This window comes from Flavobacterium sp., from assembly GCF_965277525.1.
In the GTDB taxonomy this organism is placed as follows: Bacteria; Bacteroidota; Bacteroidia; order Flavobacteriales; family Flavobacteriaceae; genus Flavobacterium.
Genome location: NZ_CBDIDC010000010.1, coordinates 1 through 57,671 on the forward strand (window position 1 = coordinate 1; position 57,671 = coordinate 57,671).

45 protein-coding genes (1 of these 45 running past the window's edge) are annotated in these 57,671 nt (G+C 35.1%); 29 read left to right on the plus strand and 16 right to left on the minus strand.

Annotation, left to right across the window (positions count from 1 at the left end):
• Positions 1-193: 193 nt before the first annotated feature.
• Both ACQY44_RS20595 and ACQY44_RS20600 read right to left on the minus strand, forming a co-directional pair.
• Entirely contained in the window at positions 194-427 is a 234-nt protein-coding gene (locus ACQY44_RS20595) for a hypothetical protein (protein WP_428232153.1), read from the minus strand.
• A gap of 389 nt (positions 428-816) precedes the next feature.
• Positions 817-1,365, minus strand: coding sequence for a type 1 glutamine amidotransferase domain-containing protein (locus ACQY44_RS20600; protein WP_428232154.1), 549 nt, complete (start codon positions 1,363-1,365; stop codon positions 817-819).
• Between the two features lie 810 nt (positions 1,366-2,175).
• Here ACQY44_RS20600 and ACQY44_RS20605 point away from each other — a divergent pair.
• The 6 genes from ACQY44_RS20605 to ACQY44_RS20630 all read left to right on the plus strand — a co-directional run bounded on the left by ACQY44_RS20605 (position 2,176) and on the right by ACQY44_RS20630 (position 10,746).
• Positions 2,176-2,853, plus strand: a complete 678-nt coding sequence (locus ACQY44_RS20605; RefSeq protein WP_428232155.1) for a response regulator transcription factor — start codon at positions 2,176-2,178, stop codon at positions 2,851-2,853.
• Positions 2,850-4,208, plus strand: a complete 1,359-nt coding sequence (locus ACQY44_RS20610; protein ID WP_428232156.1) for a sensor histidine kinase — start codon at positions 2,850-2,852, stop codon at positions 4,206-4,208. The genes ACQY44_RS20605 and ACQY44_RS20610 overlap by 4 nt, the downstream gene beginning before the upstream one ends.
• A gap of 96 nt (positions 4,209-4,304) precedes the next feature.
• Positions 4,305-5,588: a TolC family protein gene (locus ACQY44_RS20615; protein WP_428232157.1), complete on the plus strand. Its 1,284-nt coding sequence runs from the start codon at positions 4,305-4,307 to the stop codon at positions 5,586-5,588.
• A gap of 38 nt (positions 5,589-5,626) precedes the next feature.
• Positions 5,627-6,715 (plus strand): efflux RND transporter periplasmic adaptor subunit, encoded by a 1,089-nt coding sequence (locus tag ACQY44_RS20620; RefSeq protein ID WP_428232158.1) that lies wholly within the window; start codon positions 5,627-5,629, stop codon positions 6,713-6,715.
• A gap of 34 nt (positions 6,716-6,749) precedes the next feature.
• Entirely contained in the window at positions 6,750-9,854 is a 3,105-nt protein-coding gene (locus tag ACQY44_RS20625) for an efflux RND transporter permease subunit (protein ID WP_428232159.1), read from the plus strand.
• A gap of 439 nt (positions 9,855-10,293) precedes the next feature.
• A complete protein-coding gene (locus ACQY44_RS20630; RefSeq protein WP_428232160.1) occupies positions 10,294-10,746 on the plus strand; it encodes a GNAT family N-acetyltransferase in 453 nt (150 codons plus the stop codon).
• Positions 10,747-10,980: 234 nt separating this feature from the next.
• Here the strand turns inward: ACQY44_RS20630 and ACQY44_RS20635 are convergent, their stop codons facing one another.
• Entirely contained in the window at positions 10,981-11,823 is an 843-nt protein-coding gene (locus ACQY44_RS20635) for an AraC family transcriptional regulator (protein ID WP_428232161.1), read from the minus strand.
• A 103-nt stretch (positions 11,824-11,926) separates the two neighbouring features.
• On the opposite strand from ACQY44_RS20635, the gene ACQY44_RS20640 reads away from it, so the two are divergent.
• From ACQY44_RS20640 to ACQY44_RS20680, 9 genes are all read left to right on the plus strand, one after another.
• Complete coding sequence (locus ACQY44_RS20640) at positions 11,927-12,856, plus strand: ketopantoate reductase family protein (RefSeq protein ID WP_428232162.1); 930 nt, start codon at positions 11,927-11,929, stop codon at positions 12,854-12,856.
• A gap of 1,101 nt (positions 12,857-13,957) precedes the next feature.
• Positions 13,958-14,551, plus strand: a complete 594-nt coding sequence (locus tag ACQY44_RS20645) for a TetR/AcrR family transcriptional regulator (protein WP_428232163.1) — start codon at positions 13,958-13,960, stop codon at positions 14,549-14,551.
• 245 nt (positions 14,552-14,796) lie between these two features.
• Complete coding sequence (locus ACQY44_RS20650) at positions 14,797-16,020, plus strand: efflux RND transporter periplasmic adaptor subunit (RefSeq protein WP_428232164.1); 1,224 nt, start codon at positions 14,797-14,799, stop codon at positions 16,018-16,020.
• 11 nt (positions 16,021-16,031) lie between these two features.
• Positions 16,032-19,193 (plus strand): efflux RND transporter permease subunit, encoded by a 3,162-nt coding sequence (locus tag ACQY44_RS20655; RefSeq protein WP_428232165.1) that lies wholly within the window; start codon positions 16,032-16,034, stop codon positions 19,191-19,193.
• A gap of 130 nt (positions 19,194-19,323) precedes the next feature.
• The gene (locus tag ACQY44_RS20660) at positions 19,324-20,742 is read left to right on the plus strand and encodes a TolC family protein (RefSeq protein WP_428232166.1); all 1,419 of its coding nucleotides are present in this window, start codon (positions 19,324-19,326) and stop codon (positions 20,740-20,742) included.
• A 465-nt stretch (positions 20,743-21,207) separates the two neighbouring features.
• Complete coding sequence (locus tag ACQY44_RS20665; protein ID WP_428232167.1) at positions 21,208-21,813, plus strand: Crp/Fnr family transcriptional regulator; 606 nt, start codon at positions 21,208-21,210, stop codon at positions 21,811-21,813.
• 63 nt (positions 21,814-21,876) lie between these two features.
• Positions 21,877-22,614, plus strand: a complete 738-nt coding sequence (locus ACQY44_RS20670; protein ID WP_428232168.1) for a GNAT family N-acetyltransferase — start codon at positions 21,877-21,879, stop codon at positions 22,612-22,614.
• A gap of 583 nt (positions 22,615-23,197) precedes the next feature.
• Positions 23,198-23,578, plus strand: a complete 381-nt coding sequence (locus ACQY44_RS20675; RefSeq protein ID WP_428232169.1) for a DoxX family protein — start codon at positions 23,198-23,200, stop codon at positions 23,576-23,578.
• 269 nt (positions 23,579-23,847) lie between these two features.
• The gene (locus ACQY44_RS20680) at positions 23,848-24,354 is read left to right on the plus strand and encodes a DinB family protein (protein WP_428232170.1); all 507 of its coding nucleotides are present in this window, start codon (positions 23,848-23,850) and stop codon (positions 24,352-24,354) included.
• Positions 24,355-24,471: 117 nt separating this feature from the next.
• On the opposite strand, the gene ACQY44_RS20685 is transcribed toward ACQY44_RS20680, so the two are convergent.
• Positions 24,472-24,633 carry a DUF1328 domain-containing protein gene (locus ACQY44_RS20685; RefSeq protein ID WP_428232171.1) on the minus strand — a complete coding sequence of 54 codons (162 nt, stop codon included), beginning with the start codon at positions 24,631-24,633 and terminating at the stop codon, positions 24,472-24,474.
• Between the two features lie 264 nt (positions 24,634-24,897).
• Here ACQY44_RS20685 and ACQY44_RS20690 point away from each other — a divergent pair, with 264 nt between their 5' ends.
• From ACQY44_RS20690 to ACQY44_RS20735, 10 genes are all read left to right on the plus strand, one after another.
• On the plus strand, positions 24,898-25,956 hold the full coding sequence (locus tag ACQY44_RS20690; protein WP_428232244.1) for a pesticidal protein Cry7Aa: 1,059 nt from the start codon (positions 24,898-24,900) through the stop codon (positions 25,954-25,956).
• Positions 25,937-28,213, plus strand: a complete 2,277-nt coding sequence (locus tag ACQY44_RS20695) for a glycosyltransferase (RefSeq protein ID WP_428232172.1) — start codon at positions 25,937-25,939, stop codon at positions 28,211-28,213. The genes ACQY44_RS20690 and ACQY44_RS20695 overlap by 20 nt, the downstream gene beginning before the upstream one ends.
• Positions 28,214-28,419: 206 nt before the next feature.
• Complete coding sequence (locus tag ACQY44_RS20700; RefSeq protein ID WP_428232173.1) at positions 28,420-28,977, plus strand: TetR/AcrR family transcriptional regulator; 558 nt, start codon at positions 28,420-28,422, stop codon at positions 28,975-28,977.
• The gene (fabF, locus tag ACQY44_RS20705; protein WP_428232174.1) at positions 28,977-30,221 is read left to right on the plus strand and encodes a beta-ketoacyl-ACP synthase II; all 1,245 of its coding nucleotides are present in this window, start codon (positions 28,977-28,979) and stop codon (positions 30,219-30,221) included. Before ACQY44_RS20700 ends, fabF begins: the two co-directional genes overlap by 1 nt.
• Before the next feature lie 257 nt (positions 30,222-30,478).
• Positions 30,479-31,237, plus strand: coding sequence for an MlaE family ABC transporter permease (locus ACQY44_RS20710; protein WP_428232175.1), 759 nt, complete (start codon positions 30,479-30,481; stop codon positions 31,235-31,237).
• A gap of 1 nt (position 31,238) precedes the next feature.
• The gene (locus ACQY44_RS20715) at positions 31,239-32,021 is read left to right on the plus strand and encodes an ABC transporter ATP-binding protein (protein WP_428232176.1); all 783 of its coding nucleotides are present in this window, start codon (positions 31,239-31,241) and stop codon (positions 32,019-32,021) included.
• Between the two features lie 25 nt (positions 32,022-32,046).
• The gene (locus ACQY44_RS20720) at positions 32,047-32,898 is read left to right on the plus strand and encodes an MlaD family protein (RefSeq protein WP_428232177.1); all 852 of its coding nucleotides are present in this window, start codon (positions 32,047-32,049) and stop codon (positions 32,896-32,898) included.
• Between the two features lie 90 nt (positions 32,899-32,988).
• Positions 32,989-35,820 (plus strand): AsmA family protein, encoded by a 2,832-nt coding sequence (locus tag ACQY44_RS20725; RefSeq protein WP_428232178.1) that lies wholly within the window; start codon positions 32,989-32,991, stop codon positions 35,818-35,820.
• A gap of 6 nt (positions 35,821-35,826) precedes the next feature.
• The gene (locus ACQY44_RS20730; RefSeq protein ID WP_428232179.1) at positions 35,827-36,315 is read left to right on the plus strand and encodes a low affinity iron permease family protein; all 489 of its coding nucleotides are present in this window, start codon (positions 35,827-35,829) and stop codon (positions 36,313-36,315) included.
• On the plus strand, positions 36,312-37,511 hold the full coding sequence (locus tag ACQY44_RS20735; protein WP_428232180.1) for an NAD(P)/FAD-dependent oxidoreductase: 1,200 nt from the start codon (positions 36,312-36,314) through the stop codon (positions 37,509-37,511). The genes ACQY44_RS20730 and ACQY44_RS20735 overlap by 4 nt, the downstream gene beginning before the upstream one ends.
• A gap of 85 nt (positions 37,512-37,596) precedes the next feature.
• Here ACQY44_RS20735 and ACQY44_RS20740 read toward each other — a convergent pair whose 3' ends face one another.
• From ACQY44_RS20740 to ACQY44_RS20750, 3 genes are all read right to left on the minus strand, one after another.
• Positions 37,597-37,920 (minus strand): cupin domain-containing protein, encoded by a 324-nt coding sequence (locus ACQY44_RS20740; RefSeq protein WP_428232181.1) that lies wholly within the window; start codon positions 37,918-37,920, stop codon positions 37,597-37,599.
• A 17-nt stretch (positions 37,921-37,937) separates the two neighbouring features.
• On the minus strand, positions 37,938-38,888 hold the full coding sequence (locus ACQY44_RS20745) for a bifunctional helix-turn-helix transcriptional regulator/GNAT family N-acetyltransferase (RefSeq protein ID WP_428232182.1): 951 nt from the start codon (positions 38,886-38,888) through the stop codon (positions 37,938-37,940).
• A 344-nt stretch (positions 38,889-39,232) separates the two neighbouring features.
• A complete protein-coding gene (locus tag ACQY44_RS20750; RefSeq protein WP_428232183.1) occupies positions 39,233-40,258 on the minus strand; it encodes a helix-turn-helix domain-containing protein in 1,026 nt (341 codons plus the stop codon).
• A gap of 219 nt (positions 40,259-40,477) precedes the next feature.
• Between ACQY44_RS20750 and ACQY44_RS20755 the strand changes: the two genes are divergently transcribed.
• Both ACQY44_RS20755 and ACQY44_RS20760 read left to right on the plus strand, forming a co-directional pair.
• Positions 40,478-40,975 carry a DNA-deoxyinosine glycosylase gene (locus ACQY44_RS20755; RefSeq protein ID WP_428232184.1) on the plus strand — a complete coding sequence of 166 codons (498 nt, stop codon included), beginning with the start codon at positions 40,478-40,480 and terminating at the stop codon, positions 40,973-40,975.
• 278 nt (positions 40,976-41,253) lie between these two features.
• Positions 41,254-41,688 carry a DUF6526 family protein gene (locus tag ACQY44_RS20760; RefSeq protein WP_428232185.1) on the plus strand — a complete coding sequence of 145 codons (435 nt, stop codon included), beginning with the start codon at positions 41,254-41,256 and terminating at the stop codon, positions 41,686-41,688.
• Between the two features lie 104 nt (positions 41,689-41,792).
• Here ACQY44_RS20760 and ACQY44_RS20765 read toward each other — a convergent pair whose 3' ends face one another.
• The 3 genes from ACQY44_RS20765 to ACQY44_RS20775 all read right to left on the minus strand — a co-directional run bounded on the left by ACQY44_RS20765 (position 41,793) and on the right by ACQY44_RS20775 (position 45,430).
• Positions 41,793-42,965, minus strand: coding sequence for a hypothetical protein (locus ACQY44_RS20765; protein WP_428232186.1), 1,173 nt, complete (start codon positions 42,963-42,965; stop codon positions 41,793-41,795).
• Between the two features lie 423 nt (positions 42,966-43,388).
• Positions 43,389-44,810: an MATE family efflux transporter gene (locus tag ACQY44_RS20770; RefSeq protein WP_428232187.1), complete on the minus strand. Its 1,422-nt coding sequence runs from the start codon at positions 44,808-44,810 to the stop codon at positions 43,389-43,391.
• Positions 44,811-44,965: 155 nt separating this feature from the next.
• Positions 44,966-45,430 (minus strand): MarR family winged helix-turn-helix transcriptional regulator, encoded by a 465-nt coding sequence (locus ACQY44_RS20775; RefSeq protein WP_428232188.1) that lies wholly within the window; start codon positions 45,428-45,430, stop codon positions 44,966-44,968.
• Positions 45,431-45,600: 170 nt separating this feature from the next.
• Here ACQY44_RS20775 and ACQY44_RS20780 point away from each other — a divergent pair, with 170 nt between their 5' ends.
• On the plus strand, positions 45,601-46,518 hold the full coding sequence (locus ACQY44_RS20780; RefSeq protein WP_428232189.1) for a hypothetical protein: 918 nt from the start codon (positions 45,601-45,603) through the stop codon (positions 46,516-46,518).
• A 280-nt stretch (positions 46,519-46,798) separates the two neighbouring features.
• Here ACQY44_RS20780 and ACQY44_RS20785 read toward each other — a convergent pair whose 3' ends face one another.
• From ACQY44_RS20785 to ACQY44_RS20810, 6 genes are all read right to left on the minus strand, one after another.
• Positions 46,799-48,817 carry a glycoside hydrolase family 97 protein gene (locus tag ACQY44_RS20785; RefSeq protein ID WP_428232190.1) on the minus strand — a complete coding sequence of 673 codons (2,019 nt, stop codon included), beginning with the start codon at positions 48,815-48,817 and terminating at the stop codon, positions 46,799-46,801.
• A 25-nt stretch (positions 48,818-48,842) separates the two neighbouring features.
• Complete coding sequence (locus ACQY44_RS20790) at positions 48,843-50,087, minus strand: glycoside hydrolase family 71/99-like protein (RefSeq protein ID WP_428232191.1); 1,245 nt, start codon at positions 50,085-50,087, stop codon at positions 48,843-48,845.
• A gap of 245 nt (positions 50,088-50,332) precedes the next feature.
• Positions 50,333-51,838: a RagB/SusD family nutrient uptake outer membrane protein gene (locus ACQY44_RS20795; RefSeq protein ID WP_428232192.1), complete on the minus strand. Its 1,506-nt coding sequence runs from the start codon at positions 51,836-51,838 to the stop codon at positions 50,333-50,335.
• A 24-nt stretch (positions 51,839-51,862) separates the two neighbouring features.
• The gene (locus ACQY44_RS20800; RefSeq protein ID WP_428232193.1) at positions 51,863-54,883 is read right to left on the minus strand and encodes a SusC/RagA family TonB-linked outer membrane protein; all 3,021 of its coding nucleotides are present in this window, start codon (positions 54,881-54,883) and stop codon (positions 51,863-51,865) included.
• A gap of 121 nt (positions 54,884-55,004) precedes the next feature.
• Complete coding sequence (locus ACQY44_RS20805; protein ID WP_428232194.1) at positions 55,005-56,087, minus strand: hypothetical protein; 1,083 nt, start codon at positions 56,085-56,087, stop codon at positions 55,005-55,007.
• An 8-nt stretch (positions 56,088-56,095) separates the two neighbouring features.
• Positions 56,096-56,620 (minus strand): DUF5004 domain-containing protein, encoded by a 525-nt coding sequence (locus ACQY44_RS20810; RefSeq protein ID WP_428232195.1) that lies wholly within the window; start codon positions 56,618-56,620, stop codon positions 56,096-56,098.
• Between the two features lie 482 nt (positions 56,621-57,102).
• On the opposite strand from ACQY44_RS20810, the gene ACQY44_RS20815 reads away from it, so the two are divergent.
• Positions 57,103-57,671 carry the start of a DUF6377 domain-containing protein gene (locus tag ACQY44_RS20815; RefSeq protein WP_428232196.1) on the plus strand. Its footprint extends 1,030 nt past the window's final position, so only the first 569 of its 1,599 coding nucleotides appear in the window; the start codon lies at positions 57,103-57,105; its stop codon lies beyond the right edge, outside the window.

Genomic DNA, 57,671 nt, shown 5'->3' on the forward strand with positions numbered 1-57,671 from the left:
TCGGAGATGATTGGTTCGAGAAAAAAGAATTACCTAAAAATATTAAAAATATATTTGAACGAATTGTAAATAAATCAGTTGATAAAGGCGGTCAGAAATAAATAATACTTAGCAGAGACAGGATGTCGACTATCTAATGTAAAAAAACCTCGACTTTTTAAAATCGAGGTTTAAAAATATATTAAACAAAAACTTACTGCACATCCAAATAAGGATTTAAAACCTCAGCCAATTCATTCAGCCAATAAAAGCTGTTTTGCAAATTGTCTATTTCATTTTGAAGCGTTTCATGTTGCCTTAAAGCGCCTAAAGCAAGAACATAATTTACTTGCCTTATAGATTTGGCCATTTCTTGCGGATCGATTGTGTTGTTGAAAAAATTCATAAGCCTGATTTCGGCTTCTTTGGAAAGGGTGTTTGTGCTCATAATCTCTAAAATTAAGAATAAGTGACTTTGTATTTTAGTGATTTTAACGCCTATAAAGACATTTACGGTCGTTTCCGATACCGCACACCTAATGCAAAGTAAATTTTACAATAGTTATACTTTATGTCCGTAATTTTAGGAAGGGCAAATATAGTAAAAAAACAATGCAAAATATAATACTTTTCTTTCAATTAAATAAATTTCTTATAAACCCAACTCCCCTAGCCCTGATGGGAGGGAAAATACTTTTTCTTGCTGCTGCCAGCAAGGAAAAGATTTGGAAGGACAGCAGAATAGCTCCTAATTAAAAATCAAATTCAATTACAAAAAAAATGCAAGACCAAAATTGATCTTGCATTTTTTATAACCTGATAAATAAAAACATCTTTTTACACAGTCTGACGCTCGTGTTTTCCTTCTTTAATTTCTTCCACCATTTTTTTATTAAAAGCGGGTAAATCATTCGGGTTTCGGCTGGTCACCAATCCATTGTCTACGACTACTTCTGAGTCTTCCCATTGTGCTCCGGCATTTTTCAAATCGTTTTTAACAGAGAAGAACGAAGTTACTTTTCGACCTTTTAAAACATCAGCATCTACCAGAATTTGAGGACCATGACAAATAGCCGCTACTGGCTTTTTACTTTTAAAAAAGGAACGTACGAAATTTACTGCTGCCTCTTCTCTTCTCAATAAATCAGGGTTTATTACTCCTCCCGGAAGAACCAAAGCATCGTAATCTGCTTCATTTGCCTGATCTAATACTACATCAACATTATATTCCTTGCTCCAATTACCGTCTTTCCAGGATTTGATAGTTCCTGATTTCAGACTGATAATATCTGCATTCCAGCCTTGCTCTTCCAGATAGGCTTTAGGAGATGATAATTCTGATTCTTCGAAACCGTTTGTTGCTAATATGGCTATATTCTTTTTCATAATTTAAGTATTTAAAATGTTATTAATTTGATTTAGCTAAAATTAGTTATTTCAGACAGCCAGCGAAAATAGACCGTGTTAAACCTTTCTTTAATAAAAGTTAATTAATTGAATTTCAATTTTTTATAAAAAATTAAACTGAAATTATATAAGATTCATGTCAATCTGGTTTACTATTTTATAGGATGAAAACTCAAATTCCAATTTTTATAAATTTCAAATTTCAAAAGGATTGAGTTTTGTTTTCAAAAGCCTTTTCCCGAAGCCCAATGTCATTAAGTTAAGCTTTTAGAAAATAAAATCTGTTTTTATCTGCGTTTTTACGAAGTAAATCTGTTTAATCCGCGTTAAAATTAGACGCTGATTTTACTGATTCGCTAAAGCGAAAACGCTGATAAAAACGGATTTTTCTAATTACTTTCCTGATTAAACTGTTCAGTAATTTTGTAGATTTCCCCTTAACTTAATGACACTGCCCGAAGCCTCGGGACGCTCAGGGTGACAATTGGGGTATAAAAAACCAGATTATAGAAGGCTTACTCTTTTTGAGGTTTAGGACTATCAAGATTATTACGGGTGATAATTAAGTTGTTCTTTTCTTACAAGATTCAATTTTAACAGCGATTGCGATAAATAAATGTTATTTTTGATAATTCGTCGGTATTTATCTCATAGCACTATGCGATTTATTTGGAGTGAAACGACTTTTTTTACGCTATGCAAAACTATGTCTCTATGTGTTTATAATTTATACGTAGTTAAATTGCCTCCAAATTGCTGATAAAACAACTAATTATAGATTTTTAAAGTATGAATGTGCTGCTCATTGAGGATGATAAACGCATTAGCGAATTTATTATTAAAGGTTTAGAAGAAAACAATTTTACGGTACATCTGGCTGAAACGGGCGAGATTGCCCGCGACCTTCTTCAGCACGATACTTGGGACATTATCCTGATGGATATTATGCTTCCGGGAATTGATGGTATTCAGCTGACCAAAATGATGCGTTTCAAGAAAATTCATACTCCAATCTTAATGTTAAGCGCTCTTAGCGATACGGATGATAAGGTAAATGCGCTGGATTCCGGTGCCGACGATTATTTGGTTAAACCCTTCCATTTTAAAGAATTGATTTCGAGAGTAAATGCACTGACACGTAGAACCAAATTTAATTATGATAAAGTAGAAACCCTGTATAAATTAGGAAGTTTAGCCATAAACCCTGAAGAACATAAAGTTACCGAAAATGATGCCTTGATCGATTTGTCTCCAAGAGAATATAAATTGCTGCTGTTTTTATTAGAAAACAGAAATAAGGTCATGTCCAGAACGCAGATTTTAAACGCGGTTTGGGGCATTAATTATGACAATAATACCAATGTTGTCGATGTCTATATTTCGTATTTAAGAAATAAAATCGAGCAAAATCATAAATTTATCCATACTATAAAAGGTACGGGATATATGCTTAAAGAAGAGTCATGAAAATACGCAACAGGTTTACCTTAATATCGTCTTTTACTTTTAGCATTGTTTTTGTCATTACTTCGGTGATTACTTACTTTTCTTTTTACAGTTATTCGGAAAAAATCATTTATAACGAACTTCAAAAAACGTGTTTGCTAACGGGTATTTTCTATCTTGAAAAAGATGAATTACCACAGAATCAGCATTTGATCATTGGTCAGCAATTCAGGGAAAATTCGCTTGAAATCATTACTCGCGTTTACAACAACAAAAATCAGATTGTTTATGGCGACAAGACTATAGATGCCAATATCAATTCCGGCAGACTTGATTATATCAGAAAGAACCGAAAGCTGAGTTTTAAATCGAAACATCATTTTTATTTTGGAAGTTATTACCATGACAATCAGGGTGATTTTGTAGTTTTTGTCAAAAAGAATGATCAGGAATTCAAAACCATTACCAACAGATTAATGATCATTATGCTCCTGGTTTTAATTAGCGGATTAGTAATCATCTATATAGTAAGTCGTTTGCTTTCGAATCTGGCGTATAGTCCGATAAAAAATATTATCAATCAGGTTAATGAAATCGAAGCTTCGTCTCTCGATCGCCATATCACATCTCCTAATACCAAAGACGATATTCAGGAACTGATCGAAACCTATAATAATTTGTTTAAGCGGCTTTCGGATACTTTTATCATCCAGAAGAACTTCATCAATTATGTTTCGCACGAATTCAAAACACCTTTAACTGCCATTTCCGGAAACCTCGAAGTATTTGCGCAAAAAGACAGAACCAGTGCAGAGTATAAAGAAATGTCTGAAAAAGTACTGGAAAATGTCTATCAGATCGAAGATACGATGAATACGCTTATGATGCTTTCGGGATTAAGGGGCAACACAGAACTTAATGAAATTTTCAGGGTCGATGAAGTCGTTTGGGACATCAACGATCAATTGCCGGATGTGCATCAGTTAAAAAGTTCGCAGATACAAATTGCGATTGAAATTGTCAATGACAAACTGCTTTCGATAAAAGGAAACAGCAACGAAATTAAAATTGCCTTATACAATATTATCGAAAATGCCGTAAAATATTCGAACGGAAATCCGATTAAGATAAGTCTGCTGCAACAGGAAAATCAGCTTAAAATCGTAATCGAAGATCACGGAACCGGTATTAGCGAAGACGACTTAAAATTCATCAAACAAACCTTTTACAGGGGCAAAAATGTAAACGATATAAAAGGCAGCGGCGTTGGACTTTCGCTGGCGAATATCATCTTCAAACAAAATAATATTCATTTTACAATCACTTCAAAAAAAGACGAAGGAACGACAGTTACATTATTATTTCCGCCACTCTAATCGTTTTCTAATGTCACTCTAACTCCTTTCTAACGAACATCAAATTAGGGCTTAATATACCGCAGATAACTTTGCAATATATTAAAACAAACTAATTTGAAACGTATACTCTTAACTCTGCTCGTTATTGTGTCGCATAAAATTGTGGCACAAACTGCCATAAACGATACAATTGTACTGTCCCGAACACAAGCCGAGGCTTTATTTCTGGACAAGAATATTGCTCTTATTTCTGAAAAACTGAATATTGACATTGCCGATGCACAGGTCATTCAGGCAAAATTATGGCCCAATCCTACTCTTACCATTGGCGAAATAAACCTTTGGAATAACGCCACAGCACAGCAATTACCTCCACTTTGGGGCAATTTTGGTACAACCTCTCAGGTTACAGCAGAATTAGAACAACTGATTCAGACCGCCGGAAAACGAAAAAAATTAATTGCCATGGAAAAAGTGGGCGTGGATATCGCCAAAGAATACTTTAAAACCTTTTTACGCAATTTAAAAATCGAATTCAGAGGCAATCTTACCGAACTGCAATATACCCAGGCACAGGAAGCCGTTTATAAAAAACAACTTTCTGCGATGCAGTCCATGCTTAAAGGATATGGTAATCAGGTAGCGCAGGGCAATATCGGCAGAGGCGAATACATTCGGCTAAAAGCTTCTGAACTGCAATTCTTAAAAGAAATCGCCGACTTACGAAAAGAAAACAATGCATTACAAAAGGAATTGAAAGTCCTTATGAATCTGCCTGCAGCAAGTTTCATTAAACTTACAAATGAAGGTTTTGTTCCTGATTATAAAAATATTGACAATATCAACTTAGGGAATCTTATGGCTTCGGCCGTAGAAAACCGTCCGGACATGAAAGTGATTAAACTCGGAAACGAATACAACAGCAACAAATACAAATACGAAAAAGCCATGCGAACACCAGACGTTACTCTTGGTGTCAGTTATGATCGTGGTGCCAGTTTAATGAATGATTTTGTGGGTGTTGGTTTCTCGCTTGATCTTCCGTTTTTCAGCAGAAATCAGGGAAATATAAAAGCAGCAAAAATAGCCATCGATCAGGGCAAATTACTAACCGAAGAAAAAACGATAAGCGTACAATCTGAAGTACTGCAGGCGTATGAAGATTTAGTAGTAACGAAAAAATTATACGATAGCGTAGAAACTAATTATGAATCTGATCTGGATAAACTTCTGGAAAGCTATCGTAAAAACTTCCTGCAGCGAAACACCAGCATGTTAGAATATCTTGATTTTGTTGACGCTTATTTAGATAACAAATCGATTCTGCTGAATTCTAAAAAAGACCTTAATAAAAACCTTGAAGAATTACGCTATATCGCTGGTGAAGAAATTAATTAAACCCTAATCTGATTAGCTAAAAAATAATACAAAACATAATGAAGAAACTTATTTTACTCCCGATACTTGGGTTAATGCTCGTTTACGGATGTGGCAAGAAAGAAGAAATCAAAGATACAAAAGAGGACAAATTTTGTATTGATAAAGACCTGAAAGAAAAAATCACAATCGAGACCATACAAAAACGTTCGGTTACGGAATCTATCAATCTTACCGGAAACATCACCTATAATGGTGATCATGTCGTTCAGTTTAATAGTCTTGTTGAAGGGATTATTACTAAAACTACTTTCTCGTTAGGTGATTATGTAAAAAAAGGACAGGTTCTGGCGGAGATAAAAAGTACGGAACTCAACAGCATGCAATCTGAAAATAAATCATTTCAGTCTCAGATCGCCGTGGCACAACGTAATCTGCAATCTGTGAAATCAATGTTTGAGGACGGAATCGCATCTCAAAAAGATTTGATGCAGGCACAAAGCGAATTGGATGTTTTAAAATCTTCTCTGGAAAATGTAAAAGCCAATCTGGCCTTGTTTAGCGCCAGCAGCGAAAGAGCTGTTTTTCAGATCAAAGCACCAACTGAAGGGTATATTGTGGCGAAAAACATTAGTCCGGGAATGCAGATTACAGATGGCAGTGATCCGCTTTTTACGATTTCGGATCTAAAAGAAATATGGGTTTTAGTAAATGTGTACACCAGTAATCTAAAAAACGTAACCGAAAATATGCTGGTAGATGTAACAACTCCGGCTTATCCGGGTGAAATTTTTAAAGGAAAAATCACCACGCTTGCCAAAGTTCTGGATGCTGATGAACATGTTTTAAAAGCGAGAATTGTAATGGAAAACAAAAACCTGAAACTAAAACCCGGAATGACGGCAGATATCGTAATCGATAAAAGCAAAGGCGGCGAAATGTTAGTGGCTGTTCCTGCAAAAGCAGTCATTTTTGATAACAATCGCGATCACATTTTGATTTATAAAAATGATTGTACAATCGAAACCAGAGAAGTTAATCCAATTATAAAAAACAACAACTGGATTTATTTTGACAAAGGAGTTAAAGAAGGTGAAATGGTGATTACTAAAAACCAGCTGTTAATTCACGAACGATTAAAAAACTAATTATCCCTAAAAACGGATAAACACCATACAAGACATGAAAAAATTTGTACAAGGTCTGGTGGCTTTCTCGCTAAAAAACTCGCTCATTGTTTTTTTCCTGACAGCCGTATTACTAGTCGCGGGTATAGTGAGCTATATTCACACGCCCATAGAAGCTTTTCCCGATGTAACCAATACCAGGGCAAGAATTATTACACAATGGCCGGGAAGAAGTGCCGAAGAAGTCGAGAAATTCATCACACTTCCTATTTCCAAACAAATGAACACGATTCCTAAAAAAGCTGAAGTACGTTCTATTTCGCTTTTCGGATTATCAGTTGTAACCGTATTGTTTGATGATGATGTCGAGGATTTCTACGCACAGCAATACGCATCAAATCGTTTAAACGGACTCGATCTTCCGGAAGGTGCCGATGTAGAAATCGAACCGCCATCCGGAGCAACGGGTGAAATTTTCAGATACATCATCAAAAGTGATTTGCCTATTAAGGAAATCAAAGCCATTCAGGATTGGGTAATCGAAAGAGAACTGATCTCGGTTCCCGGTGTTGCTGATGTGGTAAGTTTTGGTGGAGAAGAAAAAATGTTCGAAATCAAAATCAATCCAACGCAATTAGAAAATTATAATTTATCTGCATTAGATGTTTATGAAGCCGTTTCTAAGAGTAATATCAATGTGGGCGGCGATGTGATTCAGCGTGGCGATCAGGCTTATGTTGTACGTGGTGTTGGTTTGATTAATAAAGTCGAAGATATTGGCAATATTCTGATCGAAACCAAAGGATCTTCACCCATATTAGTCAAACACGTAGCCGAAGTTTCAATATCCGCCAAACCAAGATTAGGTCAGGTAGGTTTAGATGGTGATGATGATGTTGTAGAAGGTATCGTAGTCATGCTTCGCGGAGAAAATCCAGGCGAAGTTATCAAGAGGCTTAAAGACCGTTTGACCGAACTTAACGAAAGAGTACTTCCGGACAATGTAAAAATTGTTCCGTTTATTGACCGTACCAAATTGGTAGATACAACCGTACATACCGTGACCAAAAATCTTATCGAAGGTATTTTACTGGTTTCGTTAATTGTGTTTATTTTCCTTTACAATTGGAGAACTTCACTAATTGTGGCTTCTGTTATTCCGCTTTCGTTCTTGTTTGCCATTATTATGCTAAGAATTCAGGGATTGCCAGCCAACTTAATATCTATGGGAGCGCTGGATTTTGGACTACTACTCGAAGGCACGTTGGTTATTGTCGAACAGGTCTTTGTATCGCTCGAAAAGAAAGCGCATAAAGTAGGAATGGAACGCTTTAATAACATGAGCAAAATGGGACTTATCAAGAAAAGTGTGGGTAGCGTAGCGACTTATATTTTCTTTGCCTTAATCATTTTGATTGTTGCCTTGATGCCTATTTTCTCTTTCACGAAAGTAGAAGGAAAAATGTTCTCTCCCCTAGCCTTTACGCTTAGTTATGCGCTATTAGGATCGTTGATTTTATCCCTTACTTATGTTCCGGCAATGTGTAAAGTCATGCTGACAAAAAATATTGTGGAGAAAGAGAACATGATCTCGCGTTTCTTTAGAGAAAACCTTTTTAAACTTTTTAAATGGAGTACCAGACATCGTAAAGCCACTATATATGCTTTCTTGGGTTTACTGGCAATATGTTGCGCTAAGTTTGCTTTTTATGGTTCAGAATTTATTCCGAAGCTAAATGAAGGAGCCATATATGTACGAGCAACTTTGCCTAACAGTATCAATCTGGATGAATCAGTAAGACTTACCAAAGAAATGAAAGCCAAAATAAGGAAATTCGAAGAGGTGAAATTCGTTCTTACCCAAACCGGAAGACCAAATGACGGAACAGATCCAACCGGATTTTTTAATATCGAACTGCATATCGAACTAAAACATCAGGACGAGTGGAAACGCAAGATCAGTAAAGAGGAACTGATTGCCGAAATCAAAAAAGAACTAGACGTATATCCCGGAATCGGATTTGGATTTAGTCAGCCTATTCAGGATAATGTCGAAGAATATGTTGCCGGTGTAAAAAGTCCGCTGGTAATTAAGATCTTTGGAAATGACCTTTTTGAACTTGAAAAAATGGCCGCAAAAGTTGCCAAATCGATCAAAGATGTAAAAGGAATTGAAGATATCAATGTCTACAAAAACATTGGTTTGCCAGAATTAAGGATTCAACTTAGCGATGAAAAAATGGCACGTTACGCCGTGACAACGGCCGATGCGCAAGCCGTAATCCGAATGACGATTGGAGGTCAGGCCGCAACAAAATTCTATGATGATGAAAAAATCTTTGATATCACCCTGCGTTTCGAAAAAGAATATCGGGATTCAAAAGAAAAAATCGAAGACATTCTGATTCCAACTATGAACGGTAAAAAAGTTCCCTTAAAGGAAATAGCGACCGTAGAATATAAAACCGGTCCAACCTTTATTTATCGCGAAGGAAACAGCCGATATATTGCTGTAGGTTTTAGTATCGAAGGACGGGATTTAGGAAGTACCATAGATGAAGCTCAGAAAAAAGTAGCTGCAGAAGTAAAACTGCCAAAAGAAAATGTAATGAAATGGGCAGGAGAATTTGAAAGTAAAGAAAGAGCTTCTAAACAATTGGCAATGATCGTTCCTGTTGTATTGATTTTAATTTTATGCCTTTTGTATTTTAATTTCGGTAATTTCAAAGATACCTTAGTTGCAATAAGTGCCATGCCTTACGCCTTTATTGGTGGTTTCTTATCCCTTTGGGTTACAGGAACCGTATTTGGGATATCTGCCGGGATTGGTTTTATTATTTTGTTTGGAGTCAGCGCGATTGACAGCATTGTCCTCATTGGAATGATTAAAGAAAATATGAGAGCCGGAATGCACCTAAAAGATGCGATCTCAAACGGAATCTACAGTAGAATTCGTCCTATTGTAATGATCGCTCTTATGGGATCTTTAGGATTATTGCCCGCAGCATTATCAACCGGAATGGGTTCTGAAGTTCAAAAACCATTGGCCATCATGATTGTTGGCGGATTAATAACCTGTATGATTTTATCCTTAACGGTATTACCACAGGTATTTTATCTGGTATATCGTAAAAAAGATTTGAGCAACACAGAATTATAATTATCTTACTATATTTTAATTTTAAAAGCACCTTTAGACGTTTTGTTTAGAGGTGTTTTTTTTATTTACTAAATAGGGCTAAACGAATTGCCAGTAGTATTAATTTTCTTGCTATTTAGGAGCAGAAAATTTTCATTCAAAAAGACCTAGAGTCCCGCTGTACACTATATCTTTTCCTGGCTAAAGAAGCCAGAAAAAGGATGCCGTTTCCATCGGGGCTATAGGAGATATTTGGTAATTCTATTTCTTTTTTACTTATCCCAAGTTTTGCCTTTACTATTAAAAAAACTTAAAATTAAAATTTTATTTTGAATATATGTAGTTAACTACGTATATTTGTACACGATTTATTTTTCAGGTCAATCCTTCATTATCTTGAACTGATTAATAACATAATAATTTATTCTAAGCCATAAACAAGCAAAATACCTAAAACAAAATGAGCAATAATAAAACTCAAACTTATACCGAAAACATAGTTGTAGTAGAAAAAGTTGAAGATCAAAAATTAATAGAAACTGCATTCTCGATTAGAAAAAAAGTTTTTGTAGAAGAACAAAATGTATCTCCGGAACGCGAATCCATGGACGATGAAAATGCAGTACATTATTTGGCAACAGTAAATGGTTTCCCGGCCGGAGCGGCACGATACCGAAAAATGGAAAAAGGAGCAAAAATCGAAAGAATTGCTGTTTTAAATATTTTCAGAGGACAAAGAATTGGGGAAGCAATCCTGCTGAAAATATTAGAAGATTTAAAAGGCCAAGAGAAAATTTATCTTTATGCTCAGGTAATTGCAACTCCATTTTACATCAAAAACGGATTCAGACAAACCGATAATTATTTTCTCGATGCCGGAATTGAGCACGTTGAAATGGATTTTATAAAATGATTTATTAGCATAAGCTCCAGCGGAGCGAAATATTTATAGCAAATAACAGCATCCCATCAACAAAGCTCCAGCGGAGCGATATCTAATCCCATAAAATTTATATATCACCCCGATGGGGTTTCGTACAACAAAAAATATAAATTGCTATAAATATATCGTGCCGCCGGGACTTTGTAATATCAAAAACAATCGGTTCAAGATTCCCTTACTACTCCATGATACTTTCAATCAAACCTAGGTTGTTGTAATACTCAATGATTTTTTAAATTCTGATGGAGAAATTCCGGTGCTTCGCATGATGAATTTATTAAAATGACTGCTGTCAATAAAACCCAAATCATTGCTAATCTCAGAGAACGTCAGAGTGCTTTTGCTTAATTTTTCTGTCACCACTTTCAGTTTTGTTTGCTCGATATAATCCCGCAAAGTAATATTGAGATGGGTTTTAAAATACTCCCCAATATAATGGATCGAAACATTAAAATGATTCGCCATTTCTTTTTTCTTCAGTAAATGCGGATTGGCAATATTCGACCGAATGTAACTTAAAATAGTATCGATCTTTAAAACTTCAGTTGTTTGCAGGTTTAAATTACTTTCGTCAATGCTGGCATTTCGTCTGATAATCTGAATCAGTGCCATCATTAAACTTTTGATTATAACTTCATTTTGTCCTTTTTGGCCGGCAACTTCATCCAGTATTTTTAAAATAACCATTTCACAAAAAGCTTTATCATCTTCCAGGAAAATCAAATTTCCATTGGTTTGATTGTGATAATAAAACAACTTCTCTATTTCCTCAATCTCTTTTTTATTCGAAAAAAAATTAGGCAGAAAACGCAAACAATGAAATTTTGTAGGTTCCAGAGTTTTAAAAGAATGGTAATCCTTTGGCGTAAGCAGATAAATATCGTGCTGTTTGTAACGATGAGGAATCGAATTTAAGATATGATTTCCGGTTCCGTATTCTATATATAGTAATTCAAAAAAATTATGCCGGTGTACTTCTTTCTTCCAGGTGAGTTCTTCGACAGAATAAATTTCAAAATCTTTGTAAATAAAAAAGGTGTCTTTCATAATCCTTAATTTTTACAAATATAACCGATAATTTTACATCAATCAATGATCACAAACATATTTACTTTGCATCTATAATTTAAAAAGCATAATACACTACGATATGAACTCAGATACAATAAAAATAGGAATCCTTGGCATTGGTGGAATCGGTGGATTTGTTGGAGCTCCCTTAGCCAAAAAATATAAAGACAGCGCTACACAAATTATATTCATTTGCAGAGGCGAAACCAAAGATGCAATACAAAATGAAGGTTTACTATTTGAATCTAAAGGCACTAAAGAAACCATATTTCCTGATTTAGTATCTGATAATCCAACAGAAATTGGAATTCTTGATGTACTACTACTTACCTCAAAATCTTATTCGATCAGCCAGATATTGAATACGTATAAAGATTGTATCAATGCTGAAACCATTATAATCACTTTGCAAAATGTGGTCAATGCAAAGGAAATAATTCGTGAGACTTTACCTGAAGCTGGTCAGATTATGGAAGGTTGTATTTATGTGGCTTCGAATGTAAAGCAACCAGGACATATTCAGCATGTTGGTGGTCCCGGGAAAATTTTCGTTGGAGGAAAAGAGAATAAAGCTTTAATTGATTTATTAAAAGCCGGTGGATTAGACATTACCTATGTTGCCAATATCAATGAGATTTTATGGAAGAAATATTTGTTTGTTGCTCCCGTTGCAGCAATCACTTCTGCCTATAAAGTGACATTTGGTCAACTTTTAGAAGATCAAAATCTAATGCAGATTCTGGAAAATATGATGACTGAAATTCAATTGCTTGCCAGTAAAATCAATATTACCCTGACAAATGAAGACATTTCAACTTCTAAAGACTTATTGACTAAATTTCCATTCGAATCAAAATCATCATTGCAATTGGATTTTGAAAACAATAACCAAACCGAGAAACGTTTCTTAGTTGATTATGTGATTGAAAATGCCAAAAAATACGGAATTGCAACTCCTTTTTATAATGATGTAAATGAAAAAATAAAAACGTCATATAACGCTTGTTAACGAAACATAATTCATTTTCAACTGGACTAAAGTCCAGCCCTACAATATGGATCATTCCTATGGAATTTTAATATCTGTGTGGATAATCATGAAAATGATTTAAAAAAGAGTCGTTGGCTCGACCTATTTTGTAGGGCCGGATTTTAATCCGGTTTAGTTTAAAATATTAATCATTCCTATGGAATTTTAATATCTGTGTGGATAATCATGAAAATGATTTAAAAAAGAGTCGTAGGCTTGGCCTATATTGTAGAGCCGGATTTTAATCCGGTTTAGTTTAAAATATTGATCATTCCTCCGGAATTTTAATATCTATGTGGATAATTATGAAAATGATTTAAAAAGAGCTGTAGGCTAGGCCTATATTGTAGAGCCGGATTTTAATCCGATTTAGTTTAAAATATTGATTATTCCTCGGGAATTTTAATATCTATCTCGATAATCATGAAAATGATTTAAAAAGAGCCGTAGGCTTGGCCTATATTGTAGAGCCGGATTTTAATCCGGTTTAGTTTAAAATATTGATTATTCCTCCGGAATTTTAAGATCTATGTGGATGATCATGAAAATGATTTAAAAAGAGCCGTAGGCTTGGCCTATATTGTAGAGCCAGATTTTAATCCGGTTTAGTTTAAAATATTGATTATTGCTCCGGAATTTTAAGATCTATGTCGATAATCATGAAAATGATTTAAAAAAGAGCCGTAGGCTCGACCTATTTTATAGGGCCGGATTTTAATCCGGTTAGGTTATAATTATTTTCATTTTTGTCGATAATAATTAAGATATAGAATTCCAAAAATCTCATAAAACAGATTTTCTCGCCTAGCCCCGATCGAAACGGCATCCTTTTATGGTCCCGATAGCTATCGGAACCATAAAAGATACAGTGCAGAGCGGGACAAATGGTCTTAAAACACGAAAAATAGCTGCTTCTTAAAAAAATTAAACTCGAAGAAATCCCCATTATTAAAGGCTTTCAGCGATTATCAACACTTGTCTATACAACAATAAGAAAATATTATGACAAATTTATTTCATAATCAGAAAAACCGCCATACATTTGCCTAACGGTGTTAAACAATTTAATACTTAAATAAAATGGCTAGTAAAGATCGTATTTTAAGACAAAAAGAAGAGACAAGAAGTAACATTCTTGAGGCTGCTTATGCTATCGTCAAAGAAGAAGGATGGCAAGGTCTGAGCATGCGAAAAATTGCTGATAAGATTGAATATACGGCTCCTATCATTTATGAATACTTCTCGAATAAAGAAGCTATCCTTAATGAATTAACCGGAAAAGGTTTCATCAAGTTAGCAAAAGAACTTCAGGAAGCCCGAGATAAATTTGAAAAACCGGAAGAACAATTAGAAGCCATGTGGATGGCATATTGGGATTTTGCTTTTACTGATACCGAAATGTATCAGGTGATGTTTGGAGTACAAATGAATTGTTGTTCGCAACAGTGTTCAGCTCAGGAAAGACCTTATAAATTATTCACTTCGGTAATTGCTGAGATTATGAAAAACAGCAATCCCACTGATGAAGTAATCAAACAAAAGTATTTTACTTTCTTTTCTGTAATACATGGTTTGATTGCAATTAATATCATCAACAAAAGTGAAATAATGGAAACTATCAACAATCAAATCCTGAAAGATGCGATTGGAGGCATTATAAAATCAATTCAATAAAAAAAATTTCATTTTAACTTAACAGTGATAAATGATTTAATAGAGTAATTTAGCAACTATTTTTTTACTACTTTACTTAACAGTGTTAGAAAATTTAATAGAGTAATATAGAGTCTTTTTTTCTCCTTTTACTTAACAGTGATAAATAATTTAATGCCAATTCTTAAATAGATTTGGATAGTACTGTTATTTGGTTTTTTATACACTTTTACTTAACAACGTTAGATAATTTAATATAATTAAACATGAATCCCGATAATGCCAGAATACCGCAGTTTTTTAACAATAAGAATGTCCAACAAATTAAAACCAATATTAAAATGAAAAATGTAATTATAACCAGTTTTATTCTGGCACTAGTCCTAAGCAGCTGTGCAGATAAATCGCAGGCTCCTGCAGCTCCGGCTCCACCGTTATTACCAGTTTTAGCCATCACAAGCGAGAATACTACGACAGATGCTGAATATCCTGCTTCAATTCAGGGAACAGTTGATGTTGAAATTCGTCCTCAGGTAAGTGGAAACCTTGAAAAAGTTTATGTAGACGAAGGAGCTTATGTAAATAAAGGTCAAACTTTATTCAAAATAAACGAACGTCCGTTCCGTGAGCAATTAAACAATGCTTTGGCAAGTCTACACGCTTATGAAGCAGCTTTAATAAACGCTCAGTTAGAAGTTGATAAATTAACTCCTTTAGTACAAAACAAAGTAGTTTCTGATTATCAGTTGAAAACGGCTAAAGCTTCTCAAAAAATTGCTGCTGCCAATATCGAACAGGCAAAAGCAATGGTAGGTTCTGCCAAAATTAATTTAGGATATACAAATGTTACAGCTCCGGTGAGTGGGTACATTGGAAGATTACCTAAAAAACAAGGAAGTTTAGTTTCTGCAACTGATGTTGAGCCTTTAACAAACTTATCTGATGTTCATGAAGTTTACGCTTACTTTTCTTTAGGAGAAACTGATTTCATCAACTTTAAAGCACAATATGCTGGTAATAGTCTTGGTGATAAATTAAAAAAATTACCTCCTGTAACTTTAGTTTTAGCAGATAACAACGCTTATCCTCAAACCGGAAAAATCGATATGGTAGACGGTCAGTTTGATAAAACTACCGGAGCGATTACTTTAAGAGCTACTTTCCCTAATGCCGGTGGAACTTTACGTTCAGGAAACACAGGAAAAATTCGTTTAGGACTTCAGCATGACGATGCAGTTTTGGTACCACAATCTGCTACTGTCGAAATGCAGGATAAAGTTTTTGTTTTCACTGTTAACAAAGAAAATAAAGTTACCAAAATGCCGATCACGGTTTCTGGAAAAAGCGGAACAAACTACTTAATTAAAGATGGTGTAAAATCCGGTGACCAAATTGTATTAAGTGGTATCGATAAACTTCAGGACGGTCAGGTTATTCAGCCTGAGAAATCATCTCCTGCAAAAGTTGCCCAAATAATTAACAAAAAATAATTTTTACGAAAATGTTCAAAATATTTATACAAAGACCTGTACTGGCAACCGTTATTTCCATTTTATTGGTAATATTAGGTATACTTGGTCTTACTAAGTTGCCCTTACAACAGTTTCCTGATATTGCGCCGCCATCGGTTTTGGTAACGGCGGTTTATCCGGGAGCGAATGCAGAAACGGTTTTACGTTCTGTGGCACCATCACTTGAAGAGTCTATCAATGGTGTTGAGAACATGACTTACATGAGTTCTACAGCCAGTAATGACGGATCTCTTGCTATTACAGTGTTCTTTAAATTAGGAACTAATGCAGATCAGGCAGCAGTAAACGTGCAGAACAGAGTTGCTCAGGCAACAAGTCAATTGCCGGCAGAGGTTGTACAACAAGGTGTAACCACTGCGAAACAACAAAACAGTTTCATCATGGCCATTGGTATGTATACCGAAGATGAGTCAAAATACGATCAGACTTTTGTTGCCAATTATGCTCAGATCAATATTATTCCGGAGATCAAACGAATTCCCGGAGTTGGTTCGGCCAGTATTTTTGGAGGTGTAAAAGATTACTCAATGCGTGTTTGGCTGAATCCAACACAAATGTCTACTTACAAGGTGACACCAAACGAAATCATGAGTGCGATTCAGGATAAAAGTTTGGAAGCTGCTCCGGGTAAATTTGGAGAAAGAAGTAAAGAAGTTTTCGAATACGTTATTAAATACAAAGGTAAATTAACAAAACCCGAAGAATATGAAAATATTGCTATACGTTCTAATCCTGATGGTTCAGTACTTCGCCTCAAAGATGTAGCCAGAGTAGAACTTGGTGCTTACTCTTACAACAGTTTAACACGTTTAAATGGTAAAAAAGGAGTTGTAATTGGTATCATTCAGTTAGCGGGTTCTAACTCCAATGATATTCAGGTTGCCATCAACAAATTGATGGAGAAAGCCTCAAAAGATTTCCCTAAAGGAATCAAACATAACATTTTCTATAGTACAAAAGTTGCCTTAGATCAATCTATAGAGCAAGTTCAGCATACTTTACTTGAAGCTTTTATATTGGTATTTATCGTAGTATTTATATTCCTTCAGGATTTTAGATCAACATTAATCCCGGCTATTGCTGTACCTGTAGCAATTTTAGGAACGTTCTTCTTCATGCAGTTATTCGGATTTTCGATCAACCTTCTTACGCTTTTCGCTTTAATTCTGGCGATTGGTATTGTGGTAGATGATGCGATTGTAGTCGTCGAAGCCGTGCATGCGAAAATGGAGCACAAACATTTGTCTCCAAAAGTAGCCACACATGAAGCAATGCACGAAATAACGGGTGCTATTATCTCGATTACGCTGGTAATGGCTGCTGTATTCCTGCCGGTTGGTTTTATGGAAGGCTCAACAGGAGTTTTCTATCGTCAGTTTGCCTTTACAATGGCAATTGCAATTGTAATTTCAGCGGTAAACGCTTTAACTTTAAGTCCTGCACTTGCTGCTTTGTTCTTAAAAGACAATCACTCGGCTCATGGAGATACGCCTTATGAGAAAAAAGGATTTAAAGAAAAGTTCTTTAACGGATTCAATAAAAGTTTTGATTCCCTAACCAACCGTTATGTTGGAGGTTTGAAATTTTTAATCCGTAGAAAATGGCTAAGTTTAGGAGGTTTGGCTTTAATTACCGTAGCTACTGTAATTATGGTAAAAACAACTCCTGCAGGATTTATCCCAACTGAAGATCAGGGATTTATTGCTATTGCAGTAAATACACCATCAGGAACATCTCTTGACGGAACCCAAAAAGTAATGACCGAAGCAGAAAACACATTAAGAGGTTTAGATGCATCCCGATTTGTAACAGCGATTTCAGGTTTCAACTTATTGACGAATTCTACAAGTCCATCTTCAGCCGTTGTTTTCGTATTGCTTAAACCAAATGAAGATCGTGGAGATATCAAAAATATCGACGAAATCATGAATCAGGTTCGTGGCAAGTTAGGAACTATTTCAGGCGGAAGTTTCTTTGTATTTAGTTTCCCAACCGTTCCCGGGTTTAGTAACGTTGAGGCTTTAGACTTAGTGCTACAGGATAAAACCGGAGGAAAATTGGATAAGTTTAGTGGAATTTCTCAAAACTTCATCGGTGAATTGATGAAACGTCCGGAAATTGCCGTAGCCTTTACCTCTTTCAAAGCCGATTATCCTCAATTGCAATTGGATATCAACGACGAAAAAGCAGATCAGTTAGGCGTAAAAGTAAAAGACATTTTGCAAACGATGCAAACGTATTTTGGTAGCGCACAAGCCTCTGACTTTAACAGATTTGGTAAATATTACCGAGTGGTTGTTCAGGCCGATATTGCCGACAGAGCTGATCCGTCATCAATTGACAGAGTTTTTGTAAAGAACAAAACAGGCGAAATGGTGCCTATAAATACCTTAGTAAAACTAACCCGTATTTATGGTTCAGAAACCGCTTCTAGATACAACTTGTTTAATTCGATTTCGATTAATGCAATCCCGAAACCAGGATTTAGTTCCGGAGATGCCATTAAAGCAATTCAGGAAGTGGCAGCACAACAATTGCCTGCGGGTTATGGTTTTGAATTTTCAGGACAGACTCGTGAAGAGATTTCGTCCGGAGGTCAGTCAGCAACAATTTTCTTACTGTGTTTGATATTCATCTATTTCTTACTTGCTGCACAGTATGAAAGTTACATTTTGCCATTGGCTGTAATCTTATCTATCCCTGCAGGTATATTTGGAGTATTCGTAGCTATTGGATTAACTGGAATTGAAAATAACATTTATGTGCAGGTTGCACTGGTAATGCTTATCGGACTGCTCGCCAAGAATGCGATTCTGATCGTCGAGTTTGCCGTTCAGAAACGAAAATCAGGTCAGGCGTTAGTCAAAGCGTCAATCGATGCAGCGAAACTGCGTTTACGACCAATTATCATGACATCGTTGGCTTTCGTAGTGGGATTAATCCCGATGATGAGCGCCAAAGGACCGTCAGCACAAGGTAACCACTCTATTAGTATTGGTGCCGCCGGAGGTATGATTTCAGGAGTAGTACTTGGGCTGTTTATCATCCCGGTTTTATTCATCATATTTCAATATTTACAAGAAAGAGTTACTGGAAAACCAGTAGCCGTAATTCATAACGAAGAAAAATAAAAATGGAAAACTATATAACGACAATCCTGGTAGCCATAATCATTGGCCTTGGATACATATCCTATAAAATCTCAAGAGATCTTGATAGTAGAAAAGATACTTGTACAGAAATTTAATGACAAAACATAAAATGAAAAATTATATAACCAAAATCGTGATGATCGCCATTTTGATCACGACTATCATATCCTGTAAGGTTTCGAAGGATATTGAAACTCCAAAAGATGCATTTCCTGAAAACTTCAGGAATGCATCGGTTTCAAAAGATACAGCGAGTATTGCTGATGTGGAGTGGAAAAACTTTTTTACAGAAAAAGATATTATTCAATTGATCGATAGCGCAGTAGCCAGAAATAATGATTTACAGATTGCTACTAAAAATATCGAAATTGCACAATACCGATTCACACAATCAAAATGGGGAAATGTTCCTCAGGTTAATTTGAATGTAAGTGCAAGTACCAGCAATCCATCAGACAACAGTTTTACCGGAAAGAATTTAGGTCAGGCTTTAGGCCAAAATCATATTGATGATTATTCTGCCGGAGCTTCGCTTTCATGGGAAGCAGATATTTGGGGTAAAATTCGTAATCAGAAAAAAGGCGCTTATGCCGGTTATCTTCAGTCAGAAGAAGTAAAAAAAGCGTTGCAGACTACTATCGTAGCCAATGTTTCTAAAGGATATTATAACCTTTTGATGTTGGATGCACAACTGGAAATCGCCAAACAGAATTATAAATTAAATGATAGTACCACCAACATCATCAAATTAAAATACGATGCCGGTCAGGTAACTACATTAGCGATTCAGCAATCAGAAGCGCAGAAATTAGTTGCTGCACAATTGATTCCGCAATTAGAGCAAAACATTGCCATTCAGGAAAATGCTTTGAGTGTTTTGACAGGATCATTCCCTAATTCAAAAACCAGAACGACTCGTTTAAGTGTTCTTGAAGTAAAAAACAATAACGCAATCGGAATTCCGTCTTCATTAGTAAGCAGAAGACCGGACGTAAAAAGTGCTGAATTAGCTTTAAAAGTTGCCAATGCCAACGTAGGTATTACAAAAGCAGATTTGTATCCGTCTCTTAAAATCACCGCTCAGGGCGGAGTAAACTCATTCGAAACCAGCAATTGGTTCAACATTCCGGCTTCATTGTTCGGAACTGTTGCTGGAGGTTTGACTCAACCTTTACTGAACAATAAAAAGGTAAAAACACAATACAATATTGCAGTTGCCGAAAGAGAAAAAGCAGTTTTAAGTTTCAGACAATCAGTTTTAGTTGCGGTTAGCGAAGTATCTGATGCTTTGGTAAAAGTCGAAAAACTGCAACAGCAAGAATCTTTTCTGAAAGAAAGAGTAAAAACTTTGCAACAAGCCATTAAAAATGCCAATTTGCTATTCAAAAACGGTATGGCTGAATATTTAGAAGTGCTGTCTGCACAATCAAATTTACTACAAAGTGAATTAGAATTAGCTGATATAAAAAGACAACAACTTTCTGCCAATACCGAATTATATCGTGCATTGGGCGGAGGTTGGAGATAATACCCATTACCCGTTAATTATTTATTTTTTGAGATGAAAACGCTGTGAGACTTAGGTTTTGCAGCGTTTTTTTATGCTTTGCTTTGGAATGGCTTTTTCATGGCACGCGGATGACACGGATTTGCTTCGCAAAGACACGGATTTACGCGGATTTTTTTATTTGCAACCTTTTGTCATGGCACACGGATGACACGGATTTACATGGATTTTTCGTCTCATTTTTTGCTCTCATTTTTTGCTCTCATTTTTGTCATTCTGAACGAGGAATCTCCGCAAGAGGCTCGACATAGGTTGGCGATTATAATTGCGGAGTTTCGTGTGTGATCCTTCCTGCGTCAGGATGACAAGATTACGAATAAAAAAATCCGTTTTTATCCGTGCTTTCACGAAGTGAATCCGTGTCATCCGCGTGCCATTACACTTTATTTCTTTACTTTTGATAAGCCGAAAAAAACTTCACTAAAAATGACACTCCATCACGATAAATACCTCAACGATTTAAAACTGAAATTCGAAAGTTATGCTCCTATTTCAACAACATCCTGGCAATTGATCGAAAATAACATTGAGATAAAATCAATAAAAAAAGGAGAATTACTTTTAAGAAACGGACAAATTGCAAAAGAAATTCACTTTGTTGGCAAGGGCGCTTTACGGGCTTTTATAACTGATACCGACGGTAATATTTATAATAAGAATATTTTTCTTGAAGGTGATTTTGCAGGTTCAACCGCTTCCTTAATTCAGCAAACTCCTTCTGATTTTGCTATTGAAGCGCTCGAAGATTCCATTTTGATTAATATTAATTATAAAAAATACCGAGAACTGATTTTTCAAAACGATGATCTGAAAAACTTTTATATTGCCTATTTAGAGAGAAATTGGGTCATCGAAAAAGAACAAAGGGAAATCTCAATAGTGATGGAAAATGCAACCGAAAGATATCTCGATCTGTTAGCTAAACATCCTGATATTTCAGAGAGAATCGCATTGCTGCATATTGCATCCCATTTAGGGATTACTCCAACCCAATTGAGCCGAATCAGGAAATCACTGGAAAAAGATTTATAAATCAACCTATGTAAAGGTTTCTGATAAAATCTAAAGTTACCTTTGTTCCTCAATTGCATCAAAATGAAAAATATAAACCTCATCGAAGACAATATTAATAACCTAACCGATTTCTGGAAAACCGTCGGAACCCCTTTCCTATCCTATCATAAAAACGATATTTTCGAATATTGCAAAATCGAAAATTCCGGCTGGCCCAATAAGTTGTGGCTACGCAAAGATGTCACCAAAAAAGATTTACCGGAGATTATAAAAAACATGCAAACGAATTCAGGTTTGGTTTTACCGTATTGGAATATCTTCGGAACAAAGTCTTTTGAAATATTTGAAGCTTACGGTTTTTCATTAAAAACGGAGCAGGTTGCAATGGCTCTAAAACTAGATCAAAAATTCAAATTAGAACATCATCTTAGCTTTAAGAAAATCGATAATGAACAAGATGCTACAATCTGGTCAGAGTTATATCCTAACGCTTTTGGTTATGTAATCAGTAAAGAAATCCTGATTCAACATTATACAAATGTTCATTTCTATTTGGTTTCTAATGAAAATCAGCCCATCGGAACTTTTATGCTTTTTCAGACTGGCAATACTATGGGAATTCATGGCGTTGGCGTAATTCCTGAAATGCGCAGAAAAGGTTTTGCCGAAGAAGTCATGAAATTCGCGCTTAATCTTTCTATCGATTTAAAAGCCGAATATGCTTTACTGCAAGCTTCTGCTATGGGAAAAGCCATTTATACAAAGTTAGGTTTTGAAGATTTGTTTGTGATTAAGAATTATGTTTTGAAAGCTGAATAAATGGCACGCGGGTCACACGGGTTCGCTTCGCGAAAGCGCGGATATTCACGGTTTTTTTATATTCGCAATCTTGTCATCGTGAGGAACGAACGATCTCACGCGGGATTCTACAAAGATTGGCGATTCAGATTGCGGAGTTACTGGTGTGATCCTTCGTTCCTCAGGATTACAAACTATCCGAAAACATTCTTATGAAAATGATTGTCCTAGCCCCGATAGAAGTGGAAATCCTTTTGTGGCGGTGTTCGCCACAAAAGATTGGAACGGATAGCGGGATTAGCTCCTAAAAAAAAGACTTGATTTTATCACAGGAATCAACGCAAACTCAGTTTTAATAAATTCTATATTCTATTCTCTTTATTCTATTCTCTTTATTCTATTCTCTTTATTCTATTCTCTTTATTCTATTCTCTTTATTCTATTCTCTTTACTCCAAAAAAAAATCTAAAATCTACCCTCCAAAATCTAAAATTAAAAACTTGTCCTAAATGACCTTAAAATAGTCGCAAATAACTATTCGATAAAAAAATAACATTTGTAAGTTTGTAATACATTAACTGATAACCACTTAAAAAACAAACCTATGAAAAAAGCAAAAATCATTTTTTGGATTACTACCATCATTATTTTCTTATTTGAGGGTGTAATGCCGGCACTAACTTCGCAAACCGAAATGGCAAAAGAAGGAATCAGACATTTAGGCTATCCTGAGTATTTCGGGAATGCTTTAGTCGTTTTTAAAATCCTGGGCGTATTGGTGCTGATCATTCCACAGATTCCGAAAAATATAAAAGAATGGGCTTATGCTGGATTTGGATTCGACTTTATATTTGCCTCAATAAGCCATTGTGCCGTTGACGGACTTCATTTTCAATCCTTCTTCCCTTTAATCTTTTTGGTGATTTTGGCCATTTCTTACCACTATTATCATAAAATTGAGCGCTATAAAAATATCGCTTTATAATAGTGTAACGATGATCGAAGTTTTTAAAACAAATGTTGAGAAAATAGAGCAATCAGAAATGATTATCGAAAAACTTCTTGAACATTTTCCAGACAGCACTATCAATTTTGATTTGGAAGATTGTGATAAAATTCTACGAATCCGTAGTGTATCGATCTCAAAGAAAAGAGTTATTGCGCTCCTTAATAATCACGGTTTTTATTGTGAAGTCCTTTTATAAGCCGACGCAATTACGATAACTAAATAAAGAAAAACTAACATTGAGTATTATGAAATCGGAACTCCAACAAGAAATTAAAACTACGTTTGAACAATTATATCAAACACTTTCTCTTTTCGAACAAAACCAAATTAATGTAGTTCCCTTTGAAAGCAGCTGGACTGCCGGACAAGTTACAAAACACATTATAAAAGCAACATCAGGTTTTTATCAGATTTGCAATGGGAAAACTCAAAAACTAAATGGAGTTCCGGATGAAAAGGTTGCGGTACTTGAAGGGATTTTTCTCGATTTTACAACTAAATATAATTCTCCTGATTTTATCTATCCCGAAAATAAAGAATATGAAAAAAAGGAATTGCTCTCCAGACTTCATAAAATCGAAAAGGAAATTCTTGACATCGCCGTGAATTATGATTTAACACAAACCTGTTTGGATTTTGAAATCCCCGGAATAGGAAATTTAACCATATATGAATTGGTTAGCTTTGCCATTCTTCACACCAAAAGACATATTCATCAATTGCAAAACATCCAACAGAAAATCAAAAATTGATATCATTTAGATTGCCAACTGTTTTTTAATTACAGTTTCAACCTGAAACCTAAATAAAAAAGCGACATCTCTACATAAAAGATGTCGCTTTTTTATTTCTTAATTTTAAAATAATTGCTAAACTTTTGTTCTTCCTGTAATTAATGAAATTACAAATAATACTAAAAATATAAAGAATAAAACTTTTGCAATGCTAGCTGCTCCAGCGGCAATTCCGCTAAAACCAAAAATTCCCGCAATTATAGCCAGAATTATAAATGTGACTGTCCATCGTAACATAATCTTAATTTTTAAGTTTATAAATATGACTTTTAAAGTCTGATTTGATTGTTACTCAAAGTTCCTCAATTTATACAATACTCCTTAACTCTAAACGTTAATTTTTTATCGCAATCGACTATAAATCAAAAATTTGACGTACTTTTATAATTCCCTCTTTTCATTACAGAATTCCCATATAAGTGCTTTTGAGTTAATTTTTTGATCGATTGGATCAATCAAGCCTACATCCGTAAAGTAATTTTAGATAAAATTTTTAGAGATATGGAATTGGCTACCAAACATGGTGTGATTTTAGAAAAAACAGAGCGACCTTTCGAAGAATTGGGCGTTTTGAATCCTGCCGTGTATCAAGATGGGAATAATGTCCATCTGTTTTACAGAGCTGCCAAAAGAGGTAATTTTTCAACTATTGGTTATTGTCGGTTAGAAGGACCTTTAACTTTAGCAGAAAGAAATACAGAGCCTATATTTTCTCCGGAGTACATTTATGAAATTCATGGTGTAGAAGATCCCCGAATTACAAAAATTGGTGATCTTTTTTATATGACTTATGTTACGTATGATGGTTTGAATGCCTGTGCCGCTTTAGCTACATCTAAAAATTTAAAGACTTTTAAAAAGAAAGGAATTATTTCGCCCCGATTTATAGTAAATGAGTTTACTAATCTTATTAGAAACCATTTGCAAAATCCGGGCATTGCCAAAATTCTGTCTTTTAATGTTGCCAGACATTATCCATTGACTGAAACGTTAAAAGAGAATTTATATGTGTGGGATAAAAATGTAGTGCTTTTTCCAAAAAAAATTAATGGAAAATTCGTGGCTTTACATCGATTATTTCCATCCATTCAAATATTTACTTTCGAAAAAAAGAAAGATTTAACAGTAGACTTTTGGAAAGAATATTTGAAAAACCTGCCTGATCATATTGTGATGGAACCCAAATATGATCATGAAACAAGTCATATTGGCCCGGGTGCCCCTCCTATTGAAACCGCTGATGGCTGGTTATTAATTTACCATTCGGCAGAAAAGCGTGAAAAAGGATTGGTGTATCATGCTTCAGCAGTTTTACTGGATCTCGAAAATCCTCAGAAAGTATTGGCCAGATTGCCAAAACCAATTATTTCACCAGTAGAATATTACGAACGACACGGTTATGTAAATTATGTTGTTTTCCCAACGGGGACAGCCATTTTTGACGACCGCCTCTATATTTATTACGGTGCTGCCGATGACAAAATTGCGGTAGCTTCATTGAACTTAATCGACTTATTAACAGAACTAAAAAAGAATACCCATGAAAACGATCTCAAATAAATCAAAAATAGTTTTTCTTTCTACATTTCCTCCAACACAATGTGGAATTGCAACATACACTCAGGATACCATAAAAGGAATTACAGATGTTTTTGGTAAATCAATTACTTGTCAAATTTGCGAATTAGTCGATAAACCAAAAGACAAGCCTACGCAAGCCTACACTTTAAACACAAAAAACAAAGAAGAATACACCAAAGTTGCCGAAGCAATCAATAAAGATAAATCAGTAAAATTGGTTCATATCCAACACGAGTTTGGCTTATTTGGAGGGAATTATGGAGATTATTTATTAGATTTTCTAAATGTGATCAAAAAACCCGTGACTTACACTTTTCACAGTGTGATTCCGAACCCCAATAACGAATTGAAAACTTTCGTAAAATTGTTGCTTTCGTACAGCAATTCGGTTTTTGTAATGACGAATCAGTCTAAAGAAATTTTGATTAGCGATTATGATATTAAAGAAGAAATTATTACGTACGTACCACACGGAACTCACATTGTAATTTATGAGGCACCGCAGCAAGCCAAAGAAAAATTTAATATTCAGGACAGAAAAGTATTAGCTACTTTTGGTCTTTTAGGTGAAGGAAAAAATATCGAGACCGGTTTACAGGCAATGCCAAAAATCATCGAAAACACGCCAAATGCACTTTATTTAATTATTGGCAAAACGCACCCTAATTTAATAGTTGACGGTGTTGATGCGTATCGTGACAAACTGGAAGGTATTGTAAATGATTTAAATTTAAAAGATCATGTTCGTTTTATCAATGAATATCTGGATACGAATGAACTTTTAGATTATTTAAAAGCAACAGACATTTATTTATTTACATCAAAAGATCCTAATCAGGCTGTAAGCGGCACTTTCTCTTACGCAATGAGTTGTGCCTGTCCTATCGTAGCTTCTAAAATACCTCATACCTTAGAAGTTTTAACTCCGGATTCCGGAATATTAGTAGATATCGGAAATGTAGATCAATTTTCTGATGCAGCCATTAAATTGTTATCAGATGATAATCTAAGAGAAGAAATGGGAATAAATGCTTTCAGAAAAACCACTGCTTCGTCTTGGGAAAATGCAGCAATTACCCACATGAATACTTACAAAGAACTTTTTGAAAGTCAATCAGAAGTAAAGTACAGTTATCCATCGATTCAATTGGATCATATCAAAAAAATGACAACTGATTTAGGAATCATTCAATTCAGTAAAATATCGATTCCGGATCTTGATTCTGGCTATACATTAGATGATAATGCACGCGCTTTAATTGCGATTTGCATGCATTACAAACTAACACAGGATAAAGAAGATTTAGCTTATATCTTAATTTATCTGGATTTTATTATACGCTGTCAGCAACCAAAAGGAGACTTCATCAATTATGTCGATCAGGAAAACCGCGAACATGTCGAGCAAAATGCCGAAGTAAATTTAGAAGATTCTAATGCAAGAGCTATTTGGGCTTTAGGAACTGTAGTGGCCAACACTGAAATTCTGCCTGAAACTATTGTTAAAAAAGCATCAAACTGTTTACTAAACGCATTAAAATGGGCTGAGGGTATTCAATCGCCACGTTCAATTGGTTTTGCAACAAAAGGATTGTATTTATACCATACAGCCGTTCCTAATTTATATGTAGCAGCGATCATTAATAAACTAAATGCAAAATTGCTTTCTAATTATGAAATTCACGCTTCAAGCGATTGGAAATGGTTTGAAAACTATATGACTTACGGAAACGGAATTTTGCCGGAATCCATGCTTTGTGCTTTTTTAACGACCAACAAACCTATTTATAAAAAAGTAGCTTTGGATTCGCTTGACTTTTTGATGTCAAAAATGTTTACAGATAAAAATTTTAAAGTAATCTCTAATAACGGTTGGTTGCACAGAAACTCGCAAGCAGAAGCAAACGAATACGGCGAGCAACCTATTGATGTGGCGTATACGATACATACCTTAAATTCATTCTATAGCGCTTTTGGAACTCCGGAATACAAGCAAAAAATGAAAATGGCCTTCGATTGGTTTTTAGGAAAAAATCATTTGGGACAAATTATGTACAACCCCATTAGTGGTGGTGGTTATGACGGACTTGAAAAAGAAAATGTCAACTTAAACCAGGGAGCTGAATCTACAGTATGTTTTCTAACTGCGAGATTATTAATGGAAAACCTAAAATTATCTGAAGTTAAAGTAATTCCGTTGCAGAAATCTAAAACAGGAATTGCTATTAATTCATAATTGATTTGACATATATTTCTAACTAAATATACTATTGAACCCTAAAAATCCCTTTTAACGAAGGGATTTTTTGTTTTAATCGCTTTAGAAATACCGCTTCTTGTCCTCAAATAAACGCAATCAAATTTTTAGATAATTAAAAATAAACAATAAATAATTTGCCTATCTACTAATAGGTAGTATATTTACTAAAAAATAATATTGCTATGACAACGCGAGAAGTAATTATAGACAAAGCAGATCAATTTATTAGAAACAAAGGTTATAACGCTTTTAGTTTCAAAGACATTTCTAATGATATAGGCATAAAAACAGCTTCGATTCATTATCATTTCCCGACAAAATCAGATCTTGGTGTAGCTACGATCAAAGAACATATTGCCAGAACTGAAGCCTTAAAGAAAAAAGTAGCTAACGAATCTCCACAAATAAAACTGGAAGCATTCTTAGCAGTTCAGACACAAATAAAACTGGAGAATAAAGTTTGTATCGTAGGCTCATTAGCAACAGACTTAAATACGCTAGACAATGCTATAAAAGAAGAACTACAACTATTTGCTAAAATCGTAATCGAATGGATAACTGAAATCCTGATTGAGGGAAAAGAACTCAAAATATTCGATTTTCAAATGGCCCCCAGAACAAAAGCAATAATGATTATTACCAATATGGTTGCCATTGTACAGCTTTCAAGACTTACAAATGATAACGATTTCGAATTAGTAAAAGAAACTATATTAACAGAATTAAGACATCATAAATAATGAAAAGAGTAGTAATAACAGGTTTAGGAGCAGTAACTCCTATAGGAAATAACGTTTCAGAATATTGGAATTCTTTGATCAACGGCGTTAGTGGCGCAGCTGAAATAACAAAATTCGATACCTCACAATTCAAAACCAAATTTGCCTGTGAGGTTAAAAATTTTGATCCTCAGAATATCTTTGAAAAAAACGAAATCAGAAAATACGATCTCTTTACACAATATGCATTATATGTAACAGATGAAGCGATAAAAAATGCCAATATTAATTTTGATTCGCTAAACAAAGACAGAATTGGCGTAATCTGGGGTTCAGGCGATGGCGGAGTTTCTACTTTTGAAGAACAAATAGCAGAATTTAAATTAGGCAACGGAATACCTAGATTCAGTCCGTTTTTTATTCCAAAGAGAATTATCAACATTGCTTCAGGAGCTATTTCTATAAAATACGGGCTTCGCGGTATTAATTATACCACGGCTTCTGCCTGTTCTGCCAGTAATACTGCCATTATTGATGCCTTCAATTACATTCGCTGGGGCAAGGCCGATCTGATTATTAGTGGCGGGTCTGAAGCTTCGATTACAGAATCTTCTATTGGCGGCTTTAACGCCTCAAAAGCATTGTCTACATTAAATGATGATTGTACCAGAGCGTCGCGCCCTTTTGATGCTACAAGAGACGGATTTGTTCTGGGTGAAGGTGCGGGAGCCATTATATTAGAAAGCTACGAACATGCGATAAAAAGAAACGCTGTAATTCTTGCCGAAATTGTTGGAGGCGGATTAGCCGGAGATGCGTACCATTTAACAGGAACACATCCGGATGGTGCAGGTGCGATTCTTGGTATGCGACTTGCTCTTGAAGAAGCTGAAATTTCACCGGATGAAATTGATTACATTAACGCACATGCCACCTCTACTCCTACCGGAGATTTGAGCGAACTTAAAGCCATGGAAAAAGTATTTGGTATAAACCCGAATGCAAATATCAGCGCAACAAAATCAATGACCGGCCATTTACTTGGTGGAGCCGGTGCTATTGAAGCCATTGCATGCATAAAGGCGGTTCAGGGAAACATAGTTCCTCCAACAATAAACACGAAAACTATAGAACCAGAATTTGCAAATAAATTTAACCTGACTCTTGAAAAAGCCCAACCAAGAATTGTTAATTATGCGATGAGCAATACATTTGGTTTTGGTGGACATATTGCCAGTTCAATCTTCAAAAAATTTACAGAATAATGTAGCAATCTTGTCTATTCTAAATAAAACTCCCTTTTTTTTTTTTAAGGGAGTTTTTTGTTTTTAACAATTGCTGCACAACGCCACATTATTCTCTTTATTGTGTTTGACTATGTTAATTATATAAACTTCCTAAAAAGTTGTGTAAGATTTTTTCAGTACTTCTAAAGTAATTTTAATCTACACTAATCAAAGGGTACACTACAGTATTAAACAGTTGGTTTTCATTCATTTGATTTAACTTAAAACATAGTATTTTGATTCTTACTTTAAAAAATACATTCACAGAAATAGGAAATGCAGCAATGTTTGCAAAGCAGTTTTTTAAGGAGGTTTTTGTTCCGCCTTATGAGACAAAGGAGTTTTTGAAACAATGTTATGTTATTGGCTATAAATCTTTACCACTGGTGGCGATAACCGGTTTTATTATGGGATTGGTCCTTACACTGCAATCGAGACCCACTTTGGTAAAATTTGGAGCCGAATCGTGGTTGCCGGGAATGGTAGCCCTTTCGTTAATCAGAGAAATTGCTCCGGTGATCACAGCACTTATATGTGCCGGTAAAATTTCATCCGGAATTGGTGCCGAATTAGGCTCAATGAAAGTTACGGAGCAAATTGATGCCATGGAAGTTTCGGCTATTAATCCTTATAACTATTTGGTAGTAACACGCATTTTAGCCTGTACTTTAATGGTTCCGATATTGGTATTTTTTGCTGATGCTATCGGAATTGTCGGCGGATATGTAGGTATTAACATTCATGGCGATGTAAATTTCTATCGTTACCTGACACAAATTCTGCAATCACTTGAATTTCTGGATTTAATTCCGGCTACTATTAAAACATTCTTCTTCGGATTTTTTATCGGAATGATTGGATGTTATAAAGGTTTTAATGCCTCAAACGGAACTGAAAGTGTGGGTAAAGCAGCGAACTCTGCGGTAGTTACGGCTTCGTTAGCCATTTTTATTATTGATATGGTCGCTGTTCAAATAACCGATTTATTTTTTTAAGATGATTAAGGAAAAAGAAAATATTAAGAAACCAGCTTCAAAAGCAAAAAAGCAAGAGCCAATCATTGTGATAAAAGACTTGCACAAAACTTTTGGTGCTGATAATGAAGTCTTAAAAGGGGTAAATCTTACTGTCAATAAAGGCGAAGATTTAGTGATTTTGGGACGTTCAGGATCAGGAAAATCTGTAACCATAAAATGCATTGTAGGCTTAATTGAACCTGACAAGGGCGAAATAAAAGTTTTTAATGAAAACGTGCTGAATCTCACCAAACCGGAACTGAATAAAATAAGAGTCCGAATTGGATTTTTGTTCCAAAGCGGCGCTTTATACGATTCAATGTCGGTGAGAGAAAATCTTGCATTTACCTTAAAAAAACACAAAAGAGATTTAAGTGCTGAGGAAGTTGAAAGTGAAGTTGTAGAAGCTTTAGACAATGTAGGATTGAGCGATGCTATTGATAAAATGCCTTCTGAATTATCCGGAGGTATGCAAAAAAGAATTGGTCTCGCAAGGACTTTAATCCTCAAACCTGAAATTATCTTGTATGATGAACCAACAACCGGATTAGACACGATAACATCCCGTGAAATAAGCGAATTGATTGTCGATATCAAAAATAAACGCAAAACGACTTCGATCATTATTACACATGATATGGCTTGTGCAAAGCTAACCGCTGACCGCATTATGGTCCTAAAAGAAGGAGTAATACATGCAGAAGGAACATATGAAGAACTAGAAAAAGACGAAGACGAATGGGTTCGTTCTTTTTTTCAATAATACTAAAAATAAATAACTAGAAATCATGGATAAGCAATCTGGATATACTTGGAAATTAGGAATGTTTGTAACAATTGGCTTATTGCTTTTTATAATGGCAATTTACTTTATTGGGAAGCAAAAAAATCTTTTTGGTTCAACATTCAACATCACCTCACAGTTCAAAACCGTAAGCGGTTTAGAAGTGGGAAATAATGTTCGCTTTTCAGGAATTAATATCGGAACGGTCGAAGAAATCAGGTTAATCAATGATTCTTCGGTTGTGGTATCAATGGTCATCAAAGATGAAGTTCGAAAATTTATTAAAACCGATGCCCGTGCCAGTATTGGCTCTGACGGATTGATGGGTGATAAAGTACTGACGATTTCTCCTGGTGCAAAATCGACAAAAGTGGTTGAAAATAACGGAGCCATAGCTTCTGTCAACGGAATTGAAATGAATGATATTATGAAAAGCGTTAAAAAAAGTGTCGATAACGTTGCTGTCATCTCTGATGAGATTGCCATTTTTAGCCACAGTATGAATAACGGCAACGGAGCTCTTGCAAGATTGGTTCGTGATGATAAAATGGCCAATAGCGTTTCTAACACACTTTCTAATTTAGAATCCGGTACAAAAGGTTTTAGTGATAATATGCAGGCTGCAAAAAGTAATTTTTTATTTAGAGGCTATTACAAGAAAAAAGAGAAAGAAAAAGAAAAACAGAAAGAAAAAGCTGAAAAAGAAAAAGAAGAAAAGGCTAAGGATGAAAAAGAAAAAGCCGAAAAAATAGAAAAAGAAAAAGCTGAAAAAGCAGATAAGGCAAAAGAAGAAAAACAGGAAAAACAGGCAAAGCAAAAAGAAGAAGATGCTAAAAAAGCTGAAAAAGGAAAATAATACAAGAAAACACTTAATCAAATTATTTTTAACACATAACAACATCGTTTTGATGTGGTAAAATTTGATTCTACATAATCTTCATAATTTATGAAAACTTCATATAAAAATATAAGCCTTAAAATTCTAAAAGTAACAGGAATAGTAATAGCAAGTATCTTGCTATTACTATTTTTGATTCCGCTAGTTTTTCCCGGAGCGGTAGCCAGCGAGGTAAAGAAAATTGCGAACGAACGACTGGATACCAAACTGGACTTTTCGAAATCAAGACTGTCCTTTTTTACTCATTTTCCGTCTTTAACCGTTTCTCTGGATGATTTATCACTTACAGGTTCGGCACCGTTTCGTAATGATACTTTGCTAAAAGCAGAGCAGGTTGCTTTTGGGATTAATTTAAAAAGATTGATTTTTGACAATGAAGTAAAAATTAATAAATTATACGTTTCTAAAGCCTTGATAAATATTATGGTCAACCAAAAAGGGCAGGCCAATTATAACATTTATGTTGCTCCTGAAGATCGTGACAAAAAGCCAGATGATCCAAATGCTCCTGAAGAGGGCACAGCCATTCGACTAGAACGAATTGATCTTGAAGATTGCCATGTAAAATACAACGATCGTTCGGCTAAAATTCTGGTAGATGCAAAAGGCTTCAATTATATTGGAAAAGGAAATCTAAGTGAAGATATTTTTGATTTAAATACCGACGCCCGAATTGACAATGTCGATTTCTATTACGACAGAACCGCTTATCTTAGAAAAAAAGAAGTTCGTGCTGATCTGATCACGAGAATTAATACCCACGCCCTTTCATTTATTCTTCAAAAAAACGAATTAAAAATCAACAAATTACCTTTAAAATTTACAGGTTTATTCACCATTCTAAGAGATGGTTATAAAATCAATATCAAAGCCGCGTCTGAAAATACGACTTTAAAAGATCTGTTTTCTGTCATGCCTCCGGAATATCTTACCTGGATGGATGAAACTGAAATCTCAGGAAAAAGTGATTTGCTTTTTACTTTTAGAGGAAATTATAATGTTGCCAAAAAACAAAAACCGGATCTGGCTTTTAATTTAAAAATTGACAAAGGTGCCATAAATTACCAAAATGCCCCTGCCCCATTAACGGATTTTCAGATGAATCTGAATGCAGTTTTGCCTTCACTCGATATTGAAAAACTAATAATAAATATGGACACTTTTAAATTTAAAGTGGGCGAAAAAGATTATTTTACTGCTTATTTGCGTAGTAGAGGATTTAACGAAATGACCGTTGATGCGAGCGTAAAAGGCGCATTGGATTTAGCTACAGTTGATGCTGCACTGGGTTTAACGAGTATTGATTTAAAAGGAATTTTAAAAACCAATATACAAGCCAAAGGTGTTTTTAGTACCTCTAAAAAGTTATTCCCTAAAACTATTGGCGGAATTGCGTTACACAACGGTTGGTTAAAAACAGATTCTTATCCCAACCCCATTAAAGACATTACTTTTGTAGCTAATGTACTGAACAAGGCCGGAACATTTCAGGATTTGATTGTTGCAGTTGCTCCTGCCTCCTTTGTTTTTGAAGGAAACCCAATGTATGTAAATGCTACGCTTTCTGATTTTAGTGATTTGGCTTATAATGCCAAAATAAAAGGAGAACTGAACGTGGGCCGCATTTATCAGGTTTTTTCTAAAAAAGGACTGGACGTAACGGGTTATGCCAAAGCAGATCTTTCGCTTAAAGGAAAACAAAGTTACGCCACAAAAGGACAATATGATAAACTGGATAATCGGGGAACAATTGTATTAAAAAATATTAAAGCAACGTCAGAACTGTTTCCGAAAGCCTTTTTTATCAAACAGGGAAATTTTCGTTTTCAGAATGAAAAAATGTGGTTCGAAAGATTTGATGCCTCTTATGGAAAATCTGATTTTGCTATTAATGGCTATCTTTTAAATACCATCAACTATTTCTTAGAATCACACGGAACTTTGAGCGGTAACTTCAATATGAAATCGAAACTGATCAATGTCGATGAATTTATGGCCCTTAAAAAAGGTGAAAATACAGATCGTAACCTTGAGGTACAATATGCCAAAGAAGATCATCCAAAAATGAGCGGAGTTGTCATTGTTCCAAAAAATTTAAATGTTGCCCTTACCGCAAATGCAGATAAGGTAGAATATAACGGACTGGTCTTAAATAAACTTAACGGGAAAGTGGGAATTACAAAAGAGGGATTTTATTTGCAAAATGCCACTTTTAATATTATCGATTGTTTGCTGGGAGTCGACGCTACATATAAAGACGAATCACCAACATCTGCTCATTTTGATGCTCATTTTACAGCCAAAGATTTTAGTGTTCAGAGAGCTTATAAAGAAATTCCGATGTTTCATGATATGGTAACAGTGGCAGAAAAAGCACAGGGAATTATTTCTGTCGATTATAACATCAAAGGAGATTTAAACGGAAATATGGGGCCCATTTACGAATCTCTTGAAGGTGGCGGAAAATTGAATTTACGTGATGTAAAAATCAAAGGGTTAAAATTATTTGACGGTATCAGTTCAGAAACCGGTCAAAAAGGTCTGGATAATCCTAATTTAAAAGGAATAGAAATTAATTCCTCTATTGATAATAATTTAATTCATATCGAACCTTTCACTTTTAGTGTGGCCAGTTTTAAGCCTACCATAAAAGGAACTACGAGTTTTGACGGACTTTTAGATTTACGAATGCGATTGGGATTACCTCCTTTTGGTATTATCGGATTTCCAATTGTTATTACTGGAACACACGATGCTCCTAAAATTAAAATCTTTAGCAAAACAGGTCAAAAAATTGATGATGCTGTTTATGATGAAAAACACAACAAGGTTATTCGGGAAGAAAAAGTAAGTAAAAAGGTAACTAAACGTAAAAGTTAAATTCAAATGAAAACTAAAAAAAGAAAAGGCAGCGGTGCCTTCGAAAAATTTGCAACCCATGTTTCTAAAGCCGCAGGTAGTACAACAGCTTTTATTAGTGCTTTTATAATTGTAGTAGCCTGGGCGATTTCAGGACCTATTTTCAATTATTCGGAAACCTGGCAGCTGGTCATCAATACGGGAACCACAATTATTACTTTTCTGATGGTATTCCTGATCCAAAAAGCACAAAACAAAGACTCACTTGCCATTCAATTAAAATTGAACGAATTGGTCGCTTCCAACGAATATTCCAGCAATAGTTTAGTCGATATTGAAAGTATGACAGAAGAAGAAATGATCATTGTTCAGAAATATTATCATAAACTGAGTGCACTCGCCAAAGAAGACGAAAGTATCAGAAAATCGCATTCTATAGCAGAGGCCTCTGAACAACACGAACGTAAAGATAAAAACAGAACTCAATTACGTACCCGAAATATAACCAAAAAATGAAACTACGCTCTACCGAAACTTTCTGGCCTTTGAAAACCGCTATGGATATCAGCTATCCTTCTATCGACTCAGATGTAAATACATCCATTTTAATCGTTGGTGGGGGAATAACAGGAGCTTTAATCGCTTATAAATTAATTTCCCAGGGAAAAAAAGTAGTACTCGTCGATCGCCGGGATATCTGCAACGGAAGTACTGCGGCAAGTACTGCCTTACTTCAATACGAAATAGATGTTTCGTTGCATGAACTCATCAAAATAAGAGGATTAGAATGTGCTGTTGACAGCTATACCAACGGAAAAAAAGCTATTTTTGACTTGCGCACTATCATTGATACCATAAAGAGCGATTGTCAGTTTGAATTCAAGAAAAGTATTTATTATTGTTCTTTAAAAAGAGATATTCCGTTTTTAAGAAACGAATTTAAATGCCGAAAAGAACATGGTTTTGACGTCAACTGGCTCGAAAGATGGGATCTCGAAAAATTAGGCTTAAATGCCGTGGCAGCCATAGAATCTAAAACAGCAGCCGTCATGGACCCCTACCGTCTGGCGAATGATTTACTGCGTTACTGCCAGAAAAACGGCATGCAGATTTTTGACCGTACTAATATAACTTCTATTCAAAATCACAAAGGAAAAACGATAGCACATACTGAAAATAAATGTACCATTACAGCAGATCACGTGATTCATTGCAGTGGTTACGAAAGTACTGAAACACTAAAAGAAAAAGTAGTCGATTTAAAAAGCACTTACGTTATCACTTCAGAAAGTTTAGAGACTTTGCCAAATGGTTTTAAAAATGCCATTTTTTGGGATACCTCTTCCCCTTATTTGTATTTTAGGGCAACAGCTGACAACAGGATTATCATGGGAGGTGGAGATGAGGAATTTAAAGATCCCGTAAAACGGGATAAATTATTGCCTAAAAAAGAACAATATCTTTTGAGACACTTTAAAAGAAAATTTCCCAATGTAGAGTTTAAAATTGATTATTCATGGGCAGGAACTTTTGGAGAAACCAAAGACGGTTTACCTTATTTTGGAAAACCAAATCCGGACAAAAATGAACATTATGTACTGGGTTTTGGAGGTAACGGAATCACCTTTAGTGTCATCGGAATGAATTCTATTTTAGATTCGATTAATGGTAAACAGAATACAGATTTAGAATATTACAGATTTGGGAGATAAGTTTTTAAGGTACTAAGCCTCTGAGTTACTAAGATTCTAAGTTTTTTGCTTAGGAGGTTAGTAACTCAGCACCTTAGTCATTTGATTATAAATAATCCTCCCTTATGGGCGTAAAAACATCTACCACTTCTCCGGCCTCCAGGATTTCGATAGAATGTTCCCTATTTGCCGGAATTGAATACGTATCGCCTTTTGATAATTCGAATTCTTCTCCTCCAAATTTCAAATTGTATTTTCCTGAAATAACATAACCACTTTGTTCATTGGGATGTTTATGAAACGGTACGTTATCTGTCGATTTATACAGCATTTTTGTTACCATAGTATCTTTCCCTATAGAAAGCAAAACAAAATCAACTCCTAAAAACTGTCTCGAAACAGCATTCTCTTTTTTTACAATGTTTTTCATTTTTCTTTTTTAAGGTACTAAACATTTAACTCCATCTGAATATTACAACGTTTATAAGGCGTTGCCAAACCAAACACTTTCTGGAAGCCAAGTTTATAATACAGGTTAATTGCCGGTTTTAAGATCGTATTACTTTCCAGGTATATTTTTCGCGCCCCTAATTCTCTGGCACTATTTACAATTGCCTGACCGAGCAAAAATCCAATATTTTTTCCTTGAGCTTTTGGCGAAACCGCCATTTTCGCCATTTCAAAATCATAATCTGAATTGTTCATTTTGATAAGCGCACAAACACCAACCGGTTCATTACGATATAAGGCAACAAAGATTTTTCCGCCCTTGTTCAAAATATACTCTTCCGGATTATCTAAAGCTTTATAATCCGCTTCTTCCATTTCGAAGTAGGTCGAAATCCATTCTATGTTTAAGGCTTTAAAAGCATCAAGATACTGAGGTTCAAATGAAACAATTTGTACATCCTGACTTTCACGTTTCTTCTTTTCCTCGTTAACTCTTTTAAACAACGTTTTTTGCTCTAACAGAAATTCCCATTCTTCAAGCGCTGCCCAGAGATTATGAGTTGATTCGGCTATTAAACCATCCACTGCAGCTTCAACATCATTCAACTGTAGTTTCAATTCTTTCGAAAATTCCCAACCTTTTGGTGTGAGTCCCACAATATTTCTACGTTTATCATTGCTTTTCAAGCTTTCTTCTACCAGCCCAGCTGCAATCATTTCCTGAACAATTTTGCTCACTGACGGTTGCGAGTGACCAATTTCCCCCGCAATTTGCGTAATGGTTATTTCCTTTTCTTCCATAAGGGTATAAAAAACCGGAAACCACTTTGGCATAAAATTCATACCATACGATTCATATATCCTGGCAGCGTCATCTGTTATAATCGCTGTCATTAAGCGTAACCGACTTCCTAAAGCCACCTTACCTACTTTATTAAAAAATTCCATATATAATCAATTACATAACTAGTTATGCAAAAGTAACTATTTTTTAGATATTAAGGTTCTAAGTGGGTAAGAATCTAAGTTTTTTTTTATTGAATTTATTCTGAAAACAATTTTCCTGGCCCTGATTAGCTCCTAAAAAAATTAGAATACACCTGGAGAATATTAAACAGAAAGAAAAATATACTATTTATAAATCCGCCACGAATTCACGAATTATATTTAATAAATATTCGTGAATTCGTGGCGGAATAAAATTGTGAAGACACAATGCTGTGCGCCTTTAAATTTAAATCTTTACCTGTAAAACTAAAAAACTTAGCAACTCAGAACCTTAGCATCTTTAATTAAGCTGTAATAGCCAACGGATTCAAATTGAATTTATATTCTTTTGGACTACAGTTAAATTTTTCTTTGAAGATTTTCGAGAAGTAACTTCTGCTGGTGAAACCAATACAGTAGACAATTTCAGAAATATTCAGGTCGGAAGTTCTGATAAGGATTTCAGCCTTTAAAACTCTCATGTGGGTGATGTAGTCGTTTACGGTTCTGTTGTGAATCATCTTGAAACCTTCCTGCAATTTATTTGGGGACAAACCTGATTTTTTACTTAGGGATTTAATAGTAAAAGCTTCTTCCGGATTGGCTTTAATAGCTTCAGAAAGTTCTTTGATCTCTTCCATTTCCCTTAGAGTCAAACAATTTGCATCCTTTGAAAAAGGACTCAGATCATCTGTATGTTGTTGTATTTCCATCGCCAGAATGATTCTTAGAATTCCTTCTTTTAAAAGATTTCTAACAATTCCGGTTTGTGTAATAGCATTTAATTGTTCTATTTTTTCAGCGATTTTTAGATTATAAGAACCTAAATAAAAGAAATCCTGAACGGTATTATTTTCAAAAAAGGTCTCTTTTACTTTTTGGTTCAGAGAATGCATTTGGTCCTGGGCCGAATGGTGTGTTCCCACAATAATCAAAGTAAGCTTCGTTTTTTTATCTTTTTCAAAAAACAGAATATTATCCTGCTTTTGTTTTGAAGTTACAATCGCAGTCTGAAAAGTTTTAAACACTCTTTCTTCACCAGTAGCACCAAAACTATGCAACAAGTTTCCTTTCGAACAATAAGCAAAATATATAGGAGATGAATTGACGTTGATGATATCCATACGAACATCTACCGAAAAAGTCATATCAAATTGAACATATGAAATATTATCATTAAAAGAAGCACCAATAATGGATCCTTTTGCAAAATTATTATTCGTTTCCAGTGTGTATTCGTCTAAATCAAAAGTTACTTTACCTCCGAAGTTTGCATTTAATTCTTCAAAAATATTTTGGGTTTTCTCTGTATTTATAGTAACTATTTTCATTTTGCAAGGATTTAAAATTCTACTTCATTTGATATAGATTTTAGAAAAAGAAAAATGTTCGTTTTATGGTAATGGTATTCTAAAATCTACAGGTCAAAGTTCGTTCAGAAATGCAGGAAAAACGTTATATAATTTTTTTAAATTGTTTTATAATTACTTACGTATAATTATTTTTATTTTAAAAATTTATACCTTACTGCTATAAATATTATCTCTTATATGAAAAGTTTTTCATTCTCCCCTATAGCCAGTGATGACGCTACAATTTTGATTTTAGGCACAATGCCCGGAACAAAATCATTAGAATTAAACCAATATTACGGTCATAAGCAGAATAATTTCTGGAAATTCATGTTCACTATTCTTAAAGAAGATTTCTCGAATGATTACGAAACCAAAAAAATGCTTTTGCAAAAAAACAAAGTGGCGCTATGGGATGTCCTGCAATTTTGTGACAGAGTTGGAAGTTTGGACAGCGCCATAAAAAATGAAATTGCCAATGATTTTGAAACGTTTTTAATCCAGCACCCCAATATCAAAACCCTATTATTCAACGGACAAAAAGCGGCTGCTTTCTTTAAAAAATACGTCCATCTAAAGAACAACTACCATCTTATCACTTTACCGTCTACAAGTCCGGCAAACGCAAGCAAAACATACCAGTCTAAACTAGAAGAATGGCAGATTATAAGTTCTTTATTAGTGGTCGGAAAATAAACATTTAATCCTTAAAAGTTGAAATAATGTAACATTTTCATTTTAAAATATAACTGGAATCTTACAAACTACTCTAATTTTACAAAAGAAATTAAAGCCATGAAAAAGATGAATCATGATAGTTGAGGCTTTTTTAAATATAGATATTACTGAGAAAACTTTTAATAAGTTTAATTATAAAGGAAACATTGGTTATGTTAGTTTATTTTTGGAAAAAAAGCTATTCTATTTTTTAGGATAGCTTTTGTTTTTTACATCAAACCCAAAACAAGATCATTATGAAAATTCAGACCTACTACAACCATATCAGGTTTTATACTCCGCACCATTTTATTTATTATCCTATATTGATGCTCTTTTTAGCGGCGAGTATTTACTTTGCTTTTACCACAGACGATACCTTAATCTGGTCGTTTATAAGCGTCGCATTTGTATTTTTATTTTGTCTTGCTTTTATGTTGCGTCAGCATTATGCGCTAATACTCCAAAACCGAATTGTGCGATTAGAACTTCGCTACCGCTATTTTACCCTTACCGGAAAAAGGCTCGAAGAGTTCGAATACAAATTGACGGATGATCAATTGTTTGCATTGCGTTTTGCTCCTGACAACGAATTGTTGCCATTGCTTGAAGACGCGCTAAAAAACAATCTTACCGGAGATGCCATAAAAAAAGCAATCGTACACTGGAAAGCGGATTATAACAGGGTTTAAAATAGCAAGTGCGAATATCAATTGCAATTGCAAAAATCAATGTCAATCTCAATTTCAGGAATCAGTATAAATAAAAGAATTAAAAAACTCAATTTAGACTTTCATCAGGCCGTTTTTCTTTTATAATTAAACAAAATATAAATTAAAAAACCAAGTAACCAGGCTCCTGTTACAACAGCAAAAAAGATTCCAATAATCGAGGGATGGAGATAATTGGGTTCATAAAACAATCTGTCTAAAGTCGTGAATTTATCTTCTAATATCTTTCTGTCAAAGTTATTATTGATTCCATTGAGCAGTTCATTATTATGATCTTTAAAATAGGCAACCTCTTTAGCAAGCTGTTTAGGAGTAATAGAACTTTGAACTTTATATTTTTTAAGCAAAGTATCCAGTTTCTGAAAATTAGCTACCAGCGAATCCGGTTTATATTTATAAATCAGCTTGTATCGTTTTACCGCAGCATCATATTGCTGTTTCTCAACCTGAACTCCTTTTACAGGATTGTACAGAGAATTATTCTCTACAAATATGCAAATATCGACATCGTATCCAGGGTTAACTTGTCTGCCTTTGTAGATAATTTCGGTACTGTCTTTTATGACATTTTTCTTAATGATTCTCTCCAGAAGTTCTTTTTTACCAAAACCAATACTATCCAAAATCGTACTCGTTGCAGCAGAAACTTTATTTAAGTCCGTTGTAAGCATTTTCAGTGTATCAATACTGTAATAATTATAATCAACACTATAATAATTACCCGAAATCAAAGTACTGTCCACAACCTCAATAACCGGATAAGGTTTTGGATACAAAATATTAAGCGGATTAAACAATTTCTCTGAACTATAAGAAGTATAATTATACAAAAACGGATTCAGAACATTAAGCAAAGTTTTGTCTTTATTGAATTTTGCCTCAGGCAATTCCGTTTTTAGTTTTGCATTCATACCAAAACTGTAACTGATAAAAAATGAAAAACTCATAAAAGAAATCAGCAGTAATACACCTCCAATTTTAAGCAAATCAGGAAATGAGTAATTACGCCTCGAATGGTTTTTTAACAAAAAGATTAGAAAGAAAAGTAAAAACAATCCTGTTACAAAAAAATGCGAAATAGATACATCATCATAAAACTTAAACCTGTAAAACTCTGTATAAATGTAAATATTCCCTATTCCTTCAAACTTAAAATAGCCGTATAAAAAATAGCCCATATGAATCAACAATAGCACTACAAAAGACTTTACGAAGAATTGTTTTAATTTTTTGTCCATAATTGTTTTCAGATTATACTCTCAAATATAGAGAATCCATTTTAAATGGCAATTACAATAGCAATTACAATGGCAAAAATTAATTTCAATATTACTATGGAATTGAGTAAGTTGGAATTTAAAATTGGAATTCAAAACTAATCAGGACGTGCCACCATTCTGACAAGAGGGCAAACTTACTGTGGGCCTATACGCCCTCTTATCAGAATGCTGTCGCGCTATACGCGCTACTTCGGTAGCCGGCTCCTATCCCTCACGCGGCATTCGTGTTTGAGAAATGTTTTTTTTGCAATCTTATCATCCCGGGAAACGACAAACTGTTGTGATTATTCCATGTAAAAAAACGCACTACTGTGCTTCTCTCCAAAACCTTTGAGCCTCTGAACCTCTCAAACTTCTCCAAAAATCTTTCAACTCAGAACTCTATTTAGTAATCTCAAACCCCTCCTTCACGATTTCTTTCTCCACCTTATTGATCAGCTTATTTGTTTTACCGGTAAGTCTTTCTTTTTTCCAATCACCTTTGGCATAAATAAGCATTGTCACAATAGCCGTAACAACGGTTGAAATTGGGAAAGCCCACCAAATTCCAATTGGCCCGAGTGATGTATTATGTGATAAAATGTAAGCCAGCGGAAATTGTAAAACCCATTGCGAAACCAGCGTTAGGATCATCGGAAGTGTTGTATTTCCAACTGCTCTAAAAACACCTAATAAACACATTTGAAGTCCTAAAAATCCCCACGAAAGACAAGTTATTCTTAGGAAAGTGGTACCACCCTCGATAACTGCAGGTTCGTTTGGTACGAAAAAAGCAATTAAATGCGGAGCCAAAACATAGGCAATCAATCCAATTCCGGTTAATAATCCGAAGCCCAGATAGGCACCTAATTTTGCTATTCTTCCGGCTCGAAGCATATTTCCCGCACCAATATTTTGTCCGACCAAAGTGGCAATGGCCATTGAAAGTCCCAAAGCCGGAATCATAATCAACTGAATCAAGTTAGATCCTGCTCCGTAAGAGGCTACAGTTGTAGTCCCAAAATGTACAATCAAAAACGTAATGGCCGTTAGACCAACTGCTCGCATGGATTGTTCTATCGATGACGGAAAACCAATTTTAAATGCTTTTTTAATATGTTTAAAATCCGGTTTAAAGTCTTTCAGTTGCAAATGAATACCGTGTTTTCCTCGAAACAAAATCGCAAAACCAATAATGATCGCCAGACTCTGAGTAGATAAAGTGGCCAAAGCAGCTCCTTTAACGCCCATTGCCGGAATAAAATTCCATCCAAAAATAAACAACGGATCTAACGCAAAATTCAGAATTACAGTTCCCAATACGATATAAACCGGCAAAGTAACACGACCAACCCCACGCATAACCGACTGGAAGATCATAAAACTAAAACTAAAAACCAGTCCGATAAAGGCAATTTGCATAAAACCTAAAGCGTTTGTATAAACTTGTGGTGTCACTTTTAGCAAATATAAAAAGTAGGGACTCAGCCAATAGCCTATAAACGATAAGACTATCGATACCGTAATGACCATCAACAAGGTTTGAGCTGCGACGTGATTGACCATTTCCTGTTGTCCTGCACCAAAATATTGTGCAATAAGTATTGATCCGGCAATTGCCAGTCCGGTTCCTAAAGCAATCGTCAGGAAAATTACGGGTGTACTTACAGAGACTGCTGCAACGGCATCTCCGCCCAAACGTCCCACCCAAAAAGCATCAACCAATTGATAAGCGGCTTGTAGTAAATTGGCAATCATAATAGGAACGGCCAATTTTAATAAAGAAGAAAGTATCGGACCTTCTAATAATTCGTTTTTGTTCATTTTAAATTTTATAATATTTATATTCTTACCAAGAATTACACAAATTTCACAAATTAGTACATGCATTATTCTTACTATGCCTGAAATACTTATTCTAAGTCAATTTTAAAAATTCGTGTTAATTCGTGTAATTCGTGGCAACCTTTTTTATTCAATCAAAGCGTATCCAATTTATCTGCGTAACCTCGCATCGTTTCCAAAGCTTCTGCTCTTTCCTTGTCTGAAAAAACAGCCAGAACCTCATCTTCCGCCTGTTTCATCAAAAGCCGAATTCTTTTTGCCAGGTCAGTTCCTTCATCAGTAAGACTTACAATATTTTTTCGTTTGTCCTCTTTGTCTTTATGAACGGCAAGCAGAGCCTTTTTCTCTAAAGCATTTATACTTCTCAAAATAGACGATTTATCACGCATCGTCATGTCTGAGAGTTCTCTTTGCGAAAGATTTTTTCGTTCCAAAATCATGATCAACGGAAGTTGTTCTAACTGCAGATTAATTCCCGCTTCGTTCATCAAAGCATTTGTATGACGAAAAATAGTCCGCTTCATTCGATGTATCTGAAAGAAAAAACTCTCCGAAATTCCGTCTTTAAAAGCATCAAAATCTTTTTCACTCTTTTCCATGAAACAAAATTACAAAAAAGAGTGACATGTCAACCAATTTTAACAAAACATATACTTAACTGATAAACACAGACTTGAATTAATAATAAGTTTCAAAAAACAGAAATGAATGATTTTTTTTGTTAACTTTAAGTGTTAAAAATGTGTCAATAAATTTAAAAATAAATCCAATGAAAAACTTATTTTATTTTTTGATAATTTCTCTTTTCTGCTTTTCAGTTCAGGCCCAAACCACCGCCGAAATTCCTGTAGAAAATTCCCTCCCTGCTTTGCAAAATGATAATTTAGAAAATCCTCAGGATTATGATGCTACAGATTTACCGTGGCGTGACAGACGTTTTAAAGTTACTGCCGGAGCTTTTTTTCCTATAAATAATACTGAGATTGAGGTGGGTACCAATGACGGAACCAAAGGCACGAAAATAGATCTTGAAGATGATCTTGGATTTTCAAAATCAAGTGCGTCTTTTATGGCAACATTTGACTGGCGTATTTCAAAAAGATCCAGATTAGGCTTTGAATATTTTGCTTTAGACAGAAGTTCATCTAAAACTTTAGAAAAAGACATTACTTTTGGAGAACATACCTATAATATAAACACCAGGGTAACTGCTTTTTTTGATGTTCAGATTGCAAGAATTGCTTATGGTTATGCTATTTTAGCAAAACCGAAGTATGAAGCTGGTTTATTAATTGGAGCCCATGTACTTTTTACAGATCTGGGTTTACGGGTCAATGCCAATCAGGCCAGTGCGGAATACAGAGATAGTTTTAATTTTACAGCTCCATTACCTGATGTAGGAATCTGGGGCGACTTTGTACTGGGAAAACGTTTTGGATTATATGTAAATGCGAATTACCTGGCTTTAAAAATTAACGATATCGATGGCCGAATTATTAGCTACAATTTATCTCTTTTATACAATGTACACAAAAACTTTAGTCTTACCGCCGGATACACTGGCCTGAATTTTAAAATTGATGCTGTAGAAAACAGACTTAACGGTTTTTTAAAATGGGGATATAATGGTCCTACTTTGGCTGCAGCCTATACTTTTGGAGGGCATATTAAGTTTAATAAGCATTAAAAACAATTTAACCGCAAAGGGCGCTAAGATTAATTTTACTTTACGCATAGAAACACAAAGTTCGCAAAGCCAGACCAATACAAAGCTTTGTAAACTTGTGTTTTTATAAAACCTGCCCTAGTAAAAATCTTAATGAACCTTGCGGTAAAATTACTACCCTGGTTTATCATTTTCTAATCTGAAAAACTACAACCTTAAACAAAACAAACCCGATGCCTTTTTCAAGATATCGGGTTCATTGCACCAACTTAAACTTAACTCAAAATAAACTTAAACTCCCTTATTTGCCGATTGGAGTAAATTTTATAGCTGTTCCTCCGCCAGCTGCCAACTTAAGATCTAATATTGTTTTATTATTTACTTTTTGTTTTGAAATGGTTACAGGATAAGGATTGGTTTTATAATTCGCTCCGGCTCCATCCGCATAAATTTCGGCTTCGTATTCTTTTCCATTATCCAAAAATGATAAAGCCACTTTTAGATTTCTGGCAAAGCTATTAGTAATAGTGCCTAAGTACCAATTTTTCTCATCCCAGTCTTTACGGACAATTGTAGTATATTCACCTATTTTAGAATCTAAAACTTTAGTGTCTGACCAGGTACATGGAACGTCTTTTATGAACTGAAATTCCGGTTTTCCTTCATAATTTTCCGGTAAATCCGAAGCCATTTGCAACGGACTGAAAATAATAACATATAAAGCCAATTGATTGGCTAAAGTGGTTTGTACTCTTGCTCCTGAAGGCGTTTTATAATCAAAATTGAAATTCCCCGGCGTGTAATCAAAAGGACCTGCGAGCATTCTTGTAAAAGGCAGAGTCGTCAAGTGTTCCGGAGTATTTCCGCCATCAACAGACCAGGCGTTGTATTCCTGTCCTCTTCCGCCCTCTTGTGTCATAAAGTTTGGATAAGTACGCTGTAATCCTGTTCCTTTTATAGGTTCGTGATTGTCGATCATAATATGGTATTTAGCCGCCGTTTCCATTACTTTTCTGTAATGACGTGCTCCGTATTGACTATCGTGCCATTCTTTTTTATCCAGATATTTATTTACATAACCTGTTTTTACGGTATTTACACCCATTTTCTGATACAATTTAAAAGCATCTTCTAACTGGCTTTCATAATGTTTAGTCGCTCCTGCCGTTTCGTGATGTCCTATTAAACGAACATTTTTAATGGCGGCATACTTTGTAATTTCTTCCAGATTAAAATCAGGATAGGCTTTTATAAAACTAAATGAAGATCCATCAGCAGTCCAGTCGCCGTCCCAACCTTCGTTCCAGCCTTCTACCAGAACTCCGTCTAAATTGTTTTTTGCAGCAAAATCAATGTATTCCTTTGTATTCTTAGTGGTTGCACCGTGTTTTGGCCCTTGTCCCCAAGTGTATTTTTCTAAATGCATTCCCCACCAGATTCCAATATATTTTGAAGGTGTAATCCAGGAAAGGTCTTCAATTTTTGAAGGTTCGTTTAAGTTCAGCATAATAGTTGAAGTCGCCACATCACCTGGAGTTTTCCCTACTACAATAGTTCTCCATGGGGTTTTAAAAGGCGTTTCGGCATATACTTTTACACCATTGGCCCAAGGCACTAATTCGCTTTTGTATTGTTTGTCATTTGTTTTAAGTAACGTCATTGAGGCAAAATCGGTCAGGTTGGCTTCGTGAATAGCCACAAATAATTTTTCTTTGGTTTCAAAAGTTGCCGGTGTATTGATCGTATCAGTTTTACTTACCGGGGTTTTACGATAGGTACTTTCGTAATAACTGTTTTCGCGATGTACGGGAATCCACCAAACATCATTATTTGATTTAAAGGTAAATTGCGTAATCTCATTGGATATTTCTACTTTATCTAGATGAGGCTGTTTTGGAAATTCGTATCTAAAACCCACACCATCGTCAAAAACCCTGAAGATAATAGTAACTAAACGTCCTTCTCCTTTTGACTCTTTCAAATGAACAATTAATTCGTTGTGGTGATCTCTAACTTTTTTGAATTCTCCCCAGGGTTGTTCCCAGGTTTCATCGGCTGATTTTTCTTCGGTGGAAACCACTTCAAAGCCCTCTGTCATTTTTTGGATTCCTTTAAATTCAAATCCTAATAAAGAAGGTTCTATAACGGATTTTCCGTTTGCTGTAAAACTATATTGGGGCTGACCTGAAACAGTTAATTCAAAAACTAATTCTGTATTTTTCCCGGGAGAACTTATTTTGTATGTTTTTTTAGTACTGCAGGCAAATAGTAACATTGATGCTAAAGCGATTAGACAGTATCTGTATTTTATGTTTTTCATTATTTAATTGTATTAATTACAGCTCTTATTTAATTTCGTTTAGTAACTGTTTTGCTTTTGCAGGTTGCAGGGAAACAAAATAATTAAAAGCCTGATCTAATTTTTTCTGGGCATCGGCATTGCCTTTCTTTTCTATTCGCAGATTGTACATTTTAGTAATATCCGGAAAAACCGTTTCAGTATTTTTTACGCCGGCAAATGCTTTTACTTTTTCGATATACGTATAACCAAATTCTACTGTTGGTTCAAACATTGTTCCTTCTCCAAAGTCATTCCAGGTAATCAATTGCAGATAATTGACATTGGCATTTTTAGCCAAAGAAAGTGTTTCATCAAGTGTAGCTCCGTTGTTGTGCTCTATGGTCCATCCAATAGCTGCTCCGCCACCACCTTCGGCATAAAAATCTTTAAAACCGGGATATGCACTCCCCATTGCAACTGCCAGTTTTGGTTTTGTATTGGTATAGAAATTCGTTAAGTATGTATTGTTTTTATACACCCAGGCGTATTCTCCTGATGCAGTATCGCCAGCTTCAAACGATTGATCCCAAAGGGTCAAAAAAGTAGGTTTTGTGCTTAAAGTACTAAAAACGTTTGTCCATTCAGCTGGTGTTTGTAAAACAATTGGTCCAAAATTTAATAATAATGGTTTTCCGTTTATTCTGATGTAATTTTTATCTGTAAAATAATTCGTTTCTATATATCCCAGATCTGTTTTTGCGGCACCTGTAACTGAAATTGCTTTTCCGGCATCGACAACATTTTTTGTTACTCTGTCTTCGTAAACAATAGCATATTCTAACCCAACTTTATTTAGCATCGCAATAAGTTGCTCTGTATTTTCTTTTACCATTCGATAATCGTTTACATCAAAAGTGCCATACCAATCGATCAAAACTCCGTCGATTCCTGAATATTTCATCAATAATAAATGATTTTCGATCACATTTTTATCGCCTGAATGATAAGGGCCAATGAGCGGATAATAATACGATGCAATTTCTCTCCGATTGTTTGCTCCTATGTTGTTTGGATTTTTGTTGGCCATTGTCCAGTGATATCCCCATTTTTTATCGGCACTACTTTCATTGGTTTCAAACCAAGGCATATAGTGAACATAAATTTTGGTGCTATTTGTTTTTTCAATCGCAACAGGTTCAAATGTTTCCGGTTCTACAGGTTTATCAGAATTTTTATCATCGCTGCTACAACCCGCGACGACCATAATATTCATGATCCCAAAAAACAGTAATGTGATAGATCTTTTCATATTGATGTACTATTTATTTTTATGACTGCCTCATGGTTTTTGACTAAATCGTTCTAACCCTGTAATCGGTACCTAAATTTTCTCTCGCAGATTTTGCAGATCTGGCAGATTTATTTTTTTTGCCACTGATTAAAGGATTAGAAAAGATTTTTAATTCTCAATTTTTAATTTAAATCACTATTTCTATAAGTTTAAATATGTCAGCCTTCCACGACTAACCAACACGGAAGACTGACATGCAATATCTAGTACCCGGGATTCTGTACCAGATTTTTATTAGTAGTTAAAACTGTGCTTGGAATTGGGAAAATAGCTCTGTATTTTTCAGTTGCTCCTTTTTCCCACCACGGTTTGAAGAATGTCCCAAAACGGATGTTATCTGTTCTTCTTCTTCCTTCAAAAGTAAATTCCTTCAACAATTCTTTATCAATAAATTCAAGATCGATCGTGGTTGGCATTTCTTCTCCGGCACGAGCTGTAATTTGTTGAATAAATGGTTTTGCCAAATCAGCAGATCCTAAACGCACATAACATTCGGCTTGCATCATTAAAATTTCGGCGTAACGAATTAAAACAAAATCATGATCGCGTTCCCATTGTTCACCGGCTTTCATCTCGTATTTTCCTAAACGAACTCCCTGATTTTCCTTAGCATCGGCAACACTTGTCACTTCTTCTGTATAGGTAAGAGGTTCTCCGCTATCCATTAAAATAACCTGACCTGTTGCGATATTAATCTGGTCGCCAGCTACCATACATTTTCTTCTTTTATCTGTTGCTGCAAAAGCAGAATAAACACCGGGTTGTGCGCACATTCCGTTGGCACTCCACGGATAATCATTTGGTAAAGCAGAAATTGTTAATTTATGTAAGTAATGACAAGACATTGAGTTCATATAATTGCCCACTGTTCCTGCTTTTTGATCGTATGGAATTGCAAAAATAATTTCCGGTGATTTTTCGTTTTCTGTAGCAAAATTGGCAAAGAAATCAGGCGCTAAAGTATATCCCGTAACTTTCTGGCACATATTGATACAATCCTGCCAACGCGCTGTACCAATAAAAGCTTCTGAATTCAGGTACAATCTCGCTAACAAAGAATACGCTACATTTTTTGTCAGTTTGGAATACACTACATTTGAATTTAAATTAGGAATTGCATCCAACAATTCTTTTTCTACGAAATCATACACTTGTTTTCTGGTAGAATTTGATGGCAAAGAGGTATCTTCAAAATTGACTACGATTGGCACATTTCCAAATGCATCTAAAAGGTTGTAATAGTAATACGCTCTCAATGCCTTTAATTCTGCATAAATTGGTGCTTTCGCTGCAGTTGTCAGAGATGATTTATCGACTTGGTAGATAATTGAATTGATTTTAGCAATTCCGGTATAGTTGTAACGCCAAGCCGAAAGGATCAGACGATTATCTGCTTTCCAGGTATGCTTTTGTGCGTCCTGATATTGACCTCCATCGTACCAGTTGGTTCCTCTTGTTGGAATGGTAGCTTCATCTGAAACTGTTTCATTCAAGAAGAATACATACTCACTGGTTGGATAGTTATTTGATATACCATCTGCAAATCCTCTTAACGAAGAATAAGCTCCACCAACCAATGCATCCACTTCTTTTGGAGTGCTTCCAAAATTTCCATCTTCTACTCTGTCATATAAATCTTCATTAAGATTGGTACATGATATCGTAAAAAGCACGCTCACTATTATTGCTGCTGTTATTTTGATTTTCATTTTTTATATTTTTGAGTTATTCGCTTAGTTATTCAGCGTAAAATTTAGTCCAAAAGAAATCGTCGTTGGTCTCGGATAATTATTATATCTGTCAATTCCAGGAGCTGCTAATCCTGTTTTATCCATTACTCCGGTTTGATTTATTCCGTCCTGGGCATTTAATCCAATTTCAGGATCTACACCTTTGTACTTTGTAAATACGGCAAGATTTTCTCCCATAAGATAAATTCTAAGTTTAGAGCTTTTATATTTTAAAGGCATTGTGTATCCTACAGAAAGAGTCTGAAGTCTAAAAAACGAAGCATCTTCGATCCAGTAATCTGAATATTTGGGAGCAGATGTGATACCGCTGTTCAGGAAATCATCAGGAACATTAAAAGTGGGTAATCTGTTAGGATCGTTTAGCATCATGTTGGTAGCATTTAAAGCTTTTTGACCAAACATTCCGTATCCTGAAATACCCAAATCAAAATTTCCATAAGTAAAATTCATTCCGATACCCATAGTCAAATCAGGCTGAATATTTCCTAAATCTCTTTTATCAGCATCTACTAAAGCACTTTCAGCCACTACATTTCCTGCTGCATTATAGTACTGGATTTTACCATTTTCATCCAGTCCCGCATTTTTGAACCCCCAGAAAGTTCCAACTGCATAACCTTCGGCAATAATTTGAGAATATTGTCCTGACATACCTGATAATCCATGAAGAGATCCGCTGTAAATAACATCTGTTTTATATGTTGGGTTTGACAGTTTCTCTATTTTCTGAACGTTGTGCCCTAAGGTCAGATTCGCATTCCAGGAAAATTTATCTCCTTTTATAATATCAGCATTCAAAGTAAGTTCAACTCCTTTGTTTGACATTTCTCCAACGTTTGCCAACATCGTTCCTACTAAATAAGGAGGCTGAGGCACTTCGTAAGTATACAATAAGTCGTTTGTGTTTTTTGCATAATACTCGAATGAACCCGTAATTCTGTTGAACAAACTAAAATCTAAACCAATGTTTAATTGTTTTGTTGATTCCCATTTTAAGTCAGGATTTGGGTTTTGTGTTGGCGAATAGGCTAAACTCCATCTTCCTGTAGTTGGATCGTAGTAGCTATCATTACCTACCCCTAAGATCGAAAGCGATTTGTATTCTCCAATTCCGTCCTGATTACCTGTAACCCCGTAACCTACTCTAACTTTAAGATTGTCTAACCAGCCTTTTGTTGAACCCATAAACTCTTCGCTTGAAATCTTCCAGGCTGCAGAAGCTGACGGGAAAGTTCCCCATTTATTATTTTCTCCAAAACGGCTAGAACCATCTCTTCTTACCGTACCGGTTAGCAAATACTTCCCGTCATAAGCATAATTAAGACGACCATAAAACGATACTAAATCTGATTTTCCTTTATAAGAATATACGTCACCCAAACGATAATTGTAACCTGCACCCAGATTGTTATAACTAAAAGCATCTGTTACGAAACCACTACGTTGTGCACCAAAACCTTCATAGACATTCTCTAAATAAGAATATCCGGCGAGAGCACCAATGGTGTGTTTGTCTATTACTTTATTATAACTTACATAAAGTTCTCCCTGCGCATTAGAAAATTCATCATATGTTTTTTGAGCATACCCTTTTTCTGTTGTTCCTTCCAAAACGGCATAAGTTGGCTTATATGTATTTCCCTGTACAGCATTATGTTCGTAAGAAATATTAGCTACAGCCAGAAAATCCTTTGCAAACTTTACTTCGGTTTTAAAATATCCTAATAATCTGTGTCTTTCATTATTAGTCGTTCTGTTCGTTAAGACTTCGACCGGATTATCATAAATGGTGTTGATGACATTAGAAAAATTTCCATTAGCATCATATACCGGAATGGTTGGATTTAAATTATAAGCACGCTCAAAAATTCTATAATCCATTGGGTGCCATTTGTCAACATTCGCAAATAACCCCATGTCAAATTTCACCTCTTTATTCTCTCCCAGATATTGGTACGCACTAACGTTTCCGCTTAATCTTTCCAGACCTGTTTTTTTGATAACACCTTCATTATTTAAATACGAAAGTGACGTTCGAAAACCACTGTCTGCTTTACCGGAGTTAATACTTAAAGTATGTGATTGTGAAATAGCTGTTTGCTCAATTGCTTTTTGCCAGTTTGTATTTCCCCCAAAATCAACAGCATCTTTGTTTCCAGTAGAACGAACATAACCTCTCCATTGATTGGCCGATAAAAGATCTAAATTATCCGTTACATAACCCACACTTGATAATCCGCTGTAAGTAACAGAAACTCCTTTTGTACCGGATTTTGTGGTAATGATAATTACTCCGTTTGCTCCTCTTGATCCGTAGATCGCCGTAGCCGAAGCATCTTTCAGAACATCTACAGATTTTATATCAGATGGCTGAACAATATTAATATCAACTCCTGCAATACCATCGACCACAATTAGCGGACTGTTGCTTGCTGTTAATGAAGTTCCTCCACGTAAACGTATAGTAGAACCCGCAGCCGGGTCTCCTGAAGGACGAATAATATTTAATCCCGCAACTTTTCCCTGCAAAACCTGTTCTGTAGAAGAGATTGTTCCTTTTACTAAATCATCTGCCTTAACACTTGAAATAGCTCCTGTTAAATCTGATTTCTTTTGCGTTCCGTATCCTACAGAAACTACCTGAACTTCTGCCAGCATATAACCGTCATTTTGCAAACGAACATCTAAGTTTGGTTTTGTTGCTGCCGTGATTTGGACTTTCTGAGTGGTTGACCCTATAAAGGAAACTTCAATAGCACCTCCTACGGCTACCGTTAGGGCAAATTTTCCGTCGAAATCTGTTGTGGTCGCATTTCTGGTTCCCACCTCAATTACCGTAGCTCCCGGCAATACACTTCCTGTATTATCATAAACGGTACCTGATACCTGCTTTTTTTCCTGAGCAAATATTCCTGCCGAAAGAAAAAGCATGAAAATCATGAATACCACATTTTTAGTGGTCCACATTTGATGCAGGACTATTTTTTTATTTTTACTATTCATATCTAGTTATTTATTGTTTTTTTATCGGTCATATGTAATTCGCATCTCAATTTTTGGCATTACGACCAATTTTCGGGTTATGCTCATTTCATTAGAATTGATGTTTTAATTTGATAGTGAATTATTTATCTAAAGTTTTAAGAGGAATCGCCGTATCCGAAATCGTTTTGCCTTTATTGTCTTTTACCAAAACATGAATTTCATTTAAATTAGGGATACCGTTAAGCTCTGAAACCAAATTGACAAATCCTTTGATCTCTGCCGTTCCTCCGGTAAACTCACCCTGAATTACTTTACTTCCTGCTGTAATGGTATAGATTAGTTTGTTTACACCAGACTCATTATTTTTTCTGGACATTCCCAGAAAATCTTTCTGACTGATTTGTAAAGGGAAAAATCCAAAAACCGGTGCTGGTGGCGGCACATAAGCTCCCGCGTATAAAACCTGGTCCGGAGTTGTTCCTGCCCAGTTATCTTTTACCATCAGAAAAACTAAATTTTCCATCACGTAACCTTCCGGGGCATTGTAATACTCTTTTGGAACTAAATCCATTTTATAAAAACCATTTCCTAAATCTTTCAATTTTGTTTTTTCTGCAATATCCGGTTTTGATGCCTCATACATTTGCTGAATATTCCAATCGTTCAGTCCGCTGTGCATGTGTACACTTGTAGCACCTGCAAATCCCGGAGCCAGATTGGCATTAAACAAAATACTTACTCCTTTATCAATTGTTGGTTTGGTCGGATAAGCTCTGATCAGCTCATTGGCCGTGTAAAATGAGGAAAAATCCGTGTAGGGCATGTTGGCCACTTCACTTTGTTTTGATCCGGTTTTATTTTTTATACGAAGCCAGAATCCTGCACTTGCGGCAATTTCTGTCGGCGTTTTAGAAAAATATTCGGTCGGAGTCAAAGTAATACTCCAAATTTTGTCTTTTACGTGAGTCAGTTTGGCAAAATCAGATGAGTTTTCCCAATGCCCGGCATCCGGCTCAGATGGTGACCAAATCCACAGGTATAACTCTTCATTTTCAGCATAAGTGGTTCCTGAAAGATCAAAAAACCAGGTCACTTTTTCATCATATTTGTATACTACAGGAAACGATGTCATACTCCCCACAGCTCCTACAGTTTCTTGTGCCTGTATAAAATTAGGAGCCATCAAAAGGGCAAGTAAAATTGTATATAGAATTTTTTTCATGTTACTTTTTATTTAATAGCATTTAATTTAAACACATAAGACAGAAACGTAGTGCCTCCGGAAGTACGCGCTAACTGAATTTCCATTTCGCCGCCTTTACCCGGAATCGATGTCAATCTTAATTCATCTGTTTTCTGAGTTTTTTGTGCATCACTATACAAATAAATCTTAATGGCATTGCCGGGAGTTGTTGGCTGAAAAGCTGAACTTAGTTGCCAGTAGCCTTTTGGGGCAAATAATGCAGGCACATTACCGGAGACTTCATAACTTGTTGGATTGTTCTTTTCATCTACGTTAAATTTGATTTTAAAATCTTCGTAGTTAAAATAGGTACTCAGGTTTTCTTCGCTTGGTTCGATCTTATTTGCCTTTGCAAATTCATCTACCATCTTCAAATTTGCTAATCCCCAATTTCCATTTACTTTTTCATAAATGGAGATAGGATCTTCGTAGCTTCCGTCATCTGTGTTGTCGCAGCCAATGGCAAATAAACACATCATAAAAGCTAACCAGTAAATACTTTTACATCTCATAAATTTTGGTTTTTGTTAGTTTTTTTATCCTCTTTAAAGGACAGTGCGAAACTAGATGTTAAATAAATCTAAAAAAAAACATCTGTAAAAAATCAAGATATTATTCGGGTATTCATAAATTTAAACAACTGAAAACCAATAAACTATATCGTTTTCGAAAATCAAAAAATCAAGGTATTGTTGAGATCAAAAACGCAAATAAATTATGGTAAAAATGACAATATCCAAATTAAACCAGATTATTTTTTCACTATACTTACATTTCAATAGTTTTTATTGTATAATTGCAAGTTATTAGACTACTTTTAACATTCCGAGACCATTTTCACACTATAACCTTCCTTTCTTTATAATAAATTGCGAAAGAAACTTCCCGATTTTTGAAAGTTGCTAATCATCAGCTCTTACACTATTTTTGAAATAAAAACCAATTAACTCACACAGAACTAAAACCTTTTTTTTACCCTAACCAAACCAAAAACATGCGAAGAATAGTAATTCTGTATTTTTTCATTACAGGTTTTTCTCTCTCTGCGAAAGAAACAAATCCCGTTCTGGAAGAATTAGATAAAGTACTCCTGAAAAAGGAAATTTACTTAAAACAGAAGTATCGAAAAATAGAAGCTTTAAAGAAAAACGTATCCAAATTTACTTTGAGCCAAAACAACGATCACCTCTATGATAATTATATGCTGTTGTTTGAAGAATATAAATCTTTTAAATACGACTCAGCTTATTACTATTTAGAACAAGCTAAAATCAAAGCAATCGTTCTAAAAGAACCAAAATATCTGGCCAAAAGCCGTATCAAGGAAGGCTTTGTATTACTTTCTTCCGGCCTTTTTAAAGAAGCCATAGATACCCTGAATGTTATTGATGACAAAAAACTTGATCTTAAAAACAAATTCGAATATTATTCTATAAAAGCAAGAGCTTATTATGATCTGGCCGACTATAACCGCGATCAGCGTTTTAATATCCATTATGTACAACAGGGGAATCATTTCCTGAAAAAAGCTTTAGAATTAATTGGAACCAATACCAATGAATA

Coding starts and splice junctions, on each gene's coding strand:
- ACQY44_RS20595 (WP_428232153.1), bottom strand. CDS start 427: ATGAGCACAAACACCCTTTCCAAAGAAGCCGAAATCAGGCTTATGAAT.
- ACQY44_RS20600 (WP_428232154.1), bottom strand. CDS start 1,365: ATGAAAAAGAATATAGCCATATTAGCAACAAACGGTTTCGAAGAATCA.
- ACQY44_RS20605 (WP_428232155.1), top strand. CDS start 2,176: ATGAATGTGCTGCTCATTGAGGATGATAAACGCATTAGCGAATTTATT.
- ACQY44_RS20610 (WP_428232156.1), top strand. CDS start 2,850: ATGAAAATACGCAACAGGTTTACCTTAATATCGTCTTTTACTTTTAGC.
- ACQY44_RS20620 (WP_428232158.1), top strand. CDS start 5,627: ATGAAGAAACTTATTTTACTCCCGATACTTGGGTTAATGCTCGTTTAC.
- ACQY44_RS20625 (WP_428232159.1), top strand. CDS start 6,750: ATGAAAAAATTTGTACAAGGTCTGGTGGCTTTCTCGCTAAAAAACTCG.
- ACQY44_RS20630 (WP_428232160.1), top strand. CDS start 10,294: ATGAGCAATAATAAAACTCAAACTTATACCGAAAACATAGTTGTAGTA.
- ACQY44_RS20635 (WP_428232161.1), bottom strand. CDS start 11,823: ATGAAAGACACCTTTTTTATTTACAAAGATTTTGAAATTTATTCTGTC.
- ACQY44_RS20640 (WP_428232162.1), top strand. CDS start 11,927: ATGAACTCAGATACAATAAAAATAGGAATCCTTGGCATTGGTGGAATC.
- ACQY44_RS20645 (WP_428232163.1), top strand. CDS start 13,958: ATGGCTAGTAAAGATCGTATTTTAAGACAAAAAGAAGAGACAAGAAGT.
- ACQY44_RS20650 (WP_428232164.1), top strand. CDS start 14,797: ATGAATCCCGATAATGCCAGAATACCGCAGTTTTTTAACAATAAGAAT.
- ACQY44_RS20655 (WP_428232165.1), top strand. CDS start 16,032: ATGTTCAAAATATTTATACAAAGACCTGTACTGGCAACCGTTATTTCC.
- ACQY44_RS20660 (WP_428232166.1), top strand. CDS start 19,324: ATGAAAAATTATATAACCAAAATCGTGATGATCGCCATTTTGATCACG.
- ACQY44_RS20665 (WP_428232167.1), top strand. CDS start 21,208: ATGACACTCCATCACGATAAATACCTCAACGATTTAAAACTGAAATTC.
- ACQY44_RS20670 (WP_428232168.1), top strand. CDS start 21,877: ATGAAAAATATAAACCTCATCGAAGACAATATTAATAACCTAACCGAT.
- ACQY44_RS20675 (WP_428232169.1), top strand. CDS start 23,198: ATGAAAAAAGCAAAAATCATTTTTTGGATTACTACCATCATTATTTTC.
- ACQY44_RS20680 (WP_428232170.1), top strand. CDS start 23,848: ATGAAATCGGAACTCCAACAAGAAATTAAAACTACGTTTGAACAATTA.
- ACQY44_RS20685 (WP_428232171.1), bottom strand. CDS start 24,633: ATGTTACGATGGACAGTCACATTTATAATTCTGGCTATAATTGCGGGA.
- ACQY44_RS20690 (WP_428232244.1), top strand. CDS start 24,898: ATGGAATTGGCTACCAAACATGGTGTGATTTTAGAAAAAACAGAGCGA.
- ACQY44_RS20695 (WP_428232172.1), top strand. CDS start 25,937: ATGAAAACGATCTCAAATAAATCAAAAATAGTTTTTCTTTCTACATTT.
- ACQY44_RS20700 (WP_428232173.1), top strand. CDS start 28,420: ATGACAACGCGAGAAGTAATTATAGACAAAGCAGATCAATTTATTAGA.
- fabF (WP_428232174.1), top strand. CDS start 28,977: ATGAAAAGAGTAGTAATAACAGGTTTAGGAGCAGTAACTCCTATAGGA.
- ACQY44_RS20715 (WP_428232176.1), top strand. CDS start 31,239: ATGATTAAGGAAAAAGAAAATATTAAGAAACCAGCTTCAAAAGCAAAA.
- ACQY44_RS20720 (WP_428232177.1), top strand. CDS start 32,047: ATGGATAAGCAATCTGGATATACTTGGAAATTAGGAATGTTTGTAACA.
- ACQY44_RS20725 (WP_428232178.1), top strand. CDS start 32,989: ATGAAAACTTCATATAAAAATATAAGCCTTAAAATTCTAAAAGTAACA.
- ACQY44_RS20730 (WP_428232179.1), top strand. CDS start 35,827: ATGAAAACTAAAAAAAGAAAAGGCAGCGGTGCCTTCGAAAAATTTGCA.
- ACQY44_RS20735 (WP_428232180.1), top strand. CDS start 36,312: ATGAAACTACGCTCTACCGAAACTTTCTGGCCTTTGAAAACCGCTATG.
- ACQY44_RS20740 (WP_428232181.1), bottom strand. CDS start 37,920: ATGAAAAACATTGTAAAAAAAGAGAATGCTGTTTCGAGACAGTTTTTA.
- ACQY44_RS20745 (WP_428232182.1), bottom strand. CDS start 38,888: ATGGAATTTTTTAATAAAGTAGGTAAGGTGGCTTTAGGAAGTCGGTTA.
- ACQY44_RS20750 (WP_428232183.1), bottom strand. CDS start 40,258: ATGAAAATAGTTACTATAAATACAGAGAAAACCCAAAATATTTTTGAA.
- ACQY44_RS20755 (WP_428232184.1), top strand. CDS start 40,478: ATGAAAAGTTTTTCATTCTCCCCTATAGCCAGTGATGACGCTACAATT.
- ACQY44_RS20760 (WP_428232185.1), top strand. CDS start 41,254: ATGAAAATTCAGACCTACTACAACCATATCAGGTTTTATACTCCGCAC.
- ACQY44_RS20765 (WP_428232186.1), bottom strand. CDS start 42,965: ATGGACAAAAAATTAAAACAATTCTTCGTAAAGTCTTTTGTAGTGCTA.
- ACQY44_RS20770 (WP_428232187.1), bottom strand. CDS start 44,810: ATGAACAAAAACGAATTATTAGAAGGTCCGATACTTTCTTCTTTATTA.
- ACQY44_RS20775 (WP_428232188.1), bottom strand. CDS start 45,430: ATGGAAAAGAGTGAAAAAGATTTTGATGCTTTTAAAGACGGAATTTCG.
- ACQY44_RS20780 (WP_428232189.1), top strand. CDS start 45,601: ATGAAAAACTTATTTTATTTTTTGATAATTTCTCTTTTCTGCTTTTCA.
- ACQY44_RS20785 (WP_428232190.1), bottom strand. CDS start 48,817: ATGAAAAACATAAAATACAGATACTGTCTAATCGCTTTAGCATCAATG.
- ACQY44_RS20790 (WP_428232191.1), bottom strand. CDS start 50,087: ATGAAAAGATCTATCACATTACTGTTTTTTGGGATCATGAATATTATG.
- ACQY44_RS20795 (WP_428232192.1), bottom strand. CDS start 51,838: ATGAAAATCAAAATAACAGCAGCAATAATAGTGAGCGTGCTTTTTACG.
- ACQY44_RS20800 (WP_428232193.1), bottom strand. CDS start 54,883: ATGAATAGTAAAAATAAAAAAATAGTCCTGCATCAAATGTGGACCACT.
- ACQY44_RS20805 (WP_428232194.1), bottom strand. CDS start 56,087: ATGAAAAAAATTCTATATACAATTTTACTTGCCCTTTTGATGGCTCCT.
- ACQY44_RS20810 (WP_428232195.1), bottom strand. CDS start 56,620: ATGAGATGTAAAAGTATTTACTGGTTAGCTTTTATGATGTGTTTATTT.